The organism is Paraburkholderia sp. LEh10 (genome assembly GCF_017814945.1).
In the GTDB taxonomy this organism is placed as follows: domain Bacteria; phylum Pseudomonadota; class Gammaproteobacteria; order Burkholderiales; family Burkholderiaceae; genus Paraburkholderia.
Genome location: NZ_JAGIPX010000059.1, coordinates 1 through 51,504 on the forward strand (window position 1 = coordinate 1; position 51,504 = coordinate 51,504).

Consider the following 51,504-nt stretch of genomic DNA (forward strand, 5'->3'; position numbering starts at 1 on the left):
CTTTGCTTACTTTCTTTGCCGCGGCAAAGAAAGTAAGTGCCGCCCCGCACAGGGGCAACGCCTGCGCCGCGAGGCGCTATTGCGGATGCCCGCGCAAAGGGAAAGCGAACCACCTCGCAGATGCTCGCGCAAAGCGAACTCGAACCGAACCGAACCGCATCATGATGCCCGCGCAGCGAGCCACGTCACGAATTCCCACGCGCCAGCTTTGAATGCCTGCGCGAGTAGCCGAAATACACCAGCATTCCAACGGCAAGCCAAACAACAAACGCGATCCACGTAATGGCGCTCAGATTGACCATCAAAAACAGGCACGACGCGACAGCGAGAACAGGCACCACAGGCACGCCCGGGCACCGAAACGCGCGTGGCAGGTCGGGATGCGTGCGCCGCAACACGAGTACCGCAATCGAAACCATCGAAAACGCCGCAAGCGTGCCGATGTTGATCAGCTCGGCGAGCACGTTGAGCGGCACGAGCGCGCCGATCAGGCCAAACACGACGCCGACGATCCAGGTCGTGGCGAACGGCGTCGCAAAGCGCGGATGGACTTTCGACAAAGCCGCGGGCAGCAGCCCGTCACGCGACATTGCGAAGATCACGCGCGTCTGGCCATACGCCATCACGAGGATCACGGTGAGCATGCCGAGCACCGCGCCCAGATCGATGAAGCCGGCGACCCAGTTCTGACCCGCCACCTGCAGTGCGTACGACACCGGATGCGAAATGTTCGCGAACTGCGCGGACGGCACGATGCCCGTCACGACGGCTGCCACCGCGAAATACAGCACCGCGCATACGCCGAGCGACGCGATGATGCCGATGGGCAGATCGCGTTTCGGATTCTTCACCTCTTCCGCCGCCGACGAAACCGAGTCGAAGCCGATGAACGCGAAGAACATCACGGCCGCCGCGCCGAACACGCCCGAAAGGCCGTTCGGCATGAACGGGTGCCAGTTGTCGGGCTTTACATGGAACACGCCGACGACGATCACCAGCAGCACCACCGTGACCTTGATCGCGACCATCAGGTTGTTCACGCGCGTCGATTCGCGCACGCCGACGCCAAGCAGCGTCGTGATCGCCATCATCACGAGGAACGCGGGCAGATTGAAGAGCGTCTCGTGTCCCGGCAGCGCGCCGGGCGCCGCCGTGAGCGCGACGGGCAGCGACACGCCGAAGCCAGACAGCAGCGATTGCAGATAGCCCGACCAGCCCACCGACACCGCCGACGTCGCGAGCCCATACTCCAGCATCAGATCCCAGCCGATGATCCACGCGGCCAGCTCGCCGAGCGTCGCGTACGAATATGTGTAGATCGAGCCGGCGACGGGGATCGTCGACGCGAATTCGGCGTAGGCAAGCGCCGCGAAGCCGCATGCGATTGCCGCGATGATGAACGACAGCATCAGCGCCGGGCCCGCCTGCACGGCGCCCGTGCCCGTCAGCACAAAGATGCCGGTGCCGATGATGGCGCCGACGCCGAGAAAGGTGAGATCGAGCGCGCCGAGCGCCTTTTTCAGGCCGGCAGCCTGCGCGCCGGCGATCATGTGCTCGACGTTCTTTTTGCGAAAGAGGGACATTTGGCGGGGTCTCCTGTGAAGCACGCGTGTGGGCGCGCCCAATGTCGGGGAAAACCCGCAATTTTAGCGGAAGTGCGTCGGCCAGCCCTTCGTGATGCACAACGGACGAGCGCCGCGGCCCGTCCGGCGGTGCGCCGGATCAAGCCGTCATCGCCGGATTCAGATCGACGAGACGGTTGCTCATCACGTAGAAGGTGAGCTCGGCGTTGTTGCGCAGCTTCATCTTTTCGAGCAGCCGCGTTCGATAGACGCTCACCGTCTTCACCGACAGTGACAGCGCCACCGCGATATCCGTCAGACGTTTGCCCGACGCGAGCATGCACAGCGTCTGGTATTCGCGGTCGGAGAGCTTCTCGTGCGGCATCTGCTCGCCGTCGTACGACACGTAATCGGCGAGCGCTTCCGCCATCGCCGGGCTCACGTACTTGCGGCCCGCCGCGACCTGCTGGATGGCGGCCATCATCTGCGCGGCGTCGATCGTCTTCGACAGGTAGCCCGCCGCGCCGGCCTTCAGCGCACGCACGGCGTACTGGTCCTCGCGGTACATCGAGAACATCAGCACGGGAATGCGCGGCACCTTGCGCTTCAGGCGCTTGAGCACCTCGACGCCGTTCATGTCCGGCAGCGAGATGTCGAGCAGGATCACGTCGTACACATGCTTCGACGCCAGCGCGAGGACTTCGGCGCCTGTCTGCGCCTCGGCGACGTCGTCGGCGACGCCCCGGTCGATCAGCAGTTGCCGCACACCCTGACGAACGATGGCGTGATCTTCGGCAATCAGAATGCGCAGGCTCATAACGGGAAGTCAGTATTCACAAACGGATTGCAGTGCGCCGCGCGCGCGGGCGCGCCGCGTTGCCCAGCAGCGCTTTCCATGCGAAGCGGGCGCGTACGGTGGTGCCGCGTGCGTCGGTCGCGGGCGCCACGATGCGCAGTTCGCCATCGAACGCATTGCAGCGCGCGCGCATTCCCGCCAGCCCGAACTGGCGCTCGTCCTGACCGGCATGCGGCGGAATGCCGACGCCGTCGTCGCTGACGACGATCGTGAGATGCGCGCCCGTGGTCTCAATGCGCATGTCCGCGCCCGACGCGCGCGCGTGCTTGGCGATATTGTTCAGCGCCTCTTGCGCGACGCGGAACACGGCCAGCGACGCATCGGCGGGCAGGCGCGTGAGGCGCGCATCCGCGGCGCACACGAAGCTCATCCGCAGTCCCGTGCGGACGGCGAAGCTGTTGGTCCAGTGCGACAGTGCGCAGACGATGCCTTTGTCGAGCGTCGGCGCGTGCAGATCGGCGACGGCCTGCTGGGTGGCTTGCGTGACGGCATCGAGCGAGCGCTGCGCGGTTTCGAGGGCGGCCGTGCATTGCTGCGGGGCGTCGGCGGGCAACCACGTTTCAACGCCCGCGAGCGCGAACCGTGCGGCCGTCAGCTCCGCGCCGACGCTGTCGTGCAATTCCTGCGCGACATGGCGGCGCGTCGTTTCCTGCACGCGCATCAATTCCGAGGCCAGTTCCCGCACGCGCGCCTGCAGCCGCGCGACATGGTCGCCGGATGCCGACCGTGCGCGTGTATCAGCAGCATTGGAAGTGGACGAAGCCGTGGCGTGGCTCGCGAAGCCGTCCAGGGCGAGGGCGGTCGCCGGGTGCGTGTGCATGGCGAGCACGATCGACGGTTCCATGGCCGTGCTCACGAAACGGACTGGCTGACGACGCAGCGATGCATCGACAGCGCATAGACGAAAGAACGCATGCGAACCCTGACCCCCCAGATGTGCCTTTCGCAGGAAATCCTGCGACGGAAAACGCTACGCCGGGCGTAACGAAATTTACATTCTGTAACAACAGAAGGCTGCTTTATTAAAAGTATGTCAAATGAGCGCCGCGTTGCGATCATATCTCAAAAAAAGAAAAAATGCCCGCCCATAGCGGGTTGCGGCGCAACACTTCGCGCAATAGTTGAGGTGATCGCCGCCTTTTTGTCGGACAAATTCCTACATCGGAAATCGCACGATCTCCGGCAAATTTGTAACCAGGTATCCGACTGGGTGTTGCCCGTCCGGACGCGCGGCGCGTCGGCGGCTGTGCAGCGCGAGAGTGGCGCGCCAAAAGAAAAACCGGAGCGCGCAGGCTCCGGTTTCAGTATTGCGGTTGACTGGCGCGGCCATCATGGCCGCCGCGCAGGGGTTAGCCGACAAACGCCTTTTCGACGACGTAATGGCCAGGATTGTTGTTGCTGCCTTCCTGGAAGCCCATGCTGTCGAGCAGTTCACGCGTGTCGCGCAGCATGTGTGGGCTGCCGCAGAGCATCACACGGTCGTTTTCGAGCGAGAAGTGCGGCAGGTCGAGGTCTTCGAACAGCTTCTTCGTTTCGATCAGATCCGTGATGCGGCCGCGATTGGCGAACGGTTCGCGCGTGACGGTCGGGTAGTACACCAGCTTGTCGCGGATCAGCTCGCCGATATGCTCGTGGGCCGGCAGATGATTCGTGATGTATTCCTTGTACGCCAGCTCGTCGACGAAACGGCACGTATGCGTCAGCACCACGCGCTCGTAGCGGTCGTAGACGTCCGGGTCCTTGATGATCGACATGAAAGGAGCGAGGCCCGTGCCCGTCGACAGGAGCCACAGCGTCTTGCCGGGCAGCAGGTTGTCGGCCATCAGCGTGCCCGTCGGCTTCTTGCCGATCAGGACCTGGTCGCCGACCTTCAGATGCTGGAGGCGCGACGTCAGCGGGCCGTCCTGCACCTTGATGCTAAGGAATTCGAGGTTCTCTTCGTAGTTCGCGCTCGCCATGCTGTACGCACGGATCAACGGTTTGCCGTCGACTTCGAGGCCGACCATCGTGAACTGGCCATTTTCGAAGCGGAACGACGCATCGCGCGTGCAGGTGAAGCTGAAAAGCGTATCGGTCCAGTGATGGACGCTCAGGACGGTTTGTGAATTCAGGTTGCTCATGGCTTCTTCGATGGTGCGAAAACAAGGTCGGCCACACACACAGCGGGACCGGCACGGCAAAGGCGATGCATCGTTCCGTGTCGACTGCGACCCCGGAAGCTGATGCGCAATCCGGTATTTTACCGCGTTACCGCATCGGGCATTGCCGGCGCGGGTTGGGGCGGTGAGTGTGGTCTGTCAAGCCGGTCGTCAAGCGACCGGCGCGGCTGTCGTTCGATTACGCGGGAACGGACAACTGCGGCGCGGCAAGAGGGCACTGCTGGGGTGGTGCGGCACTGGGTCTGTGCCCGGTGCTGACCGTCGCGGGTGTCGCCCGCCGGGTCTCGCCCGTCCGCGCTGGACGCCGGGCTTTCGCCGCCTGTCGGGCGCTTGCCGGCTGGCCATCCGGTGACGGCCACCGTTCAACGAATTACACGGCGCCGGTAGGCGCTATCGGGATATTACCGGAAACGTATTACGCGCTGCAGCATTGACCCTTCTCGCGAAGCTGGAAACCTGGAAAGCGCGAAAGGGCAGCATGAGAAACCACGCGCTCAGCTCTCGGCGGCGAGTTTTGCGCCGAGCCCGACGAGCACCGCGCCGCACAGTCCGTCGATCGGCCGGCGCAGACGCCGGTAGCCGCGCTGCGTGCGCTCGGTCGCGAACATCAGCGCGACGCTGCCGTACCAGCCCACGGACATCGACGCGATCATCGCGAGCGCGATGCCGTAGAACCACAGCGGCGGATGGGCCGGAAACAGCGTGGCGAAGATACTGGTCCAGAACGCGCACGACTTCGGATTCGTCAGGCACGTGAGCATGCCCGAGCGCCACGCACGGAAATATGCACCGTGTTCATAGGCGGGCGACGGCTCGACGCTGATGGCGGCAACGGCTTCGCCGCGCTTCGCGCTCGCGTGCACGAGCTTTATGCCGAACCATACCAGGTAAATCGCGCCCGCGATGCGGATGCCGTTGTACAGCCAGTCGATACGTTGCAGCACGGTGGCGAAGCCGAGCATTGCGAGCGATGCCCAGATCGTCGAGCCGGTGCCGACGCCCAGCGCCGACGCCGCGCCCAGCCCGCGCCGGCCTGCCAGCGACAACTGCGTGATCATGAAGAAGTTGGGACCGGGACTGACCAGCGCAATCAGATAGACGATGGCGATTTGCAGCAGGATCGGCAGGTAATGATGCATGTCGACGATTTGCCGCGCGGGGCGGCCTGTTGGGCGGAACGAGGGCGGAACCGCGATCTTACTCCGGCTGGGTGTAGTTGAGTTCGAGCCGGGCATCCGCGGCGCCAGGGTCCTTATGCCAAGGCCTTCGGGCTCACGCCGCCGTTCGCGGCGCTGCCGCGCCGCGAATCGCCGCTTTTCGACGCGATGATCGACATGCCGGGCTGCTTTTCGATCACTTCGTCGAAGCCCTTCTTGCGTTCGTTCGCAGATGACGCGCCCGTCGTGCCTTCGAGTTCGATGATCTTCGCCTTGCCGCCCGTCGCCTTGAAAGCCAGTCGGCGGCGCGATGCCCCTGATCGATGAAGTCCGAGCCGATGAACGTGATGTAGTCGCGGCCCGCCTTCGCCACCGAATGATCGACGTTACGGTCGACGAGAATCACAGGACGCGCTGCGCGATCATGCTCTGGATATCGGAGACCTGCTTCGAGTTGGAGCCGTTGGCATCCGTCATCATGAGCTGCCAGCCGCATTTCGCGGCAATTTCCTTGAAGCTCCTGGTTTCGGCGAGACGCCACGGGTTGTTGCTCTCCGTCTGCGCGAAGCCGACCTTCAGCGGCGTTTTGCTGGCGAGCTTCGGCAGATCGTCGGCCTGCGCCGACGCAACAACACGGCTCAGTGCGACTGCCAACAGCGATGCGGCGAGCGGCTGAAGCCGCTGCCGGCGCGAAGCCCGATAGTGCGACGCCATGTCTTCCTCTAGTACCAGTTGGTGTGTTTTGCTTTTGTGCCTTCAACTGTCGCGGCACTCTGGTGGTGACCCGTCCTGCTGATTATTTCATCGCGAATTATTGTTGATCAATCGCTAATAATATTAATTACGGGCGCTTTTGCCTCGGTAATTTCCCGGACTGAGCCGCGTTCGATCAGCGGGCCGTCGAGCTTCACCATCCGGTGGCGGACGGGCGCGCCCGCCGCGTGGTTGTGGACCTCCTGGAGCAGCGTTTCGACGGCCCAGCGGCCGAGTTCGTAGTTGGGCAGCACGACCGTCGAAAGCGGCGGATGCGTATGGCGCGCGATTTCCTGATCGTCGTAGCCGAGCACGGAAATGTCGTCGGGCACGCGATAGCCGAGCTGCTTCAATGCCTCTATCGCGCCGAGCGCCATCAGGTCGTTCGCGCAGAAGATGGCCGTCGGCGGATGCGGGTCGCGCATCAGCGACAGCGTGTGCTCGAAGCCCGTGCCCGAGCTCCAGTCGCCGTCGCGGACCATCTCCGGCGCGAACGGCAGATCGGCGGTGGCAAGTGCGGTGCGGTAGCCCTTCAGGCGGTCTCTTGCTGCGTCCTGCCAGGGTTCGCCGTTGATGAAGCCGATTCGCCTGTGTCCCGCGTGCAGCAGGTATTCCGTTGCGACGTGGCCGCCCGCCACCTCGGCGGGCACGATCGACGACTGGGCGCCGTCGGCCGTGTAGCAGTTCAGCAGCACGGTCGGCACGCGCGACAGCGCGCCGGGCAGCGTCACCTTGCGGGTATAGACGGTGGCGTAGACCACGCCGAACACGGACGGACTCGACAGCGCGGCATCGAGCACCTGCTGCTCGATGTCAGCGTTGCCGTGCGTCGAGTAGACGGCGAGCAGCTTGCCGTTCGAATAGGCCGCGTCGCGCGCGCCGTCGATGTTCACGACCGGGTGCGGGCTCGTCGAGATTTCGTCGGCGAGATAGATGATCAGATTGCGTTCGTCGGAGGAAGGCCGCAGCGGTTCGCGCGCGCTTAGCCGGTAGCCGAGATCCTGTGCCGCCTTCAGCACCTTGTCGCGCGTGGCTTCGGAGAACTTCGCGCTGGTGGCGTTGTTGAGGACAAGAGAGACGGTCGATTGCGATACGCCGGTGAGCTTGGCGATATCGGTCATCGTCGGGCGGCGCTGAGTCGATTTTTTCATTGGTCTGGCCGGGCAACGGCGGCGTGTAGACGTGGGATGCCGCAGGGCATCGTGGTGCTGACGGTAACACTAATAATATGCGCTGGACAACACGCGCAAACCCCTCCTTTTCCCTGCTGACGCGGTGTCTTCGGGAGGTGCGCTTTTACACGAATTTATTACTAATAATATTGGTATGAGGACGTCGGCGTGCGATTCTCGGTCGCGCGAGCCGCTTCGGGCGACGGCGTCGGGAAACGAGCCTGTCCGCCGCGTCGCAACCGTCCACACTAACTCGAACGAACATGCGCGAAGCATTCCACAGCCCTCTACGGCCGGCCGAGCCGCCGATGTGCGCATCGACGACGAGCGATGGATCGGTGAGCGGATCGATCACGGCTCACGTCGAGCAGATGTGGCTCGTCGATCAAAACGTGCTGCCGACGCGTGTCGGTCCGCATCCCGCCGTCGACGCGCTGCGGCGCGGCATGAACGCCGATGAGTTCGATCTCGACAACAACTTCAGCGGCTGGTCGCGCAGCGCGACGGTGGCGTGGCGGGACGAGCGTCGACAGGTGACGCTGACGGCCGAAGCGCCGTTCGATCATCTGGTGATATTCGCGCCTGCGAACGACGTGCAGCTATGCGTCGAGCCCGTCACCAACACGACGGACTGCTTCAATGCGAAAGACGAGCGTGAACGCGCGGGCCACCGCGTGCTTCAACCGGGCGAAGCGATCAGCGCCGTGCTGAAGTGGACGCCGCGGCGCGATTGAAAGCGGCCGGGCGCCCCGCACTCACTCGACGCGCAGCCGAGCCATATACGGCAGGTGATCCGACAGCCAGGCCGTCTCCTGGGCGGGCTGAATCCATTCGACGGGCTTCATGCCGCGCACGAACATCTTGTCGAGCGCGAGCGCGGGCGAAAACGCGGGGAACGTGCGGCCCGGCTCGCCGAGCAACGTTGCGACTTCCTGCAAGCCGTGCTCGCCGAAGAGCGGCACCGAGTCGTTGCGCCAGTCGTTGAAGTCACCCGCGAGCACGAGCGGGCCGTCGGGCGCTTCCTTCGAGATCCAGTGCGCGATCCAGTGCATCTGACGCAGCCGCGCCTGGCGTGTGAGCGCGAGATGCGCGCACAGCAGCGTCACGGGATGCCCGCCGAACGTCGCGCGCGCAACGAGCAGCCCGCGCCGCTCGAAGCGGTGCGCGGAGATGTCCCAGCGTCCGCCCAGATCGAGCGGATGCGGCGACAGGATCGCATTGCCGTGCCGCCACGACGGTTTGAACACGTTCGGTCCAAGGGCGATCTGCAACTGCAGCGCGTCGGCGATCTCGGTGGCCTGGCAATGCCAGACATCATTGTCGACATCGCTCATGCGCGCGCCGAACGAGCTCGCCAGCACGGGGCCGGGCATCCGGCGCGCCATTGCTTCCTGCAGGAAATACGCATCGGCATGAACCGATTGCACCCAGCGCTGCATCGCCTGCCAAGCCTGAAAGCCAAGCGGCGAGCGGCCCTTGTGCAGGTTCCAGCTCACGGCGATGAAATCTTTCCGGTCGGCGTTGTCGCGTATCAGTTCTTCGGGGTTTCGCATGCCGCGTCGTCCACGTCGTTCATTGGGTTCACGGATTGTTTGCGACGCTTGCGCGCAAGCGATACACGAGATTCGGGTCCTTGTCGACGATCGTCCATGTGGTCCAGCCGTCGGGCGCGACCTTCAGCCCCGGATGATTCGCGCTCACCTGGCGCGGCTGCGGCGGCAGCTTGCAGCCGGTGCTGCTGGTGCGCGTGCCCGGTTCCTCGAGCGTTTCCTGCGCGTCGATCGAAAATGTGACGCCGCTCGCATCCGCCTGCGTCGGCGAAACGGTCAGCGTGCGCGCCAGATCGATGTTGCCCGCGGGTACGTCCTTGCAGCCGACGCTGTTCTGAACCACGTGATGATGCGTATCCGTGCGCGCCTGGCCGACGGTCGTGTTGCCGTCGAACGAATCGATCTGCTGGCCGTCGCGGATGACCTGCAGCTCCCATTTGACGACGGACGGCGCGGGACGCTGCTGCGCCTGGGCCATATTGGCCACGCCCATCGACACGGTGCCGAGCAGGACGGCGACGAGGCTGGTTTTCCACATGAACAATGAGTCTCCGGAATCGCTGCGTTTCGCTAAAGCGTGCGGTATCGCGCGTTCTTTCTTGCGACCGCCGACCATCTTACGCTTTATCGGGACAACGGTTTCTGAACGGCTTCTGACATCAGATCCGGAACCGAGGTTCAGCCGTCAGCCGTAACACTGCATTGCAAATTGGGACACGGATGGGACGATTCAAGCAAGCGCCTCGCCAGGCCCGCGCATTAGCAGCAGACCCACCTGACTGCTGGCTTGCATGCGATTTGCGCGTCGTTACACTGAAATTGAAGCGGCGTCGGGGACGTCGCTGCAATGCCAGCATGACGGGGTGAAGCGATGACAACAGCCATGGTGAAACAGGAAATCGCGGTTGCGTCGTTCAGCAAGGTCTACGATCTGGATCAGGTCGAGACTGCGCTGAGCGAGTTGAGCGAAGGCGCCAACGACGCGCTGCGTTCCACCTACGAAAAGATGCTGAAGGTCGGCAATCTGCGTTTTTGCGTAAAGCCGAACCGGATGCCGTCCATCGACGATTTGATCGGCGCGCTGCCGAACTTCACCGAGCCGCTCGACGACATCCGCAAGCAGGTGGCGCTGTGCCTCGAAACGGACGACAGGCTCGAACTGATGCCGATCCTGCTGCTCGGCGATCCCGGCATCGGCAAGACGCACTTCGCAAAGCAGCTCGCGCGGCTGCTGGGCACCTCGTATCACTATGTCGCGATGAGTTCGCTGACGGCGGGCTGGATTCTGTCTGGCGCGTCGTCGCAATGGAAGAACGCGAAGCCGGGCAAAGTGTTCGACGCGCTCGTGCACGGCAGTTATGCGAACCCGGTGATTGCCGTCGATGAAATCGACAAGGCGACGGGCGATTCACAATACGATCCGCTCGGCGCGCTTTACGCATTGCTCGAACACGACACCGCGCAGACGTTCATCGACGAATTCGCGGAGATTCCGATCAATGCCGGTCACGTGATCTGGATCGCGACGGCAAACGATGAGTGTGCGATTCCCGAGCCGATCCTCAACCGGATGAACGTCTACGAAATTCCGCCGCCCGATCGCGAAGGCTCGCGGCGCATCGCCCAGTCGATCTACGACGAAATCCGCTCGGCGCACGGCTGGGGGCAACGTTTCGCGGCGGAACTGGGCGGCGCGGCGCTCGACGCGCTGTCGCAGGCGTCACCGCGCGAAATGCGGCGCGCGATCCTGAACGGCTTCGGCTCGGCGCGTATCGCGGGCCGCGATCATATCGGCGCCGACGACATTCGCCTTGACTACAACACACGCCGCAAACCGATCGGCTTTTGAGCGTGTCGATGCGATCTATGCGAACAGGCCGCGACTGAGCGGCCTTTTTATTGTTCCAATGGTGCAACCACTACAGAAGCCGAATAGGTGATTTTCTTCGAATTGGAACGAACTGGAGCAACAGTCAATTCCATGAACCAGGGTCGGCAACACGATAGGCGAAGGCTAGAGTGCGTTCACTGAAATGCGAACCGCATTTCGCACTGGACTCCACCTCAGGAACCGACCATGAAAAAGTCTTCGCTCGCAGCCCTGTTGATCTCCGCAGTCGTCGCCGTGCCGGCTTTTGCAAGCGGCTACAGCCCGGCGCCGACGCAATCGCCCGCTTTGACGAACGCGCCGAAAACACGTGCGCAAGTGAGGGCCGAACTCACGCAGGCGCGCGCGAACGGCGAACTGAGCCTGAATCCGAATGCGCCCGCTTACCCGCAGCAGTTCGCGATGGGCGGCTACCGGGTGCCCGTTGCGCAGATCGACGTGCACCATCTGTTCAAGCGCACAACTGTCGACGACTGATCAACCCCGGGCGCCTCGTTGTGGCGCATGCGGAACGCCAGGCCGTGCAAGTTCGGCCAAATTCACCAGGAACGCGCGTCGTCGGCGTACACTGATCCAAACGCGCTACGCGTTTCCACATACCGATGCCCGCAGCCGCACAAGGCTGCGGGCATTTGTGTCTGTGGCGCGCCGCGCGATTTCGCATTGTGCATGCGAAGCGTTCGACAGCACGCGGTCACGCATATGAAGGTACCGCACGCTATCGAAATCCTGGTGGATGACGAAATAGAACGCGGCGCATCGAGCCGCGTCCAACGGACATGGATCAGATCGAATGTGTGGTGATCGGCGCTGGCGTCGTCGGTCTTGCCGTCGCGCGCGCTCTGGCGGCGCGCGGACGTGAAGTGATCGTGCTCGAAGCGGCTGAAGCAATCGGCGTCGGCACAAGTTCCCGCAACAGCGAAGTCATTCATGCGGGCATCTACTATCCGCGCGGTTCGCTGAAGGCGACGCTCTGCGTGCGCGGGCGCGAGATGTTGTACGACTACTGCGCGGAGCGCGGCGTGCCGCATCAGCGGTGCGGCAAGCTGCTCGTCGCGACGGCGCGCAACCAGGTACCCCAACTCGAAAGCATCATGGCGCGCGGCAAGGAAAACGGCGTGCTCGACCTGATGCGCATCAGCGGCGAGGAAGCACAGGCGCTGGAGCCGGCGCTGCAATGTGTCGAAGCCGTGTTCTCACCGCAGACGGGCATTGTCGACAGCCATCAACTGATGCTCGCGCTGCTCGGTGACGCGGAACGCAATGGCGCTGTCTGCGCGTTTCATGCGCCCGTGCAAGCCATCGAGGCGATCAACGGGCGCTTTATCGTGAAGGTCGGCGGCGACTCACCGACGACGATCGGCGCCGCATGCGTGATCAACAGCGCCGGTCTGCATGCGAACGCGCTCGCGCGCAAGATTCGCGGGCTCGATGCGCGGCATGTGCCGCCGCTCTATCTCGCGCGGGGCAATTACTTCAGCATTTCGGGGCGCGCGCCGTTCAACCGCCTGATCTACCCGATGCCGAACGAAGCGGGACTCGGCGTGCATCTGACAATCGATCTCGGCGGCCAGGCGCGTTTCGGCCCCGATGTCGAATGGGTCGATTCGATCGGCTACGACGTCGATCCGCAGCGCGCGGAGTCGTTCTACTCGGCGATCCGCGCGTACTGGCCCGCGCTGCCCGACCACGCGCTGCAACCGGCGTATGCGGGCATTCGTCCGAAGCTGTCGGGGCCCGGCGAGCCGGCCGCGGACTTCCTCATTCAAGGTCCCGCCGCGCATGGCGTGCGAGGGCTCGTGAATCTGTTCGGTATCGAGTCGCCGGGTCTGACGGCGTCGCTCGCGATCGCGCAGCGTGTGTGTGAAGTGAGCGGGCGCGCTTAGCGGCGTGCGGGGCGTCGAAGGACGCGCGATCGATCGAGCGGACCGGACGTCGTCGTGGCGCGTGCATGTCGATCATGTGTCGAGCGCTTCGTCATGTGCGACGCTACGGATTTGCTTATGACCGCCATTTGAGGCGTCACGCGCGCCAGCTTCGTTGCTATGCTTGGGGACCGCTGTCGTCAGAACGGCGTAGCCCCCAATACCAATGGAGTGAGTCACATGAACAATTCCCGTCGTACGTTTTTGATCACCAGTATCGGCGTAGCATCGACGCTCGCGCTGTCGCGCCAGGCATTCGCCGATGCGCCGAAGGTCGCCGAATCGGATCCAACGGCTCTGGCACTCGGCTACAAGGAAGATGCAAGCAAAGTCGACAAGGCCAAATACGCGAAATACGTGGCAGGCCAGGATTGCGGCAACTGCAGCTTCTATCAGGGCAAGGCCACCGACGCCTATGCGCCGTGCCCGATGTTCGCGGGCAAGCAGGTCGCGTCAAAGGGCTGGTGCAGCGCGTATAACAAGAAGGCCTGAGCCGACAACGCGAGGCATAGTCAGGCGCGCGACAGGCGATGCGTCGCAGCATCGCAACGCGCGTCTGCCCAGTATCTGAAAGAGCGCTCGCCGTGCAAACGCGGCGCAGCGCTCTTTTGTCATATGAACGCCCTTGAAGCTGGATGTGGTGCCTTTTTACGGTCGCAAGAAAGGCCTTTGCGCAGGCGGCGAGTTCGGCAGCTCGACGGCGCTTCTGATCGAAGCCGCGCCGTTCCCGACGCGAGGCTTCTACGGCAGCTGGCAGACGACGAGCCACATGCCGCGCTGCTGTCAGGCGCCGTCGTCGGCGCGCTGGGGACGCGCGGGCTGTCGCCGGCCGCGCTGAAATCGCGGGGCTCGCGTGTGCCGTTCATCATCGGCCTTGCGATCGGGCCGACCGGTTTCCTCATCCGCCGCAATCTCGCGGATTCCGAAGCGTTTCAGCACGCGCACAAAACGGCACGGCGCGCGACGCTCCACGAGCTTCTGGCGCACCGTAGCCGCGAGGGCCGGCTCAGCTTCGTGCGGGGATCAGCGGCGGCCGCCTGTCGAACCAGGGACGCGCCGTTTCCAGTTGCGCGGCAAGACGCAACAGCGTCGCTTCGCCGCCTTCGCGCGTTGCGAACTGAACGCCGATGGGCAGACCGCGCGCGTTCCAGTAGAGCGGCACCGACATCGCCGGCTGGCCCGTCAGGTTGAACAGCTCCGTGCAGCCGGCCCACGCGAACGCCTTGTTCGACACTTCCGTCAACAGCTTGCGCATCAGCGGTTCGACGGGAACGGTCGTGACGGCGCGCATCTGCATTTTCTCGGCGGCGGTCGGCTGCATTTCGCCGATCTTGATCGGCGCGGACGCAAGCGTCGCGCACAGAATCACGTCATAGCGGGTCATCAGATCGGCGAGCTTTGCGCTCACTAGGCGCTGCGCTTCCAGCGCATCGGGCAGTTCGCGCTCGCCGAACTTGCGGCCGATGTGGCCCATTGTCCACGTCGCGATTTCGAATTCCTCACGATTCGGCTTGCGCCCCGTGATCTGGTCTGCCCTCAGCACGAGATTCTCGGCGCTCACCGACCAGATCATCAGAAACGCTTCGCGCAGCCGCACGAAGTCGATGCCGAGCGACACGGGCTCGATATGATGCCCGAGCGACGCCGCGAGCTGCGCGGCATCGTCGAGCGCGGCACGGGCATCCGCGGACAGCGTGGGTGCGAGCATCGGGTCGGTCACGAACGCGATGTGCAACGGCTTGCACGGTTCGTTGACGGCGGCGAGGAAAGTGCCGGGCGCGCCCATCGGCCGCTCTGCGTTGCCCGACGTGAGATCGAGCAGCAGCGCGCTGTCGCGCACGCTGCGTGAAATGGCGTGATCGATGCCCAGGTCGCCGGGCGCGGGCACGGCATTCGACGGTTGCCGTCCGCGCGATGGCTTGAGCCCGAACAGTCCGCAGCACGAAGCGGGAATACGGATCGACCCGCCGCCGTCCGACGCATGTGCAAGCGGCACGATGCCCGCCGCGACGGCGGCAGCCGAGCCGCCGCTCGAACCGCCCGGCGTGTGATCGAGACTCCACGGGTTGCGGCACGGTCCGAACAGTTCGGGCTCCGTATAAGGCATCTGGCCCATTTCCGACGTGCTCGTCTTGCCGAAAATATTGAGGCCGGCGGCGCGTGTCCTCGTGACGAGGGGAGCGTCCTCGTCGGGAATGTAGTGCCGGTAGTGACGGCTGCCCATCGACATTCGCAGCCCTTTCACAGGCAAGCCGAGATCCTTGATCAGATACGGCACGCCCGCCAGCGGCCCGGCGCCCAGCGCATCGGCGCCCGACCCATCGGTGCCCGACGCGTTGGCGTTGCCGTTCGCATGAGCGCGCGACGCCCGTTGGCGGGCGGCATCATAGTCCTTCAGAACGATCGCGTTGATCGCGGGATTGGCAGCCTCGGCGCGCGCAATCGCCGTTTCCAGCAATTCGCGCGCGCTCACCTTGCGCTTGCGGACGAGATCGGCGAGACCGATCGCGTCATGATCGAGATAGTCGGCTTGCACGACGATGGCCCCCGGCCGGATCGGAATCGTGATGACGGCGCGCGCGGACCGCGCACGCCGTTAAAGCGCAGGGCGCGACGCAGCCGCGCCTCGCCTCTAGCGTAACTTACGCGTGGGTGCCGAGGAAGGTCAGCGTGCGGCCGTGCGCGAGCGCCGCCGAATGCTGGTGATAGCTCGCGCGCTCGGTGCAGTTGAAGCCATGATCGGCGTTCGGGTAGATGTATAGCTCGACGTCGCCGCGGCCCGCGAAGCGCTCCTTCACTTCGCCCACGGCCGACAGCGGAATGCCCTGATCCAGTTCGCCGTAGTGGAACTGCATCGGCACCTTGATCTGCGGCGCCTTGTCGAGCTGGTTCTGGATGCCGCCGCCGTAGTACGACACGGCGATATCGAGCAACCCTTCGGCGGCGGCCAGATACGCGAGACGTCCGCCGAAGCAGTAGCCGATGCCCGCGACCTTGCCCGTCACTTCCGGCATCGCGCGCAATGCGGCAGCCGTCGCGCCGATATCGGCCACGGCCAGATCGACGTTGGTCTTCTGCAGGATCTCGATGCCCTTGTCGCGGTCCGCGCCGACATAGGCCAGTTCGACGCGAGGCTGCGTGCGCCAGAAGATGTCCGGTGCGATCGCGATATAGCCGTTCTGCGCATATTGATCGACGACGTCGCGGATATGTCCGTTCACGCCGAAGATCTCCTGGATGATGATGACGGCGGGTCCTTTGCCGCTTTTCGGCGTCGACATGTACGCGCCGAACGAATCATTGCCAGTCGGAATGTCGATCCATCGGGAAGTCACGCTCACGTTGTTTCTCCTTGCATAAACGGTGATGACGCAATCGGGCAGGCAATCGTTTGCGGACGCCTCGCCCGCAGCGGGCGCTCAGTGTGCCATCAAAAGAAAGCGGCTGCAGCGCGTGCACGCGCACTGAGCAATGGCCGACGCGCGTGGCGCCGTTCCCGGAAAGTGGATTGAAACAGTATCGGCGATGTCTTCGCGGACTCGTCTGACGGAATGCGGCGAGACCCGGCGTGCGTCGCGGCCTCGCCGTTTGGCCGGGACTCGTCAAGACGTCAATAGCGACGCCCCACTCCACATCGCGCGTCGCGGATCAGATCGAATAAGCGTCTTCTCCGAATTGCTTTATCACGTTTGTGTTTACCCGTTATGACCTGATCGACCCCTATCCGGTCCACTAACGGACGATGCCGGCTAAGCTTGAGCCGCTACTATAGAAGAGAACACCTCGATCGCCCGAAAGCCGCGCAGGCTGGCGCTTTCAGGGCGCCATTCCGACCGTCATTTACGACTAAGTGGGATAAACGCTATTGGTAGTGATCCCACTTACTCAAAAAAACCCCACAAATTAATTTGATAGCCTACACTTGCGCGCAAGCGCGGGGCGCCACCTGCCACAAACAGGCTGGAACGCGTGCTTGCCAAGTGCATAACGATGCATCCGGCGGAGTCGTCCACGGGATTCGAGCGACACGGTAGGAAGCGGGGGCACAAGGGCGATTACGTTGTTTTTGGGACCGAAATCGGAGACTTACATGAACATCAAAATTCAAAAGCTGTTGCCGATCAGCGCTGCGGCGATGTTGTTTGCAACGTTGGCGACGACGGCTTCGGCCGACACTGTCGTCAAGATCGGCCATGTAGCACCTTTGACCGGGGGCATCGCTCACCTGGGCAAGGACAATGAGAATGGCGCGCGTCTCGCAGTCGAAGAAATCAACGCGAAGGGTCTGGTGATCGGCGGTCAGAAAGTCACGCTGCAACTCGACGCACAGGACGACGCAGCCGACCCGCGTACGGCTACGCAGGTCGCACAGAAGCTGGTTGACGACAAGGTTGTCGCCGTGGTCGGTCACCTGAACTCGGGCACGTCGATCCCGGCTTCGAAGATCTACAGCGATGCAGGCATCGTTCAGATCTCGCCGTCGGCAACGAACCCGGCCTACACGCAGCAAGGCTTCAAGACGACGTACCGCGTCGTGGCGACGGATGCGCAACAAGGTCCGGCACTGGCTAACTACGCAGCCAAGGGTCTGAAGGTGAAGAGCGTCGCGATCGTCGACGACTCGACGGCATACGGCCAGGGTCTCGCAAACGAATTCGAGAAGACCGCCAAGTCGCTGGGCCTGAACGTGATGTCGCATGACGCGACGAACGACAAGGCGGTCGACTTCCGCGCAATTCTGACGAAGATCAAGGGCGAAAACCCCGACGCGATCATGTACGGCGGCATGGACGCCACGGGTGGCCCGTTCGCGAAGCAAGCCAAGCAGCTCGGCCTGCGCGCGAAGGTGCTGGCTGGCGACGGCGTGTGTACCGACAAGCTGTCTGACCTCGCCGGCGATGCAACCGACAACATCGTCTGCTCGGAAGCAGGCATGGCGCTCGAGAAGATGGAAGGCGGCGCAGCGTTCCAGGCGAAGTATCAAAAGCGCTTCGGCCAGCCGATCCAGATCTACGCTCCGTTCACATATGACGCTGTGTACATCATCGTCGACGCAATGAAGCGTTCGAACTCGACCGATCCGGCGAAGATCCTTGCAGCGATGCCGAACACCGACTACAAGGGTGTGATCGGTGAAACCACGTTCGACTCGAAGGGCGACCTGAAGCATGGCGTGATTTCGCTGTACAACTACAAGGCAGGCAAGAAGACGCTGCTCGACGTCGTGAAGATGTAAGAGCCGTTGCCGCTGTCGGCGGGAAAGCGGGTTCGCCGCTCACCGCCCGGCGCGGGCCAGCCTGAAAAGGCCCAGGAGGCACGCGGGTTTCGACCCGCGTGCCTTTTGTTTTGCCGTCTGCTGTTCGGATACTTCGTGTGCACAGTCGTTGTTGCGCATGGCTTCGTGCGTGCTCGCGCGCGATGCCGACGATATTGTCGGTCTGGACCACCTTGTCTTGAGGGGCTGTCGTGACACGCATGATCAATGACGAATGGCGGCGCTGGATCGCCGAAAACCTGTTGCTCGACGCGTCGCCCGAAGCCGTGCATGCCGTGCTCGTCCAGCATGGGTTCGAGCAAGGATGCGCGCGATGCGAAATCGATAGCACGCTAAAAAGCCCTTATTTTCAGGCTGGTTCGCGCTTGCGCAATCGTTTGCGCAAGCGCGAATGGATGCTTTCCGTGTATGGCGAACTGAACGGGATGCGCGCGGGAGCGGATTGCGTCGAACGTTGCGCGCGCCTGCCCCGCGATGCGTTCTACGAGCAGTACTACTTCCAGAACCGGCCTGTGATCATCACGGGTACATTCGATTCGTGGCCGGCGCGCTCGAAATGGAGCTTTGATTACTTTCGCGAGCGCTGCGGAGATGCCGAAGTGGAAGTGCAGTTCGGGCGCGATGCAGATGCGGACTACGAGATCAATCAGCCGGTGCTGAGGCGCACGATGCGTTTTCGCGACTTCGTCGATCTCGTCGAAACGGGCGGTGTGACGAACGGCTTCTACATGACGGCGAACAACGCGTCGCGCAATCGCGTGGCGCTCGCGGCGCTATGGAACGATGCGCCGCCGATCGGCGAGTACCTCGACACCGCCGCCGTCGACGCCGGCTTTTTCTGGTCGGGCCCGGCCGGCACGAAAACGCCGTTTCATCACGATCTGACCAACAATTTCATTGCGCAGGTGATGGGCCGCAAACGCGTACTGCTCGTGCCGCTCACCGATACGGTGCACATGTACAACCATTTGCATTGCTACTCGCAGGTCGACGGTGGTGCGATCGACAGCAAGCGTTTTCCGTCCATCGAACGTGCGCGGATGATCGAGTGCACGCTCGAACCGGGCGACCTGCTGTTTCTGCCGATCGGCTGGTGGCACTACGTCGAAGCGCTCGACGCCGCCGTCACGATGACCTTTACCAATTTTCTCGAGCGCAACGATTTCGCACGCACTTACAGCACGTATCGGGAGCTTTGAGCGACGCGGCTAACCTTGGCGCGGGCGTCTCGGCGGGACGATAAAAACGGCGGGCCGGTGTGCTGGCCCGCCGCCTCCCTGGCGCTTCGATTGCCGTCGCTAGTTTTTCCGTCAGCTGGGTGCGTGCGACACCTCGGGCCTGGCGCGCCTCGCCGTTAGCGGATGAATGCGGCGTTCAGCGCAACGCTATGTCACCGTGCGTGCGGAACCGGCCGCCGCGTGGAGCGCCGGCATAGCGAAAGGATTCGGCGCACGGTGCCGGCGGCGCAGCGATTCGGCGCACGCCGATCGGTCGCGGTACATAGAGTGTGTTCGCCGTCGCGTAACCTAACGCGGCCGATGGCGCGGCGCTGTGAGCGGCGTCACAAGTTCGGAGCGAGCTTCAGATGCCGAGCCGGCGCAGCACCTTCGGCCCGATGAACGCAACGAGCGCCGCGCACAGCGCGACAACCGACAGGCCGATGGGCAGATTCGTCATCTGCGCGACGCCGCCGATGATCACGGGGCCCAGCAGCAGGCCGAAGTATGCGAGTCCGGCGACATGCGCGAGGCCCTCGGCGGCGTGAATGCCTTTCACGCGCGCCGCTGCCGCGAACAGCACTGGCATCATGTTGGCGAGGCCGAGGCCCATCATCGTGAAGCCGGTCAGTGCGGCGAACGGGTTCGGCAGGAGCAGTGCGCCGATCATGCCCGCGCAGGCCAGCGACGCGCTCGCGGAAATCAGCTGCGGCGCGCCGAAACGCGCGCGCACGGCGTCTCCGGCGAAGCGCGCGGCGGCCATGCCGCCCGAGAACGCCGCATAAGCGGCGCTCGCGACGGCCGGCGTCGACGCGACGACATCGCGCATATAGACGGTCGCCCAGTCGTACATCGCGCCTTCCGCGATCAGTGCGATCAGCGCGATCGCACCGAGCGCCCACAGCGCCGGCGAACGCCAGCGGTTAGCGCGCGGTGTGTGGGCGTCCGGGTGCTCGGCATGCGGGACGTGCGGCAGCACCGACGGGCAGGCGGCCAGCAGCACGCCCGCGCTGACGAGCGCCGCCAGCAGCAGATGCAGCGCGGGCGCCATTCCATGCGCGAGCGCTGCGCCGCCGATGGCCGCGCCCGCCATCCCGCCGACGCTGAACATCCCGTGCAGCGACGACATGATGGGGCGGCCGAGCGTCTGCTCGACGGCGCTTGCCTCGGCGTTCATCGCGACATCGAGCGTCGCCAGGCCCGCGCCGAAGAACGCAAGCAGCACGAGCAGCATCCAGTATGACGGCACGACGAGAATCAGCGCCGCGCAGACCGACATCACGAGGCCGCCCGCCAGGCATGCGCGGCGCGTGCCGACGCGCGCGATCCATGGCGCATTCGTCACCATTGCGCCGATCGAGCCGCCCGCGACGGCGAACAGCGCGAGCGACAGCATCGCCGGATTCAGCTGGAAACGGTCGCGCACCGTCGGCACGTGTACGCCCCACGACGCGTACATCATGCCCGCAATGAAAAAGAGCGCCATCGTTGCGTAACGCGCGCGGTTGCGCGCGGTGACGGACAGATTGCGGTGCGCGGCAGGCAGCGAAGCGGAGTCGGATGGGCGATCGGACACGAGGAACTCGATGAAGGGCGAAGCGCACTCCGGGGGAAAGCGCGCTGAAAGCGATTTTGGATTCTAACGAAGCATGATGTGTCGTGCCGGCAAGTCCCTGAACTAATATTGACTTTCCACGCGCGGCGCTTCCCCCGTTGACGTCGTTCATCCGTCGGGCAGCGCACGGCGCGGTCTCCATTCACGAAGGACGCGCACTTGAACATCCCCGCTCACGCTCCGCTGCACCTGCTGCATCAAGCCGCCATCGGCACGCTCGCCACGCACGCGCGGCAACCGCAAGGCTTTCCGTATCCGACGGTGCTGCCGTTCGCGCCTGATCCGCGTCATCGCCCGACGATACTCGTGAGCCGGCTCGCCGAACACACGCGCAATCTGCATTCCGACCCGCGCGCCGGCTTTCTGATCGTCCACGCGCCCGACGGCGACGTGCTCAACGGCCAGCGGATCACGCTGGTCGGCACGTTCGAGCACATCGACCCGACGCCGCCCGTGATCCAGCGATACCTCCGTTATCAACCGGACGCCGAGCGCTATCTGGTGCTCGGCGATTTTTCATTCTGGGTGATGTCGATCGAGCGTATGCGCTATATCGGCGGCTTCGGCGCGATGGGCTGGCTGACGGCGGACGAACTGGATCCGCTCGGTCCCGTTCCGCTTGATGAAGAGAATGGACTGGTCGAATTCTTCGAGCACCATCCGCGGCGGCCGGCGCACGTGCAACTGATGGGCGTCGATCGATACGGCGCGGATCTCAAAATAGCCGGGGCGCGTACGCGTTTCCTGTTCGAAGCGCCCGCTTCCGACTCAGGCTGGCTACGCGCTTCGCTGGAAGATTGTATCGACCGGCAAACCAGACCTTAAAAGATGGACACGGCGGCGGCTTTCCTCGCGGCAAATAAAAAACTCGCATCGCGTGAAATGTTCGGGAATAAATTAAACATTGCTTCTCATGTTTTGCCAGCTATTATGAGTTTATTCCCATGGGTGAGCGTTATTCAGTGAAAGAATAATAGGCGCTTGTCCTTGACAATTGCGTGATTCGCGAAGGCTTATGAAATTGAGATTAATTAATTTCGGTTGACGACTTTTCTGCCGTTTCTATTTTGTGTTAATCTCGCCACCAATTCCGAGGCATGACCACTTTTAGGGCTAGTCGGCAAAGACCGTCCGTCCATTTATCGAACCACAAGGGAAACTATGTCCTCTTACAGGGAACTGCTCGCACAGCGCGAAAAGCTCGAGAAGCAAATCGAAGAGGCGAAAGCGCGCGAGTATGCGGAAGTACTAAACGAGATCAAGCAGAAAATGGCTGACTACGGCATTACATTGGCCGAACTCGGCGGCAGTCGCGCAAAAGCCCCAAAGGCCGCAGGCCGTCCGCGTGCTGGCGTTGCGCCGAAATACCGTGATCCTGCGAGCGGCAGCACATGGTCCGGCCGTGGAAAACCGCCGCGCTGGATCGCCGGTCAGGAGCGCGAAAAATTTCTCATTGAGAAATAATATGACTTAAGGGTTGCATCGCGAGCAATGCAATATAAACCCGCGTCGCATTGAGGGCGCGGTTTTTTATTGGCGATGGGTTTTTTCTCAATTCTTCAGCGACTGGGCGCGGTGAGCTGCGACCGCTGATGAGAATGCGTCCCATTATGATAACCAGCTGATTTAAAAGAGATTTTTTAGTCGTCTTAACTTCGGTTACATGAAGCGCCGGGTAAAATGGACAACAACGATCCCGCTTTCATTCCGATGTCTTCGAATCTGACAGCACAATCCGCAGAAAAACAGCGCGTCGGGCGCAAGAGTACTTTTGTCAGCATTGGACTCAATACGGTGTTGATGTCGGTGCAGATTGCCGTCGGCGTGATCGCGCATTCCCAGGCTCTTGTCGCGGACGGCGTGCATTCGCTCGCCGATCTCATTTCCGACTTTGTCGTGCTGGTCGCGAATCGCCATAGCGGCGCGAAGCCCGACGCCGACCACAACTACGGACACAGCCGTTACGAAACGGTCGCTTCGCTGTTTCTGGGCGGCCTGCTGATCGCGGTCGGGGTGGGCATGCTGTGGCGCGCCGGCACGCGGCTCACCGATCTGCAGACCATTCCACCCGTGCATATGAGCGCGCTCGCGGTGGCGACCATCGTGCTGTTGTCGAAGGAAGGTCTGTTCCGATACATGCTGCGTGAGGCGCAACGCGTGCGGTCGGCGATGCTGATCGCGAACGCGTGGCATGCGCGCTCGGATGCGGCGTCGTCGCTGGTGGTCGCGCTGGGTATCGTCGGGAGTCTTGCGGGCGTGCGCCTGCTCGACCCCATTGCCGCGGCGATCGTCGGCTTCATGGTCGCGCGCATGGGCTGGACCTTCGGTTGGGAAGCGCTACAGGATCTGTCCGATCGCGCGCTCGACGAATCCGCCACAACCGACCTGCGTGCGCGGCTGATGTCGACGCCCGGCGTGCGCGATGTCCACGGACTGCGCACGCGCAAGATGGGTGACTTGGCGCTCGTCGACGCGCACATTCTCGTCGACCCGATGATCTCGGTTTCCGAAGGGCATTACATTGCGGAGTCGGCGCGCTCGCGTGTGCTGCAGAACGATCACGTGCTCGACGCGCTGATTCACGTGGACCCGGAAAACGACGCGATTGCGCGGCCGCCCGTCAATTTGCCACCGCGCGCGAGGATCGCCGCCGAACTCGAATCCGCGCTGGCCGCCCAAGGGCTCAAGGCGGCCACTGTGAATCTGCATTATCTGAGCACGGGACTCGACATCGAGGTGACACTGCAGCCGTCCGCGCTCAATGCGCTGGAAAACGAAGCGCAGCAACTGGCGCGAGTCGACCTCGACGCGCTCAAGCGCAGACTGGGCGCGCGCAAGCTGAACGTGACGCATCCCGTGGACGTGTCGACGGCGGGCGCGGAGCTCGTGCGTGAGCCGCGCGAAGACGGGTAACGTGACGCACTCGCCGAACGGTAGCAAAGCGGGTGGTCAAAGCGGCAGTTGCGTGTCGAACTTGATCTCTCGCAGTACGACGCTCGTGCGGACCTGGGCGACGGCGGGAATCTTGAAAATGCGGTCGTGCAGGAAGGTGTCGTACGCCTTGATGTCAGGCGCGACGATCTTGAGAATGTAGTCGGACTCGCCCGTCGTGCTGTAGCACTCGGTCACTTCGGGGCAGGTGGCGATTTCCCGCTCGAACTGCTCGACGCCGCCTTCCGTGTGACGCGTGAGGTGAATATGGGCGAGCGCGCAGACGTGCAGGCCGAGCTTTTCGCGGTCGAGCAACGCCGTATAGCGCTGGATGATGCCCGATTGCTCCATATCCTTGATGCGTCGCCAGCAGGGCGTGCTGGAGAGCCCGACCTGATCGGAGATTTCCTGTACCGAACGGCGCGCGTCGAGCTGCAACAGACGCAGGATCTTTTGAGAGAACGTATCGAGTGTCAACTGCGCCTCCGTTTCGCGTCGCCTTTCCCGCTAATGTTAGAGGCCGGAGAAACGAAACGCAATGGAAGACGCCGATGGTGAGGGAGATTACCTAATTTGGCGACTACCCGGCGGGTTTTTGCCCTGTGTCGTCCCCATCAGCATCGGACGGCGGCGCCGCACTCTGGCTTGGACCCGCCCGCAGTTCCGCGAGCATGTTGCAAAAGAGCGCGCCTTGCTCGATGGCGTCGTCGAGTGCGACATGCGTATGCGGATGGTCGTCGAACCAATGCTTCGGCAAACGCGGCTTGATGCATTTGCGGTACGGCAAGCCCGTCATCGCGAAGGCGAGCGTCTTGATGTCGAGCGCCGACCATGAGAACGGACAGCGGCCGGAAAACCGCATCATGTACCAGAACATGAACGTGAAGTCGAAGCCGGCCGGCATCGCGACGAACACGGGCTTGCCCGGCAACGCCTCGACCCACTCGACGTACGCGACGAGCGCCGCCGCCGGTTGCTGCAAGTCCTTGCGGCATGCGGCCCACGCCTGCGGCTGCGTCTTCCACCACGCGTCCTGCACGGGATGAGGCGCCGCCCCTTCGAGCAGTTCGAGGTTCGCGGAGAAAGTGCCGATCAACTGCTTGTCCGCCGTGTAGGCCGCCGACGCGAAACTCAACATCGAATGCGGACCGGGAATCGGACCGTCCGCTTCGACGTCGGTGCTCACGTAGATCTCCACGCTCATGCGCCAACCCCGTCCGCGACATACGGATTCGTGCGCCGCTCGTCGCCGAACGTCGACGTCGGGCCGTGGCCAGGGACGAATGTGACGTCGTCGCCGAGCGGCCAGAGCTTTTCGCGGATCGAGCGGATCAGATCGGCGTGATTGCCGCGCGGAAAGTCCGTGCGTCCGATCGAACCGGCGAACAGCACATCGCCGACCAGCGCCAGACGATGTGCGCGACTAAAGAAGACGATGTGACCCGGCGTGTGGCCCGGGCAGTGATAGACCTCTAGCCTTTCGTCACCGAACGTCACCGTGTCGTTGTCGTCGAGCCAACGGGTCGGCTCGAATGCATCGGCGGCGGGAAAGCCGAAACGCACGCTTTGTTCGGGCAGCTTGTCGAGCCAGAAGCGCTCGTCGACATGCGGGCCCTCGATCGGCACGCCGTAGTGCGCCGCCAGCGTCTTCGCGCCCGCGCAATGATCGATATGGCCATGCGTGAGCAGCACCTTTTCGACGGACAGCTTCTGGCGCTCCACTTCGCTCTGGATGATATCGAGATCGCCGCCCGGATCGACGATGGCCGCGCGACCGGTCTTCTCGCAAGCGAGCAGCGAGCTGTTCTGCTGGAACGGCGTGACGGGGATCAGGGTGACTTTCATGGCGACGGCGCGATGCGTGAAAAGCTCGATTGTACCGGCCGCCGCGAAGCGCGCCATTGGCCGGAAAGCCGACTGGTGCATGCGCATTTTTGCAGTAATAGTGAGAATTCATCGGCGGGATGAACCGGCTGGCAGCACGGAATTATGTTTTTGCTATAATGCACGAACTAGGCGCGGAAAATCGCGCAGTCTTTCCGGGTGAGCAGTCGTCGTTTCGTCAGCCAAAACGGTGCGAGCGGTGCTGAATCACCATCAAGCAAGTGCTGTCGGGTGCGTCCGACGGCAAATCCAGCATCGATCGCTTTTATCGATGCGCACGTCTTGTCCAGCCAGGTGCCACGCGCCTGCCACGGTCTCGCTGCCGTGACGCTGGATGGGGCCTACGCCGCCTTCCTGAGCGCTGTGAGTTTCCGGCGCATGAGCGTGTGAACGTTCGATGGCGGCTTGTGGGGTCTGGCCAAACTGCGGGGACAGTTGCGTCAGACGTGAAAACTAACCGTGCGGTTGCGGCTGAATGTGCCGCGTCCGGGCTTCCGTCGTCCTGCGCCAGCGTTGCGCGGTGCGCGTTCGCCCATGCCGCCGGAGTCGCAAGCAAACACGCAGCCATTCGCGTGATGCGGCTCGCATTTGCATCAAATTGTCTTATGAAAACTCGGCTACCCCGACGTGTTGGGAGTGTTTTTGCCTTTTTGGCACTCGCCGGCTGTGCGGTGCCTCAAGGCGCGAACACCCAGGTCAGCGGTGTGTCCGCGACGACGATGGACGCGCAGACGACGCTCGCTCCGCAGTCATATGGTTCAGGTCTGAACAATCTGCCGGATACGGCGGAACAGAAGGGCAAGCTCGCCGACGCAGAGCCGTTGACGGACGGCCCGAACATCGGCGATTTCCAGCAGTTGGGGCGCGCGTCGTGGTACGGCCGCGGCTTCCACGGCCGGAAGACGGCCAACGGCGAACGCTTCGACATGCACGCGCTGACTGCGGCCCACCGTACGCTGCCGCTCGGCTCGTATGTGCGTGTGACCAACCCCGCGACCAACGATACCGTGGTCGTGCGGATCAACGACCGCGGCCCGTACGCGCGCGGCCGGGTGATCGATCTGTCGTACGCGGCGGCGAAGATCCTGCATCTTGCGTATATCGGTACGGCGCGCGTGAAGATCGAAGGATTGACGCAGCGCGAGGCGAAGGTCGAGATGAGCCAGATCCTCGCGTCGAATCAGAACGATTAAGTGTGAAGTAAGATCGTTCTGTCGCATGTGCGGACATCGATTGTCCGAAGGAAGGGCTGCGCTGTGCAGCCCTTTTGATTTTCAGTCGTCCTTTTTCAGCGCGAGCGCGCGCGTGTACAGCGCGTTGCGCGAAGCGCCCGTCAGCGCCGCCGCAACCTTGGCCGCGCTGCTCACCGACAGCTCCTCCATCAGCATGCCGAGCAACGCATCGTGATCATGCTCGCCTGCTGCATCGACGGGCGCACCTTCCACCACCAGCACGAATTCGCCGCGTTGCCGGTTGGTATCTTCTTCAAGCCACTTAGGCCCTTCGGCCAGGGTGCAGCGATGCAGTCCCTCGTGTAATTTTGTCAACTCGCGGCCAATCAGCAGACGCCGTTCGCCGCCGAATGCGTCGGCGAGCGCCTGCACCGTTTCCACGATTCGATGCGGCGCTTCGTAGAACACCATTGCGTGCGGATGCTTCGCGAGCGGCGTGAGCGCGGCGGCGCGCTGTTTCGGTTTCGGCGGCAGGAAGCCGATAAAGGAAAACGTCGAAACCCAGTCGCCCGACACGCTGAGCGCCGTGGCCAGTGCGCTCGCGCCCGGCAGCGGCACGACGGCGAAACCGGCTTCGCGCACGGCATCGACGAGTTTTGCGCCGGGGTCGGAAATACCGGGCGTGCCCGCATCGGACACATACGCGATGCGCTCGCCTGCCCGCAGGTATTCGACGATGCGCTGCGCGGACTCGCGTTCGTTGTGCTGATGCACGGCGACGAGGGGCTTGGAGATGCTATAGCGCGACAGCAGTTGTCCCGTGTTGCGCGTGTCTTCAGCTGCGATACGGTCGACGAGCCCTAGCACATGCAGCGCGCGCAGCGTGATGTCCGCGATGTTGCCGATCGGCGTGGCCACGACGTAGAGCGCGGAAGCGGGGTAGTGCTGTCCTTGCGCGAGTTCGGAAAGAGGAGTCATGACACGTAAGACGCAGACAGACAAAACAAGGCCGACATTGTGCCATGCGGCCGCGCGCGCACGAGACGGCACACGCGATGCGACGCGACGCCCACACAACTTTTCGGCTGGGGCCCGGTCCAAAACGGTCGGAGCCGCATTCGAGGCGCGCGCGCTGACGTTCCTTCAGCGACAGCGTTTGCGCTTCGTTGCGCGCAACGTCGTCTGCCGGGGAGGGGAGATCGATCTCGTGATGCGCGAGCCCGACGGCGCGCTCGTGTTCGTCGAAGTGCGAGCGCGCACGCGAAGCGGATATGGCGGTGCCGCTGCGAGCGTTGCATGGCATAAGCAGCAACGCATCGTGCGTGCCGCGCAGTACTTTTTGTCGGCGCATGATGGCGCGATGCCTGTGTGCCGCTTCGATGTGATTGCGTTCGAACGCGGTCGGCTGCTGTGGCTGCGCGACGCTTTCCGCGCAGACGCGTGTTAAGGCGGGATAAAGCAGCGTCGAGGCGCCGGTTTGGCCGCGTGAGTACGCTAAACTTGCGGACGCGCAACGGGCGGCGCGCCGCTTTGTTCAAAGCGAGCCGATGATGGGGCGTTTGCGTCACCCGCCGATCCGAGCTGGCCGCGGACATCGCCGCCGCCGATCGCGCAGGGCAACACATCTACATGAACCAGCGCCGCCAGGCGGCGCATGCAGTACACGATAGAGAGTCGATGTCAGTCGAACGCATTCAACAACACTTCCGCGATAGCGCGGCAGTCACACTCGCAGCACTCGAAAGCCTGTCGATGCCGATCGCGGCGGCGATCGACACGATGTTTGCCGCGCTTGCGAACGGCAACAAGATCCTGGCGTGCGGCAATGGCGGTTCCGCTGCCGGTGCACAATATTTTGCCGCCGAGCTGATCGGCGGTTTCGAGCGGGAGCGTCCGGCACTGCCGGCCATTGCGCTGACGACGGATTCGTCGATCATCACCGGCGTCGCCGGCGACACGTCGCTCGACCAGATATTCGCGACGCAGATTCGGGCACTCGGCCAGCCGGGCGACGTGCTGCTCGCCATTTCGACGTCCGGCAATCCTGCCAATATCCTCACCGCCATCGAAGACGCGCATGACCGCGAGATGATCGTGGTCGCGTTGTCGGGCAAGGGTGGCGGCAAGATCAACGAAGTGCTGCACGATACCGATATCCATATATGCGCGCCGTCCGATCGCACGGCGCGAGTGCAGGAAGTGCATCTGTTGACGATCCATAGTCTGTGCGACGGCATCGATGCCATGTTGCTCGGCGAAGAATGATCCTGAAGGAGAGCGAGTTGATGAGCGCATATCGCGTGAAGAGTACGTTTGTGAGGACCACGCTGGTGGTCGGGCTCGTCGCTGGACTGGCTGCGGCGCTGCAGGGCTGCGTGCTGGCCGTCGGCGCGGCGGCGGGCGGCAGCGCGCTGGTCGCGACCGACCGGCGCACGCTGGGCGCGCAGACGGAAGATCGCGAGATCCAGGTGAAGGCGATGTCGCTGATCAGCCAGAATTTGCCGGATTCGGCGCACGTCAACGTGACGGTGTTCAACCGGCGTGTGCTGCTGACGGGCGAAGTGGCTGGCGAGGTGTCGAAGCAGCGGGCCGAGAGCGTCGTTCGCAGCCTCAACAATGTGAATTCGATCGTCAACGAGTTGACGATCGCGCCGGCTAGCTCTTTCTCGTCGCGTAGCAACGATACGTATCTCGAAGGGCGCGTGAAGACGGCGCTGATCGCGGAGAAGGACATCTCGTCGAATAACTACAAGGTGGTGTGCGAGCGCGGGGCGATCTATCTGATGGGGCTCGTGACCGTCGACGAGGGGAATCGCGGGGCGGATGTCGCGAGCCGTGTGCCGGGGGTGACGCAGGTTGTAAAGGTCTTCCAGTACATCCAGCCTCAGGAGGCGGCTGCGGCGACGGCGGCGGCCGCGTCGGCCGCTTCCAGTGCGCCGGCGGCCGCGCAGCCAGAAGCGGCGGAGGTGACGTCGGGGGCGGTGCCGGATTCATCCGTGACGTCGCGGCCGTTGGAGCAGCAGTCGCCGGCGCCTGTGAACAATTCGACGCAGGTGCATCCGGGGAATCCTAAGGTGGGGCAATGAGGTTTCGTGCTGTTTGGCTTGGTGGTTGGATCGCGGCTGTGGTGGCTTTGAGCTCTGGCGCTTGGGCGGCGGATACGGCCCCGCGCGGACTTGCGATCGCTCGCAATAACGCGTGCATGGGATGTCATGCGGTTGATCGGAAGCTTGTTGGGCCTTCGTTTCAGCAAGTGGCTGAGAGGTACAAGGGGAATGCTGGGGCTTCTGCGCTGCTTGCCCGGAAGGTTAAGGACGGTGGCTCTGGGGTGTGGGGCGCGATTCCAATGCCGGCGCATCCTGCGATGAGCGATGCTGATATTCGCACGGTCGTCGATTGGGTGCTGGCCGGGGCGCCTTCGAAGTGATGGGGTTCGAGGGTTGGTACAATAAAAATGCGTTGTGCTAGAATCGTTCGGTCGTGGGGCGGTAGCTCAGCTGGGAGAGCGTCGCGTTCGCAATGCGAAGGTCGGGAGTTCGATCCTCCTCCGCTCCACCAGGAATACATCCGACGAAATCCGGGCAAGTCCGCAAACCCCGCAGCCAGCAAGGCTAGCGGGGTTTTTTATCGCCTATAATGACCGGTATACTCCATTCGAATCCGGTCACTGATGGGGGTACTCTTCGGGGTATCCGCCATGGAGCCGGAGGGCGATACCCCCAATGGCTCTTACCGACACGACGATCCGCACCACGAAACCCGGCGACAAGCCCCTCAAGCTGTTTGACGGTGGCGGGCTGTTTCTGCTCATCGCTCCGACCGGCGGCAAGCTCTGGCGACTCAAATACCGGTTCGGCGGCAAGGAAAAACTGCTGGCGCTGGGTGCCTACCCGGCCGTGAGTCTGAAGCAGGCCCGGGAGCGGCGGGATGAAGCCCGCAAGCAACTGGCGGATGGCGTGGATCCCGGTGCAAACCGGAAGGCAAAAAAAGCCGCGAGACTCGCGAGTGCGGCCGACTCGTTCGAGGTGATCGCCCGTGAGTGGTTCGCCAGATTCGCGCCCACCTGGGCCGAGACCCATTCGAGCAAGATCATCCAGCGGCTGGAAAAGGATGTCTTCCCGTGGCTCGGGGCCCGGCCCATTGCGGAGATCACGGCCCCCGAACTGCTGACGGTCCTGCGCCGGATAGAGGACCGTGGTGCGCTCGACACGGCCCTGCGGGCCAAGCAGAACTGCGGCCAGATCTTTCGTTACGCCGTGGCGTCAGGGCGTGCTGAACGCGATCCGTCGGGCGACCTGCGGGGCGCGCTCGCACCCGTCAAGCATGAGAATTTTCCCGCCCTCACGGATCCGGTGCAGGTTGCCGAACTGCTGCGCGCCATCGAGGCGTTCAGGGGCACGCTCATTGTCAAGTGCGCCCTGCAGCTGGCCCCCATGCTCTTCGTGCGCCCGGGTGAGTTGCGCAACGCGGAATGGGCCGGCTTTGATCTCGACAGGGCCGAATGGCGCTACCTGGTCACCAAGACCAAAACGGAACACCTCGTCCCGCTGCCGAGCCAGGCGGTGGCGATCCTGCGCGAGCTGCATGCCCTGACCGGACAGCGGCGCTACGTGTTCCCGGGGCGCGACCCGCGCAAGCCGATGAGCGGGGCAGCGGTCAATGCCGCCTTGCGGCGTCTGGGGTATGACACCCGGACCGAGATCACCGGGCACGGGTTCCGCGCGATGGCGCGCACGATCCTGCACGAGGAGCTTCACGTGAAGCCGGAAGTGATCGAGCACCAGCTTGCGCACAGGGTGCCCGATGCGCTGGGGACGGCCTACAACCGCACCCGATTCCTGGCTGAGCGCCGGACCATGATGCAGCAGTGGGCCGACTACCTTGACCAGCTGAAGGCGGGCGCGCAGATCATTCCCATCGGCATCAACGCGAAGTAGGTCCAGGCGATAACGGCACAGCCGCAGTTGCGCCGCATCTGGCTCTCGTAATATAGTTAGGAATCCGATCCATATACGTCCGGTATGGACCTGCCACCAGGACCATGACCTGACCGGATTGGACCCCGCCTGGAGTCGGCGGCATTGCCATGCGCCAGCTTTCGAGACGGAGCCTTTAACCACTGCTGTTCACCCAGCACACGCATCAGAGGAGAGCAGATGTCGTCGCAACGTAAAGAGTACAAAGAGGCGTGGAGTGCGGTGTTACGCCTCGACTTCCTGCGCGCCGAACTGGGCAAGGAAGATGTCAAGGGCAGGTATGTACAAGCCAGACGCAAGCGGTTCAAGGAGGAACTGACTGTCAAGGAAAACTACCTGACGCCGCCTGCCAGGCGGGGCGCCCACATTTGGCAGAGACGCGCTATCAAAGAGGTGCGGGCCATCCAGGAGTCGCGGGCTGCGAAGGGCGAACCGCTGCTCTCGTTCAAGGAACTGGTTGAACACGTTCAGGCAATGCCCGCCATGCCTAAGGAGGATTCCGTGACACGGTTCCTCACTGAGATGGGCTACCGCGGACGGCGTGGGAGGCCCGAAAAAAACATAGTGTTTCCAATGCGGTAGCGCGCTCCCGTGGGCCCTGTTTTTTTCGGGCTCCGCCGCGTAACAATCACGCCACGCTCCGCAATAATCCTAAACGGTGCGAACAGGACCGATCTGCGGAGCAGGTTCTGTTCGTCGAGGTGAAAATGATGTCCAATCCGTTACGCAAGATCCCTCCCGGCGCCAACTGCCTGACGCCGAAGGAGGCGTACACCAAGTTTTCGCGTCAGAAGAGCTGGCTCTGGGACCGCCTGAAGAGCGATGCGACGTTCCCCCGTCCGATCTATCTGGGGCCCCGTGCGCCGGTATTTCTGGAGCATGAACTTGACGCGTGGCTTTGCAGTTTTTTTGATCAAAATAATTAGGAATGCGTATTTAAATTGACGACCATGTGTTCATCAACTGACAGGATTTCTTACATATGAAGACAATTATCGGCGACATGAGCGTCCTGAAGCCGTGGTTTGATGATCCGGCGACCGAGGAGGACGCCACCATGTGCATGCACTACGCGTCCGTGGCAGTTTACCTTCGGATGTCGAAGAACCCTCAACTTGTGGCGAAGGCCGCTATGTTGCTGCGCGAGGTCAGCAAGACTTCGAAGATTCCCCATTCGGTAATCGAGCGCTATTCCAGAGGCGTCCAGGCGCTGCACGCTCTCGCTCTTGATGCGCGCGGAGGCGCAGCCACGCATGATAAATAACTCATGTCAGGATGTGGCGCTCGGCGCCCTTTCTGTGGGACTGTGCGCGATTCCTGCAGCGGGCCACACGAATCCGTCGAATCCAAAGAAGCCTTTTGGCGCGTGGCTTAAGTATCAGCGGCAGCAGCCGTCACCGACTGATCTCAGGAATTTGTATACCCGGTACCACTTCACGACGGTCGGGCTTGTATGCGGCAAGATCAGTGACGGGCTCGAATGTCTGGACTTTGACACGATCCAGGGTTACCAAGCGTTTCAGCGGGCGGCGAAAAATTCCGAACTCGCCCCGCTGATTGCGCGAATCGAGGCCGGGTATGCGGAACTATCGCCCAAGGGAGCACATCTGCTCTACTTCTGCGAAGGTGTTGGCGGCAGCAAGCAGCTCAATCACGCCTTGAAGATTGAAACCCGTGGTGAAGGCGGATTCGTGGTGATCGCGCCAACCACCTTTGCCGGCGAAGACGGACGCAAGCAGTATCAGCTCACGTCGGGTGCGCTTTCGTCGATTGCGCGCATTCTGCCTGCCGAGCGGGAACAGCTGCATTCGTTCATCCGTGCACTGGGCGCTCCAGATTCATCGGTGGTCAACGCTGCAGCATCCCGCACGGCGTTACGTACGATCGAGGAAGGTGGCCGTAACAACTCGCTCGCGTCGCTCGCGGGCGCGCTGCGCAGCCGCGGCGTGTCGGATGTGGCAATGACGGCGGCGCTCCACGCCGAAAACAAGGCGCACTGCACGCCACCCCTGCCTGATTCCGAGGTCGATGCCATCGTGCGCAGCGTATGCAGGTACCCTCCGGGGCGCGCGCCCGGAGTCTCCGCGCCTATTGTCTGGAATGCCCCCCTCGATCTGCCGAAGGGGATGCCGGTTGCACCTGCCCTCAACGCGGGACTTCTGTTGCCGGGGGGCTTGAGCGACTGGGTCAGCGACACGGCCTATCGCTTGCAGTGCCCTCCCGACTACCCGGCGATCGGTTTGCTGGTATCCCTCTCGGCCGTAATTGGCGGGCGCCTGGCCATTCGCCCCAAGCAGCTCGACAACTGGACGGTCACGCCTAATCTCTGGGGCATGATCATCGGGCGCCCCAGTACCCTGAAATCGCCAGCGATGTCGGCGGCGCTGGCACCGATGAACGCCCTTGAGCGCGACGCGTTCGCAAAATTCCAGGCGGACCTCTTGAACTATGAGGCACAGAAGGCTGCACACGCCGTTACGGTAGGCAACACGAAGAATCAGGGCAGAGGAAAGAGCGGACAGGGGCAGCCAGCCAGCGTGCTCGCTACCAACTTGGCGGCGGTCATGCAGCAGCGGCCGGTCGCGCCTGTGCAAAAGCGCTACATCGTCAACGACGTCACTGTCGAAAAGCTAGGCGAAATTCTTGCGGAGAACCCGAACGGTGCGCTGCTCTTCCGGGACGAGCTGAAGGGTTTTCTCGCCGAACTTGAAGGCGAGGAGAACGCCAACAAGCGCGGATTTGTTCTGCAGGCGTGGACCGGTGACGGGGGGTATAACTTTGACCGTATCGGCCGCGGCCATGTCCGCATTCCGCGCGCGATCCTGTCGGTCCTGGGCACGACCCAGCCCGGCGTTATCGAGACCTACCTGAACTCAGCCATGCGTGGCGGGATTGGGGACGACGGCCTGATTCAGCGCTTCCAGCTCGCTGTCTATCCGGAGGAGCCTGTCGCATCGACGCTGGTAGACAAGCTACCGGACGTTGCGGCTGCCGACTTTGTGTCCTCCCTGTTCAAGCGGTTGGCCGCACTCGATCCGTTCTCGATCGGGGCCGAGCGTGACAATGTTGGGGGGGGCGATGACCAATGGTATCTGCGTTTTAGCGCCAAGGCCCAGCGGCTATACGATGACTGGTATAAGAAGTTAATGCGACACATTCAGCGCGCCGGAGATGGTGCCGTCGCCTCACACTACGGCAAGTACCGCAGCCTTGTCCCGTCGCTCGCCCTGATCTTTCATCTGACCGAAGGGCGCTCAGGTCCAGTTGATGAAGCAGTGCTGTATCGTGCGATTGGGTGGGCGCTGTTTTTGAAGCAGCATGCGGAGAAGATCTACCATTATTCGATCCGCAGTGACGCGCGGGCCGCTTGCGCTTTGGGTGATGCGATTAAGGAGGGCAAGCTGAACGACCGCTTTACGCTGCGCGAAGTGCGCCGCAAGTGCTGGGCCGGGCTTACCACACAACCTCTTTGTCAACAGGCAATTGATATCCTCGCAGAACATCACTGGCTGTTCGTGGAGCGCGGCGAAATTAATGGCAGGGGGGTGGAGCGCTACCGCATCAACCCTGCCTTGATCAAGCAGTAGTACTAGTGTCAGTGTTGTCAGTGTGTCTATAGATGCATTTTAATTTGTTATCCTATATATAAATTGGCGATTGAAAAGACGTATCTCCAGATGTGCACTGACAACACTGACAAACCCGACAGAAACGTGAGGCTCTTCCGTCCACGTATCCCGCTAACACTCGTGTAACAACTAGGAACCAACCTAACCACCACCGAGAAAGAGCATGAGTGCATACATCAAGCAACTGAATCGCATGCTGGAAACCGCATCGGTCACTCAACCACAACTCCAGCAGCGGTTTCAGGCGTGGTACAACTCGCTGCCGGAGATTACGCGAACACGCCCTTTCTCGATGATCGAGTTCGAACGGGCGCTCGGCACCCAGGGGAAGTACATCAGTCAAATGTTGTTGGAACTTGGCTGGCAGCGCAGACGGCGCTGGAGTTCGCAGCGCCAATATCACCGCTTCTGGGTACCGCCTCAGCCTGATCTGTGAATCGCTAGCGCAGATGACCCGGAATCCTTCTACGCAGCTCGTGCCTCAGTGGCCCGAAGCCGCGATGTTCGGATGCTGCTGGTCAGTGATCTCCATGCGCAGCGACCATCAACGCGATCATGCCCCACACCACAAAGAGGCCGGCTCAGTCGTAACAGGGTCGTCCCTTCTGGTCGCGCACATTCAAGAAGGCGAGCTAACAGAACTGGACGATGCCAACGAAGTAGAACATGGCGGTCTCCTAACGCGTAGCCTGTGCGCGCCGCGCACAGGTATTGATAGACTGCCTCACGATGCGGCGCGCCGTAGGTCATGTGCTCGACAAACCGCAACGCGGTTGGGACGATCTGCTGGAAATACACAGCACCAAGGGAGCGCTGGTGAAATGTCTATGCGATTTGCGCCCAGACGTACCGCTCTGCACCTACGGGCAAGCTTGAGAGGTCATTCCGACGGCATATATTGGCCGGTCTGCGGGTTGATATACCCCGCTCCGGCCTGCGGATAGACCTGACCGGTTTGAGTGTCGAGGACCCCGCCGCCTGTCGGCGGGTAGTACTGCCCATTCTGCGTATTGATCGCCCCGCCCCCAGGGTAAAACTCCCCGGTTTGCGTATTGATCATCCCGCCGGCTACGTTGTTGTAGACCGTCCCGGTCTGCGGGTCGATGACCTGCCCGATGGCGGGCGTCATCCCGACGAGCCCCGAAATAAGTATCGCGGCGAAGCCGAGCTTAAGCTTGAATGGTTTCATTGTCGCCCCCCGTTGCGTGTTTTATCGAGTAGACAGACAATAAGACGAAACCAGAACGGCTTTCTGTGCGCGATCACGCATTGTCGGCGGTTCGCGCCGTCGGGCCAGATACGTCTACGACTGCACTAATTTCAATCTACCGGAGCAATGCCCTACGGCGCGGCGTCGCCTTTTCCCCTGTTGCAGTCGATGCAAAGTGTTTGGAGGTTAGAGAATTCGCTCGTGCCTCCGGTACTGACGGGGACTTTATGGTCGATTTCCAGTCGTACACCGTCTCGGTTGACACTGCGTCCACAGGACACACATGTGAACTGGTCTCGCACAAATACCATGTAACGCAATTTCGCAGAGATACTCCCGCGATTCGCGCCTTTCCTGAAATATTTATCGAGCAACTGATTTTCCGAAATTTCCCCTTTATTATATTTAACAATTTGGATCGCCAAGCGACGCACCCCACCAAAATACCGGGTATACATCGAAATGGAGAATTTGGAGTTGATTTTTTTGAGATGGTTGGAGAGATTTTTAACGGTCGGAACGTCATTGTAATCTTCCCAGCAATCCAAAAATATTTCGACCATTTCTACAGCGTTACCCGTGGAGGTAGCTCGGACTTCAAGGCCGGCCTCTTTCAATGCGACATCCCATCCGCTGAACCTAACTGCAATTTGATGCGAACTGAGCACACGATGGGGCCACGCGTCATACTGCTTTATGGTAATCCGTCGGCTGCCAATCATCTTGGCGCAGTCGCGCAAAGAATTAAGTATTTCCTTTCTGCTGACATCGAAGCCCTTCTTCGGAGAGAGCATTCCCGAAAAGTCATATGTTCTGGCTTTCAGCAAGCTCTGTGATCGCGTTGCAATCGCTTCGGTTCCATTCGGCATAGGCGTCGGCTCGCGCGACTGCAGATGGCCGGATTCCGGTTTCGCTGACCGCGTTCTCATATGCGCTCCGATAAGCGTTAAAGGCAAGCGTTAAAAGGTGGAAAATCGCTAACCCCGGATGCCAGCTTTGATTGGGACTTCGCATTGAATGCGACGTCTGTCTGCGAAAACCGAATCGGCAAACTTCACATGTTATTAACAAGCCAGGCGCGGCAATCGGAGTCGCCTCGCGCCAGCCAGACTGACGTTGCCAGACACCTACGTGGACCATGCCGTGCGGCCCGTTACCCGCTTCGGTCGGCTCTCAACGGGCGACGAACCGCGGATATTCTTGGCCCCCACAGAGCACCACGTGGCAATCCTATTTTGGGATTATCCTAAAACAGGTTTACTTAATCAAGGCTCCCGGTTCTCTGGTCGGCCTTGGTGAAATCCACAAATACTCCTCAGTACCGTGCCGTACTTGATCGCCTCATCGCGGCAAGGAAAGCGAGCGGTCTCAGTCAGGCGGAACTGGCGTCGCGCCTCGGACGCCCGCAGTCGTACATCGCAAAAATCGAGATTGGTGAGCGCCGGATCGACGTCGTTGAATTTCTAGAACTTGCCCGAATCCTGGGCGTTAGTCCGGCGAGTGTTCTCGAAAATCTCAGTTAATGCTGAAACGGGCAAGTGGCCACGCGCTCAGGAGGCCTTGATGTTCTCAGAATTGATGGTGGCCATGGCCGGCCGGCTGCTGCGTCGCGCGCATCGTGCAAATCAGCGGCGATGTTGCTTGGTGATGAAGGTGGGAAAGCGTGCGCCAATGCAGCTATTAGTGATGGCCCGGGTGAGCCTGTTTTCCATTCAACGCTGACTCGACGGCTTGATGTATGCATCCCCGGCATCAAGGGAAAATGAGGACAGCGCAATCGACGTCCGCGGCCGGCCGCTTGAACAAGCACTGCTTGGATTGCTGCGCGAGAGGAAGGAAACCTACCGGCCGTATATACAGCCTTCTGTCTGGGCGTATATACCTGCGCTACAGTACAGATCGACACTGACCCGTGACGCACAGGCGATATATGGCTTGACTGCCGGACGAACCCCTGCGCAAACGCGCTCTGCGGGGAGGCGGCCAACTTAGGCCACCCTAGGTGAGGGCCGCACAGCGGCCCAATTGCGTTTGAGGTTATTCGTGTCCGGTAGGACAATGTGGTTGAAATTTAACCACGGAACATAAGCTCGTCCGCCACCTTTGTTCGTAGCGCGCCAGGAGGAGGAAACGATGCCGAAGGTAGAACGAATCGACACTGCACGTCTGGATCGCTTCGAGCGCGTCGAACTGGAGCGCCACAAGTTGGCGCTTGAAAGGCTGGACCGGATAGCGGACCGTATCGGCTATCTCGAAACTGTCGCGGCGCTAGTGCTGGAGCATGTCAGCACGGTGCGGGCTAGGCTGGGCGAACCGCTTGAATAGCGATAATTTGCGTGTTGCAGCGATTGATGTATCGGCAAGGAAAGCGAGCGTGCTCAGTCAGGCGGAACTGGCGTTGCGCCTCGGACGCCCGCAGTCGTACATTGCGAAAATCGAGATTGGCGAGCGCCGGATCGACGTGGTCGAATTTCTGAAACTTGCCCTAATCCTGGGCGTTAGTCCGGCGAGCGTTCTCGAAAACCTCTATTAGTGCTCTGGATAAGTAACCGCGGAGCGTGGACCGACGAAATATCCACCGACGTCGCGTTGGCGGTCACGTCGGTGGGTGACGGGCTGTTCGGGCGAAATCGGACCCGCTGACTTCGCCACTAGATATAGTTCCTGCACAGCCTGCGAGAACCATTGCCGAATTCGACCCGCTCCGGAAGTTTGCAAAAACGGCGAACTCTCCCATTTCCTTCAGAGGCCGATATTTACCGGCTCTAACCGCTCCGGAGACGCTCCTACCGCTGCAACCAATAACAGTCCCCGAGGATATGGCTAACGGAGGTGAATAATCGATCGAAAGACGTGCTCACGGTCTTAATGGTATTCGCAGAACAAGACTTCAATAGGGGAACACCATCAAATATCTCGCTATATTTTTTTTTCTTCTTCCTGTACGCCTCGTCAAGCTTTCTCTTGCCGTGACAACCTTCAGTGCCTTTGCTGAGATCAACATCCAAATTTGCCCTTTTGAGTGCTTCAACATCTGCGAGTATCCAATTTTCGATCATCAGGTCAGGAACGTGAACCGAAAATGGAACGGAAAAATTAAGCTTCTTCAATTCCGCGTCTATCTCTTTCTCGAACGCGATCGAAGATTGAGGTCGTTTCTCTCGATCTAACAACACAACAACATAGGAAGGGTCCCGAATTATGGAGATTTGTGCCTTCACCTGTTTTGCAATCGCGGTCGCCGCAACTGTCTTTCCGTTTTGAAGTTTAAGGACTTTACTTTCCCCATTGCACACTTCGGTCAGGAATTTCTGCTCAAGATGTCCTTCTACAATAAAAACCACTTTTCCCTTAGGCATCCTGCAAAGCTCCCGACATATAGAAAAAGCTCAACCCGAAACCGGACTCATTAATGAGGTCCGCTATGGCCTCAGGATCCTTGATCCGAGAGGCTCGCGTTTTGGATCCATCGAGTTGGACAAAGACAATTTCTCCGGGGCGCGCCGCGTCCATGATTGATTGACTGTGAGACGACACTAGAACAAATGAATCCTCACGCGTGCTTTCACGAATTAGTTGGAGCGCATGCCCTTGAACGTTTGGATGAATGAAATTCTCCGGCTCCTCAATGCCAATCACATGCCTCGTTGTTATTAGTGCCGTTGCGAGAGACATCCACTTTAACGTTCCATCTGACAGTGACGCCAACGGCAATTGCGGACCTTCAGCCGTATCGATAGTTACACGAGCACGTATTTGATTATCAAATGGATCGTTCGTTACGTCGATCGAAAAAAGGGCCGGGAATGCGAGTCGAAAATAGTCCTCAAGACGCTCAAGTGGCGTGGCTCTGATAAATGGAATGTCGTCTCTATTTATGGGTCTTTGTGCTCGAATAGCACGAGTCTTCTTCCGTTTGATCGCAAGCAGGGAGGCGTATAACCCAGAGCCATCCGGCCGAATACCCGGACTCTTTGCGGAATCCTCCGGTTGACGGATTGACTCCGGCTGAGGATTATAAAGTACGCGTCGTCCGAAATTTTGGGCAAACGAATAGTGAACGTCGGTCCCAAGAAATCTCGCCGCATGAAGCAACGAATCTTCCGGATCCAAGAATTGATCCAGTGTGCTTGCGAGATTTTTCCCTCGTGGCGCGTAACCGGTGAAGTCAAATATGCTGTTGACATCCGGATGCTCGCTTTCTGCGGTCGAAATCACAGTGCCGTCGGCAGTTCTCGTTCTAGAAAACTTGTAATCCCATTTTTTTATGTTTCCGACACTCGAAGTTCTTCTTTTGGAGCGCCGAACAACGAGTTCCTGAGAGTTGTAGTAGACGTCTTCCCGGTCAGCACTTAGTTCGATACTGAACGTATATTTGTAATCGATGAATTTTCCTCGGCTCAGCAGGTTCCGCGCGCGTGTTGGCAAATAATCAATATCCTTAATATTGACTGTTCCTCTGATTTCGGCAGAAATGGTTCTTTGATAATCGTCTGCACCTTTCTTTCTGAAAATATGTCCAGCACCGCCCACCGTGCTTATTGCTTCGGATAAATTCTTCGAGTAAATGTCGTTGATGAACGAAAAAAACATTATTATTGTCGTTTTTCCTCCGCCATTGGGGCCAAGTAAAATATTAAGTCCGGGCAATAGATCTAATGTGAAGTCTGAAAGCGTGCGGAATCCATCTACCTTGATTTGTCTAATCACTTTTCCACCATTGGTATAACAAACATTCGAATCCGTTAGGGCTGACGCCCGGCGCTTTCGCCGCGGCAACCTTGCTAAAGGAGATCGATATGATAACGGCGCCGTCACAGAAATCTTCAATCTTCAGACAAGAGTCGCGGGCTCTGCCGAGCGAGGTTCGCGACCCGACCGCCGACCATCATTGAAACTGGACTAAGCGAAATTGGCCCGGAAGCAAGCGCATGCCAACCGCTTGGGCTTGCCCGGCAGCTCTTTCGCACTAGCGTATGCGCTCTGCTAGGGCGCCAGCGAACGCGACTGCCGCCCGCGATCACGCGCGATTGCCGTGTGACGAGATATAGGTCGTCTCTATTGGCGAGCATTCTCACCTCTTTTACTGATTCAAAGCAGATTGGCCTTACCACCGCCGAAACCGATCTACGGACATCGCAGTAAATCCGGCAACCTCGTACGAAGGTGCAAAGAGCCGTGTCGGCGACACGCAATGCGCCAGCAACGGGACATTGCGCGGCTCCAGCCGCCTCGGCGGGAATCTCGAGCTGCGCCGGCCTGCGCGCCAAATGTTAGGCTGTTTCTCACGCGCAGCAGGACATTAGAAGTGTGGAAATGAAGGCATATTGTAATATTTGATTCCTTCCATCTGTCGCGAACAGGCAGAAGAGGCGTTCTGATGGGTTTGTGAGACAAATCCCACACCCACGGGGCATGTATGCATGTACAGTAACGCTTGGATAAGTGTCATTCGATCTGGCCGTTTGCACGTCGCACTCGGCCATGGCAGAGGCGACAAAGAAAAAACCGACTGCAACCAATAATGAATAGTTTCCGGTTCATCGACCTTTTTGCGGGGCTAGGTGGCTTTCACATTGCGCTCGAGCGTATCGGCGGCAGATGCGTATTCGCTGCCGAGTGGAAAGATCACCTCAGAGACCTTTATGAGGTTAATTTCGGCCTGAGGCCCGCAGGCGACATCAAGAAGGTGGCGCCAGACGCGATACCCGACCATGACGTACTGACCGCCGGTTTCCCGTGCCAGCCTTTCTCTAAGGCTGGCGAACAGAAGGGATTCGAATGCACCGAGCAGGGAAATCTGTTTTTTAACGTCGAAGCGATCCTTCGCGTTAAGCAGCCTAAATACTTCATCCTTGAAAACGTGCCGAACCTCCTGAATCACGATGGAGGCCGAACGTGGCAGCACATTCAAGATCTGCTTGGACCTCAGGGACTTGGATATGACATCAGGGCAACCAGATACTCGCCACATGAGTTTGGCATACCGCAAATCAGAGAGCGGGTGTACATCGTCGGATCAAGAAAGGGGCTTCATCGATTTGAGTGGCCGGCTCCGCTCAAAGTTGAAACCAGCATTGAATCTGTGCTCGATTGCTGTCCATCTGATGCCAAACAGCTTTCGCCGCAGGTCCAGGACTGCCTCACGCAGTGGAACAAGTTCGTAAAGCAGAGCCCCAAGTCTGTTCAACTCCCGTCGTTTCCTCTTTGGTCAATGGAGTGGGGCGCAGACTATCCCTTTGAAGACACGACGCCTTACGCAATAAAGACGACGAAGGGAATGCGGGGGCTGTGCAAGTTTCGTGGTTCCCACGGCCAGGAATTGCGTGATTTCTCCGGAGATGACCGGTGGATGGCCCTTCCAAGCCATGCCCGCACTGAGCAAATAGAATTTCCCAAATGGAAAAAGGACTTTATCCGACAGAACAGGTTGTTCTATGCGGAGAACAAGTCATGGATTGATACTTGGCTTCCGAACATCCTGCGCTTTCCATCGAGTCTTCAGAAATTCGAATGGAACGTCCATGGTGAAAAGAAGGATATTTGGAATTACGTCCTGCAATTCCGTGCGTCGGGTGTGCGGGTCAAGCGGCGGAATACCGCCCCGAGCCTTATCGCGATGACCGATACGCAAGTGCCAATCATTGGCTGGGAGCGACGCTACATGACGCCGCGAGAATGTGCCCGCCTTCAGAGCCTGCACGAATTGAAGGCATTGCCAGACAGCAACACTCGTGCATTTCAAGCGCTAGGAAATGCCGTGAACGCCGATGTTGTGGAAACAGTTGCGAGGGCGTTACTGAAGAAATCAAACCCAGTGCAAAAGACACTTATGCAGAACGCACAGCCCATGCGAGCGGGTAGAGCAATTGAGATGACCACGATGGATTTGTTCGCCTGTCAATAACCAACAAGCGAATAAACAAAACAATAGACCTAAACATTAACCTTTCTGGGGGCCGAAAAAATGGAAGACATTGACCAACTCGATGACGATATCGAGCTCGGCGGGATTGCACAGTATCTATCTGAACTTTCACAGGACGGCGCGCTTCCTCAAGATGTTGATCAGCGGCGACCTGCCCCATTCTTGCCAGACGCGGTCTCATTTGATGGTAACGATTGGCTCTCTCGTGTCGCTGCCGTTCAGGGCTGGTTATGTCTAGACCGCTCTATTGGAAGTGACCTGCCGCCTGCGGAGGCTGCAGCGGAACTGCTCGACCAGATTTCCCCCGACCCAGTGTCTTCCTGCATAAGAGTCGACGGCGACAATGTGTCGTTGAGCGAGTTGGGAGCGCAACATCTTGACACTTGGCTATCCCGTGCTGCAGCTCACCGTGAGGCGTTCAACGAAGCGTTGGATGATGGACGCGGGATTCGCGAAGCTACGGAGGAATGGCGCCAACTGTGGGAAGAATCTAGTTCCTTGGCTCGCCAACCGGCCGCTATCAAGGCCGAAGTTAAAACGCTCACGATTCGTAACTTCGCCGACTACGCAAAGGACGAAGATCTCGAACTGAATCCCTCTTATCAGCGGGACAGTGTTTGGTCGATTAGCGATTCTCAGTTGCTTATTGACTCTATCCTTCGAGGAATTCCAATCCCGTCGATTATTCTGACGCAATTGGAAGGAGACGATAAGCTCCAGATTGTTGACGGCAAGCAGCGTCTGACGGCGATTTTGCGCTTCATCGGTCAACACCCGACTGCACGCCAGTATGTTCGTAGCCTCGACGCAGAAACGGAATTTGATCGCGACAACAAGAAATTTCTTCGGAAGCGTCATTTCAAGAGCCGGGATATCGCAGAGCACTACCTCCCGTTCCGTCTAATGCGCTACTCCGCAAATGATCCTCTCCATGCGATCTCTGGGAAATACTATTCTGAAATCAAAGACGTAGAAATCCCCGTTGGTCAGGGAAAGGCCAAAGTGCGGGAAATCTTCGAAAAAGCACACTCACGCTATCTGATACCTGTGATTGTCTACGAAAACACGCGATTGCAAGACATTCATCATGTGTTTTCGATCTATAACAAGCAGGGAAAGAAGCTGAATGCCGAAGAATTGCGAAACGCCACGTTCCATCATCTGGGCCTGACGAAGCTTCTGCTCGTGCTTAGCGGCGACCGCCCTTTCTCTGACGAACTAGCCGCTTATTTGCCGACGGATTTGAGGGCAAATATCAGGGAGGTTGGCGAAACCCTGAAAGATCGAGGGTTTGGGACGATGAGGTTCAAGCGCACGAAGGTACTGTCCTGGGTTTGCGCGATGATGCTTCACTCACCCAACAATCGGGATGGAAACTACGCTACTCCGTCGACGGCAACACAAATTGATGCATTGCTTCAGGCGATAAGCGATAAGCAAGGTGCACATCCGCTGTTCCAAAATAATGTCTTGGTTTCGCTGGCGCGCGACATTGAAGTTGCTGTGCAGATCCACGCGGAGGCCGAAGATGCATGGTCGCCCCGATTCCGTAGTAAGAAGGGACATGCATCAGGATGGGAGGAATTACCTCTCGTTGCAAGCCTACTTGCGACACTGATTCTCGCCGCGATAGGCGAGACGCAACGTCTAATGGACGCCATCCCGTCGATTCGCAGGTTTACTGAGGCAAACCTAGGGCCCGCGAAAACTCAAAACAAGACTCAGTGGGAATATATTGCCACGATCGCAATGGGTACCCTCAGGACCCTGGAAATTGACGAGGTTAGTGCGACCGCACTTCTCACTAAGCGCTATGGATATAGTTGCTTGCCGGTTCTCAGGACACTCGTGGCGGCGGCAGAGGCGTAAAGGGCATGCTCGACCAAGGATCTGTTAGTACGCTTCGGCCCGTCATCGTCAGAGAGACGGGAGTGGGAGGGGGCGACGCCTTGCCTGCAGCGGAAGCCGCATGGTGGCAACGCTACAGCCAAGCAATAAGCAAATTGCCAGAAGACACTCGATCAATAATCGAGGACGACGCGAAGTATATTGTCGAGCGTGCCCTTCCTCCACTTTCACCAGAGGACACGCTTGGCGGAAACGCTTCTGAGCGGCAAAGTGTTATCACGGGAATGGTGGTGGGATCCGTGCAATCCGGAAAGACAGCGAGCATGCTGGCTGTCGCAGCGCTGCTGCTCGATCGGGACGTCGATATTCTGATTGTTCTCGCCGGAACTCGCGTGGCCCTATGGCTGCAGACGTACGAGCGGCTTCTTCACCAACTTGACGGAAGTGACGTTTACACAGCGTGGTCCAAGAATTCGGATCGAGTTCTGGTTCCTCAGCCCGAGGACATTCTCTCCGGCGAAACGAGGGTGGACCCCTATCGATACCTGCGAGGTGCCCGTCGCCGTGTAGTTGAAGCCGTACAGAATCGCAAGCCGGTCATCTTCGTCATACCGAAAGAAGACGACCATCTTCTGGCGCTTGCCAAGTTTCTGACCGAACACACAGACAAGGATATCCTGGCGCGTCGAGGGCATCCGCTTCGAATGGTTGTGCTTGACGACGAAGCGGACGACGCGAGCATATTGGATGCACAGGAGGGGGCTCGTATCACTCCACAGTTTATCCAGTATCTTTGGTCCTCGGATGAAAGTGCGCCAGCGACACGGAATGACTCGCTGTTCGCAACGTACATTGCCTATACAGCGACTCCCCAGGCAAACTACCTGCAGCGTTCGCATAACCCGCTGGCCCCACGGCATTTTCATGCTGCGCTGCGTGTGCCATCAGACAAGGGCAACCGCACGCCGAGGCTTGACACTTATTTCGAGCGTAAGGGGGTGAGTGCCTTCTACTGTGGTGGGGAGCACTACTATGAACGTCTGCGGGACATGCCGGGCGACCCATGTGTCAGCTTCCCCTTTACGGGCGTAACTGGCGAGGCCTCTGCGACCGAACTGGCACAGCATGCCCAGGTTCGCTGGGACATGATAGGGAACGCTATGCGTTCCTTTCTCGTAGCAGGCGCTTTGCGCTTGCTGCTTGATAAGCGGCGCTTTTCGGCGATTCCTTCGACGCCTACGGACCTCGCTACTTTACAGAGGACTCTGCCGCGAACTCACTCGATGCTTTATCACCCTTCCGCCTTGAGGGAGGCGCATTTTCTCGGAGCAGAGGATCTTGCGCGCTGGTGCAAAGCCTCTCCCGGCGAGGAAAAAGACGTGGTACTGCCTCTAGACGAGGCGGGTAATTCTGTTTTAGAGATCGATGCCGCGGGGCTCACTGCGCGCATCGGCAAGGAAGAACACGAATGGCTCAAGTGGCTTGCCGAGTTCGCGGCGACTGCCGGGGGACTGTCGTCATTACCGGGTTACACGGAGCTTGGGATCGGATCCGTTTCTTGGAATGAAGTTCGCGATCTACTTGTTGATGAGGTTTTTCCGAACGTCAGGCTCCGCGTTCTCAATAGCGATCCACGGGCCGACGACCGTCCTGTTTTTCAACCTACGCCACTCGACGAAACGTCGCAACTGTGGCGTGCGCCGCGCGACATCTACACCATTTTCGTCGCAGGCAATGTGTTGTCGCGGGGACTGACAGTTGAAGGGTTGGCCACAAGCCTGTTTGCTCGCAGTGCCCGTGAGCCGGCCGCCGATACCCAAATGCAGATGCAGCGTTGGTTCGGATATCGTGGGTCACATCTTCCTTTTTGTCGTGTGTTCCTGTATGCGGATCAGTTGGCACTTTTCCGAAAGTATCACTACAACGACCTGGCGCTGAAGCGGGAAATTCTAAGCCACATGGACGGGCATCCTGCATCCGTATCCAACGGCGTTCTCGTGCTGCAGGGTGACTCGTTCTGGGCAACAACAAAAGTCGACAGCCGTCGTGTCCCCCTTCATCCGGGGGCCACGCCAGCAATCCGCCTGGTGGAACCGCCGAACGGACAGCAGTACGGACATAACATTTCACTCGTCCAAACTCTCATTAATGATGGCTCCTGGCAGGTCCTTCACTATCCAGGCGGTGTCGAGCGCGGATTGATTCGATCCAAGCCAATCTCGATGCTCGAACTGGCTGCTATGTTGGAAGATCTTTGCTATTCGACCCATGATCCTGACCCGCACCTTCCTATCTCGCAGCGGTGGGCCAGTCTTCAAAGAACGTTGAATTTGCAAGAGCCATTGTTTAGGCCACCGGGCCGCAATGCGGGGCCGGCGATCGTTGAGCCGAGTGGATGTCCATACTCGATCGCTGCCTATTTGCGATTGTGGCATGAGGCCCTGCAAAGGCACGACATGCCGGGTATGCAACCTACAGACAGCCCAACGCGGCCGTGGAATTCGCTCGACCTTGGTGCGTACAGGGCAACGGCGCCACATTTCTATGTGGGCCTTAGATTTGGCTCAGAGGGGCCTACGACCAAGCTGACTTTCAACGGCAAAGCGTTCCCGATGATGCGACGGGGACTGGTGCCAGGAAAGCCCTTTCTTCTGGAAACGCTATGGGGGTCTCGCAATCCATCAGAGCGCTGGAAAGGCGATCAGGTGTTTGACTATCATTTCCACGATCCCTCTGGATCGCCGCGCCTTCTGGATCAAGGGGCTTGGCGCCAACGAGGCGAGCCGGGGTTGCTGTTGATCCATCCGGTAATGGATCCTCATACGGAGCAGGAAATGATTGCACTGGGTCTGGCACTGCCTAAAGGTGGCCCGGATCACGTGGCAGCTCTTCGTGTTTCCAGGTAGAGACAACATGATCGGAGATATTACGTTCGAGGAGTTGAGGCTGAGCTTGGAGGGATTGGCCCAGCCAGCGCGGGCTGACGAGCGCTCAATTTTCTGGATACTTCCAAAGGCGCTCGGGTTAGCCAAAACGTCATCGGGGCGTGTCGAGATATTCATTGGCGGTCCCAAGCTTCATCCGCGGACGCCGATCGTTCGCAGACATCTTGAGCACGGTCGATGGACAATCACTGAAAGCGCCGATGAGTTCGATGCAAGCAGGATCGTGTTGCCTTCGGAGCCACATTTTATTGCCGTTGCAGCGCTTCTTGGGGTCGAACTCGTTCAGGCAGGAATCGGTGCGCCGCGCCCTCTGCAAGACGTCTTGGATGAAGTCGAGCCCCTTCTGGAACTCGCACTTATCCGGAGCGCGCTCGGCGAGGAGTTTATCCTCGGTCTAATGGGCGAACTTCTCTGCCTTGAAACTTTACTTGACGCGGTAGCTGGCCGCCCCAACGCGGGGATGGCGATCCTCGACATGTGGCGCGGCCACCAAGTTGGTCAGAGGGACTTCGTAGTCGGGTCGACCTCGATCGAGATCAAGACCACACAACTGGAGTCCTCGACTCACAGCATAAGCGGCGTACATCAGGTCGAGGTCGATGAACGGCTTCCTTCTGAGAAACGCCTGTTACTCCTCAGCGTGGGACTGACGCAGGCACAGCAAGAGGGGCAGACATTGCCCGAGATCGTCCAGCGTATCCTCGCTCGGTTGGGACCGGACACGGGATCGGGGGAAACAACGGGATTCACTCCACTCCAGCAACGCTTTCTGGACGACGTATACCGTTACGGTGGAGCAGGATCTCGGGGGTATGATCATCGAACGGCTTCCGCATCGAAGGCATATAGCACCCGGTACAAAACGACCTTTACCCCTCGGCTATATGACTTGACTGATGAAGACGTGCTTATCCTGCGACGTCGTGACATTGAGGGCCTTTTCGTGCGGACAGACAGCGTCCAATACACCCTTGATCTACCCAGCGTCATCAATGGGAGAAATCCGGTGGCGAACTGGAAACAGACCGTATCCGATTTGGTACGGTCCCGCCAGAAGGTGGCCAGTTGATCCCCGCCAAGCAAGCGCCGAATCCGGGGAGAGAAGAGCGCGAAACCGTCGACAGAATGGACTCGCTTTCAGATTTTGATTTTTAGAATCCTGACGTAACTAGTCGAGCTAAGACGGGAAGCCGAGCCATGGCGGAGTTATCCGGGGAAAACGGGCCTACCATCGTTAGTCTGAGCAGACGCAGCGAGGTGGAGCTTGGCAACCAGGTCTATTTCCTCGACGCCAGCAACGCGCAGCACGATCATGCGCGCGATACGAGGCAAGGACACGAAGCCGGAACTTGCGGTTCGCTCCCTGCTACACGCTCAGGGGTACCGGTACCGGGTGCACGGTAGTGAGTTGCCCGGAACCCCGGATATTGTCTTCCCCGGCCGGAAGAAGGTGATATTCGTCCACGGTTGTTTTTGGCATCGGCATGATTGCCAGTCCGGCAAGAAGCAGGTCAAGGCCAACATTGAGTACTGGGGGCTGAAATTCGCTCGCAACGTGGAGCGTGACGCGATTAATCGCGAAACGCTCGCGAAGATGGGGTGGGACGTTCTTACACTGTGGGAGTGTGAACTTGTCGATGTGCGCGCGATCGCGGTCACGCTGGCCGATTTCCTCGGCCCCGTCAAGCTTGGCAAGCGCATGGCAAGGAGCGTATGACTGCGCGATCGTCTGAGGAAATCGTGGGGAATCCGCTGCTTTGCCCGGAGGGAGTCAACCGCCCGACCAAGTGTCACTACTCGAGAGAAGATAGCTGCATTTGTAACTAAGGCGTTCCTTAGTAAAAAGTCTGTGGGCTACCATGGAGGCCACCCGCCTCGGGGAGCCAGCGAGCCCCCCTTGGGGAGGGTGGCCGTGAAAAAGAATTCTTTCATTCGGATCAAATACGGGATCGTTTCCTGGTTCACGGCAGATACGCGTCACAGGGTTGGCTTTCCGGCGGTTCGCAAGCCACGCAATCCTAATCAATTCGCGAGCACAGCGCGACGAGCTTGGGGGTAGATTTGGGGGTATCCAGGAATGCGTGAAGAGGAGTTGCCTTATTGAATATGCCTTTCATGCATTAGTTCGATAGTCCTCCGCCCACCATGGGATTTCAAGGGAAACCCGCGCGGCGTAAGGCTTCGCGGGTTTTTTCTTTTGGCAACGCAGTTCCTCCCGTCTCCCCTCAGCTCCCTGAAATTCCCTAAGCAATGTCCCAAATATGTCCCACCAGCGGAGCACACAGGAGGTTGGGGCTTGCGTCAGGTGCTCGTCAACGGTATAACGGCACTCAATGCTGCGCTACCTCAGCGAGGTAGCGGATCCAGGAGGGATGGTCCGATTAACTCCTGGTGCTGGTCTCTCTACTAGCCGACTACGGGGCGGCTCCCTGGGGAGACTGGACGGATCAAACATCGCGGAGCCTCTCGATCATCGATGCCCGCCGCGATGCCAACGCGGCAGGCATCGGCGTGATGCTGCTGAGGTGTAGCCCTAAGGGCAACGTATCTGGCCTCCCACGGGACGCGAAAAAACGACACCGCAGAGCGCACGGTCGGCTCCGGACTGTGCATCCGCATGCACGCCGGGACAAATCCCCTATCTCAAGCACAGGTCCGTGGACCACCCAGGTTGCTTCCTGGGATGCTGGGGATAGGCGTGTCCACAAAATCTGTCAATGTCAAATCTTCGAGCGCTTTAGCGCACGTGCTCTCTGATCGCGTCCTTGACGCTCATGTGAACGGCGGTTGAAAACCGACAATAAACGGCGGCGTCATAGTGCGGCGGCGCCACGCGCGAGGATGAAGACAGA

The 51,504-nt window shown here is 60.3% G+C and carries 49 protein-coding genes, 1 tRNA gene and 2 pseudogenes; 32 read left to right on the forward strand and 20 right to left on the reverse strand.

All coding sequences use genetic code 11. The annotated features are described in order from the left end of the window. Positions 1-185 precede the first annotated feature (185 nt). From J8I87_RS33710 to J8I87_RS33740, 7 genes and pseudogenes are all read right to left on the reverse strand, one after another. Positions 186-1,583, reverse strand: coding sequence for an amino acid permease (locus J8I87_RS33710; protein ID WP_209936576.1), 1,398 nt, complete (start codon positions 1,581-1,583; stop codon positions 186-188). Between the two features lie 139 nt (positions 1,584-1,722). Beyond that, positions 1,723-2,379, reverse strand: coding sequence for a response regulator transcription factor RqpR (rqpR, locus tag J8I87_RS33715; protein ID WP_209936577.1), 657 nt, complete (start codon positions 2,377-2,379; stop codon positions 1,723-1,725). A gap of 16 nt (positions 2,380-2,395) precedes the next feature. Next, entirely contained in the window at positions 2,396-3,262 is an 867-nt protein-coding gene (locus J8I87_RS33720) for a sensor histidine kinase (protein WP_209936578.1), read from the reverse strand. A gap of 505 nt (positions 3,263-3,767) precedes the next feature. After that, positions 3,768-4,538: a ferredoxin--NADP reductase gene (locus tag J8I87_RS33725; protein WP_209936579.1), complete on the reverse strand. Its 771-nt coding sequence runs from the start codon at positions 4,536-4,538 to the stop codon at positions 3,768-3,770. A 533-nt stretch (positions 4,539-5,071) separates the two neighbouring features. After that, entirely contained in the window at positions 5,072-5,716 is a 645-nt protein-coding gene (locus J8I87_RS33730) for a LysE family translocator (RefSeq protein WP_209936580.1), read from the reverse strand. Positions 5,717-5,874: 158 nt separating this feature from the next. Next, positions 5,875-6,448: pseudogene (locus J8I87_RS33735) on the reverse strand (substrate-binding domain-containing protein); the annotation flags it as partial. Between the two features lie 107 nt (positions 6,449-6,555). Continuing rightward, positions 6,556-7,608 carry a LacI family DNA-binding transcriptional regulator gene (locus J8I87_RS33740; protein WP_209936631.1) on the reverse strand — a complete coding sequence of 351 codons (1,053 nt, stop codon included), beginning with the start codon at positions 7,606-7,608 and terminating at the stop codon, positions 6,556-6,558. Positions 7,609-7,922: 314 nt separating this feature from the next. Here J8I87_RS33740 and J8I87_RS33745 point away from each other — a divergent pair, with 314 nt between their 5' ends. After that, positions 7,923-8,393, forward strand: a complete 471-nt coding sequence (locus tag J8I87_RS33745) for a hypothetical protein (RefSeq protein ID WP_209936582.1) — start codon at positions 7,923-7,925, stop codon at positions 8,391-8,393. A gap of 21 nt (positions 8,394-8,414) precedes the next feature. On the opposite strand, the gene J8I87_RS33750 is transcribed toward J8I87_RS33745, so the two are convergent. Together J8I87_RS33750 and J8I87_RS33755 are read right to left on the reverse strand one after the other, a co-directional pair. Then, positions 8,415-9,212, reverse strand: coding sequence for an endonuclease/exonuclease/phosphatase family protein (locus J8I87_RS33750; RefSeq protein WP_209936584.1), 798 nt, complete (start codon positions 9,210-9,212; stop codon positions 8,415-8,417). Between the two features lie 28 nt (positions 9,213-9,240). Continuing rightward, positions 9,241-9,747, reverse strand: a complete 507-nt coding sequence (locus J8I87_RS33755) for a hypothetical protein (protein WP_209936586.1) — start codon at positions 9,745-9,747, stop codon at positions 9,241-9,243. 333 nt (positions 9,748-10,080) lie between these two features. On the opposite strand from J8I87_RS33755, the gene J8I87_RS33760 reads away from it, so the two are divergent. The 5 genes and pseudogenes from J8I87_RS33760 to J8I87_RS33780 form a co-directional block, all read left to right on the forward strand. After that, positions 10,081-11,058, forward strand: coding sequence for an AAA family ATPase (locus tag J8I87_RS33760; RefSeq protein ID WP_209936587.1), 978 nt, complete (start codon positions 10,081-10,083; stop codon positions 11,056-11,058). 228 nt (positions 11,059-11,286) lie between these two features. Next, positions 11,287-11,574, forward strand: a complete 288-nt coding sequence (locus J8I87_RS33765; RefSeq protein ID WP_209936588.1) for a DUF4148 domain-containing protein — start codon at positions 11,287-11,289, stop codon at positions 11,572-11,574. 302 nt (positions 11,575-11,876) lie between these two features. Further along, on the forward strand, positions 11,877-12,983 hold the full coding sequence (locus tag J8I87_RS33770) for an NAD(P)/FAD-dependent oxidoreductase (protein ID WP_209936590.1): 1,107 nt from the start codon (positions 11,877-11,879) through the stop codon (positions 12,981-12,983). 219 nt (positions 12,984-13,202) lie between these two features. Continuing rightward, the gene (locus J8I87_RS33775) at positions 13,203-13,514 is read left to right on the forward strand and encodes a high-potential iron-sulfur protein (RefSeq protein ID WP_209936591.1); all 312 of its coding nucleotides are present in this window, start codon (positions 13,203-13,205) and stop codon (positions 13,512-13,514) included. Positions 13,515-13,683: 169 nt separating this feature from the next. Further along, positions 13,684-14,021, forward strand: a pseudogene (locus tag J8I87_RS33780) (MFS transporter); the annotation flags it as partial. Positions 14,022-14,028: 7 nt separating this feature from the next. Here the strand turns inward: J8I87_RS33780 and J8I87_RS33785 are convergent. Next, entirely contained in the window at positions 14,029-15,558 is a 1,530-nt protein-coding gene (locus J8I87_RS33785; RefSeq protein ID WP_209936592.1) for an amidase, read from the reverse strand. 106 nt (positions 15,559-15,664) lie between these two features. Then, positions 15,665-16,363, reverse strand: a complete 699-nt coding sequence (locus tag J8I87_RS33790) for a dienelactone hydrolase family protein (protein WP_209936593.1) — start codon at positions 16,361-16,363, stop codon at positions 15,665-15,667. A gap of 749 nt (positions 16,364-17,112) precedes the next feature. Here J8I87_RS33790 and J8I87_RS33795 point away from each other — a divergent pair. Together J8I87_RS33795 and J8I87_RS33800 are read left to right on the forward strand one after the other, a co-directional pair. After that, positions 17,113-18,258, forward strand: coding sequence for a branched-chain amino acid ABC transporter substrate-binding protein (locus J8I87_RS33795; protein ID WP_209936594.1), 1,146 nt, complete (start codon positions 17,113-17,115; stop codon positions 18,256-18,258). A 239-nt stretch (positions 18,259-18,497) separates the two neighbouring features. Continuing rightward, entirely contained in the window at positions 18,498-19,496 is a 999-nt protein-coding gene (locus tag J8I87_RS33800) for a cupin-like domain-containing protein (protein ID WP_209936633.1), read from the forward strand. 382 nt (positions 19,497-19,878) lie between these two features. Here J8I87_RS33800 and J8I87_RS33805 read toward each other — a convergent pair whose 3' ends face one another. Further along, the gene (locus J8I87_RS33805) at positions 19,879-21,090 is read right to left on the reverse strand and encodes an MFS transporter (protein ID WP_209936596.1); all 1,212 of its coding nucleotides are present in this window, start codon (positions 21,088-21,090) and stop codon (positions 19,879-19,881) included. A gap of 198 nt (positions 21,091-21,288) precedes the next feature. Here J8I87_RS33805 and J8I87_RS33810 point away from each other — a divergent pair, with 198 nt between their 5' ends. The 3 genes from J8I87_RS33810 to J8I87_RS33820 all read left to right on the forward strand — a co-directional run bounded on the left by J8I87_RS33810 (position 21,289) and on the right by J8I87_RS33820 (position 24,042). Next, a complete protein-coding gene (locus J8I87_RS33810) occupies positions 21,289-21,954 on the forward strand; it encodes a HugZ family protein (protein WP_209936597.1) in 666 nt (221 codons plus the stop codon). 336 nt (positions 21,955-22,290) lie between these two features. Further along, entirely contained in the window at positions 22,291-22,593 is a 303-nt protein-coding gene (locus J8I87_RS33815) for an H-NS family nucleoid-associated regulatory protein (RefSeq protein WP_209936598.1), read from the forward strand. Between the two features lie 246 nt (positions 22,594-22,839). Next, complete coding sequence (locus tag J8I87_RS33820; protein ID WP_209936634.1) at positions 22,840-24,042, forward strand: cation diffusion facilitator family transporter; 1,203 nt, start codon at positions 22,840-22,842, stop codon at positions 24,040-24,042. 36 nt (positions 24,043-24,078) lie between these two features. Here J8I87_RS33820 and J8I87_RS33825 read toward each other — a convergent pair whose 3' ends face one another. From J8I87_RS33825 to J8I87_RS33835, 3 genes are all read right to left on the reverse strand, one after another. Next, positions 24,079-24,537 carry an Lrp/AsnC family transcriptional regulator gene (locus J8I87_RS33825; RefSeq protein ID WP_012399541.1) on the reverse strand — a complete coding sequence of 153 codons (459 nt, stop codon included), beginning with the start codon at positions 24,535-24,537 and terminating at the stop codon, positions 24,079-24,081. Positions 24,538-24,640: 103 nt separating this feature from the next. Then, complete coding sequence (locus J8I87_RS33830) at positions 24,641-25,264, reverse strand: exonuclease (RefSeq protein WP_209936599.1); 624 nt, start codon at positions 25,262-25,264, stop codon at positions 24,641-24,643. Further along, the gene (locus tag J8I87_RS33835) at positions 25,261-25,905 is read right to left on the reverse strand and encodes an MBL fold metallo-hydrolase (protein WP_209936600.1); all 645 of its coding nucleotides are present in this window, start codon (positions 25,903-25,905) and stop codon (positions 25,261-25,263) included. Before J8I87_RS33835 ends, J8I87_RS33830 begins: the two co-directional genes overlap by 4 nt. 644 nt (positions 25,906-26,549) lie before the next feature. Here J8I87_RS33835 and J8I87_RS33840 point away from each other — a divergent pair. Next, positions 26,550-27,137, forward strand: a complete 588-nt coding sequence (locus J8I87_RS33840) for a septal ring lytic transglycosylase RlpA family protein (RefSeq protein WP_209936601.1) — start codon at positions 26,550-26,552, stop codon at positions 27,135-27,137. An 81-nt stretch (positions 27,138-27,218) separates the two neighbouring features. On the opposite strand, the gene rsmI is transcribed toward J8I87_RS33840, so the two are convergent. Next, positions 27,219-28,094: a 16S rRNA (cytidine(1402)-2'-O)-methyltransferase gene (gene rsmI, locus J8I87_RS33845; RefSeq protein WP_209936603.1), complete on the reverse strand. Its 876-nt coding sequence runs from the start codon at positions 28,092-28,094 to the stop codon at positions 27,219-27,221. Here rsmI and J8I87_RS33850 point away from each other — a divergent pair. From J8I87_RS33850 to J8I87_RS33900, 11 genes are all read left to right on the forward strand, one after another. Further along, a complete protein-coding gene (locus J8I87_RS33850) occupies positions 28,093-28,563 on the forward strand; it encodes a YraN family protein (RefSeq protein ID WP_209936604.1) in 471 nt (156 codons plus the stop codon). The genes rsmI and J8I87_RS33850 overlap by 2 nt on opposite strands. 230 nt (positions 28,564-28,793) lie before the next feature. Further along, positions 28,794-29,381: a phosphoheptose isomerase gene (locus J8I87_RS33855; protein WP_209936605.1), complete on the forward strand. Its 588-nt coding sequence runs from the start codon at positions 28,794-28,796 to the stop codon at positions 29,379-29,381. Between the two features lie 20 nt (positions 29,382-29,401). After that, complete coding sequence (locus J8I87_RS33860; protein WP_209936607.1) at positions 29,402-30,202, forward strand: BON domain-containing protein; 801 nt, start codon at positions 29,402-29,404, stop codon at positions 30,200-30,202. After that, positions 30,199-30,543: a c-type cytochrome gene (locus tag J8I87_RS33865; RefSeq protein ID WP_209936608.1), complete on the forward strand. Its 345-nt coding sequence runs from the start codon at positions 30,199-30,201 to the stop codon at positions 30,541-30,543. Before J8I87_RS33860 ends, J8I87_RS33865 begins: the two co-directional genes overlap by 4 nt. Before the next feature lie 55 nt (positions 30,544-30,598). Beyond that, positions 30,599-30,674: transfer RNA gene (locus J8I87_RS33870), tRNA-Ala, on the forward strand. Positions 30,675-30,838: 164 nt separating this feature from the next. Continuing rightward, positions 30,839-32,053, forward strand: coding sequence for a phage integrase central domain-containing protein (locus J8I87_RS33875; RefSeq protein WP_209936609.1), 1,215 nt, complete (start codon positions 30,839-30,841; stop codon positions 32,051-32,053). A 219-nt stretch (positions 32,054-32,272) separates the two neighbouring features. Beyond that, a complete protein-coding gene (locus J8I87_RS33880; RefSeq protein ID WP_209936610.1) occupies positions 32,273-32,674 on the forward strand; it encodes a hypothetical protein in 402 nt (133 codons plus the stop codon). 125 nt (positions 32,675-32,799) lie between these two features. Beyond that, positions 32,800-33,018 carry a helix-turn-helix transcriptional regulator gene (locus J8I87_RS33885; protein ID WP_209936611.1) on the forward strand — a complete coding sequence of 73 codons (219 nt, stop codon included), beginning with the start codon at positions 32,800-32,802 and terminating at the stop codon, positions 33,016-33,018. Between the two features lie 56 nt (positions 33,019-33,074). Beyond that, positions 33,075-33,356 (forward strand): hypothetical protein, encoded by a 282-nt coding sequence (locus J8I87_RS33890; RefSeq protein WP_209936613.1) that lies wholly within the window; start codon positions 33,075-33,077, stop codon positions 33,354-33,356. Further along, a complete protein-coding gene (locus J8I87_RS33895) occupies positions 33,346-35,679 on the forward strand; it encodes a DUF3987 domain-containing protein (protein WP_209936614.1) in 2,334 nt (777 codons plus the stop codon). Before J8I87_RS33890 ends, J8I87_RS33895 begins: the two co-directional genes overlap by 11 nt. Before the next feature lie 205 nt (positions 35,680-35,884). Beyond that, positions 35,885-36,157 (forward strand): hypothetical protein, encoded by a 273-nt coding sequence (locus J8I87_RS33900; RefSeq protein WP_209936615.1) that lies wholly within the window; start codon positions 35,885-35,887, stop codon positions 36,155-36,157. 444 nt (positions 36,158-36,601) lie between these two features. Here the strand turns inward: J8I87_RS33900 and J8I87_RS33905 are convergent, their stop codons facing one another. Together J8I87_RS33905 and J8I87_RS33910 are read right to left on the reverse strand one after the other, a co-directional pair. Then, on the reverse strand, positions 36,602-36,910 hold the full coding sequence (locus J8I87_RS33905) for a hypothetical protein (RefSeq protein ID WP_209936616.1): 309 nt from the start codon (positions 36,908-36,910) through the stop codon (positions 36,602-36,604). A gap of 152 nt (positions 36,911-37,062) precedes the next feature. Beyond that, entirely contained in the window at positions 37,063-37,860 is a 798-nt protein-coding gene (locus J8I87_RS33910; RefSeq protein WP_209936617.1) for an HNH endonuclease, read from the reverse strand. A 366-nt stretch (positions 37,861-38,226) separates the two neighbouring features. Here J8I87_RS33910 and J8I87_RS46425 point away from each other — a divergent pair, with 366 nt between their 5' ends. The 4 genes from J8I87_RS46425 to J8I87_RS33930 all read left to right on the forward strand — a co-directional run bounded on the left by J8I87_RS46425 (position 38,227) and on the right by J8I87_RS33930 (position 39,464). Then, on the forward strand, positions 38,227-38,454 hold the full coding sequence (locus J8I87_RS46425) for a helix-turn-helix domain-containing protein (protein ID WP_209936619.1): 228 nt from the start codon (positions 38,227-38,229) through the stop codon (positions 38,452-38,454). A 40-nt stretch (positions 38,455-38,494) separates the two neighbouring features. Further along, positions 38,495-38,653: a hypothetical protein gene (locus J8I87_RS33920; protein ID WP_209936620.1), complete on the forward strand. Its 159-nt coding sequence runs from the start codon at positions 38,495-38,497 to the stop codon at positions 38,651-38,653. Between the two features lie 411 nt (positions 38,654-39,064). After that, positions 39,065-39,256 (forward strand): hypothetical protein, encoded by a 192-nt coding sequence (locus J8I87_RS33925; protein WP_209936621.1) that lies wholly within the window; start codon positions 39,065-39,067, stop codon positions 39,254-39,256. Continuing rightward, on the forward strand, positions 39,249-39,464 hold the full coding sequence (locus J8I87_RS33930) for a helix-turn-helix domain-containing protein (RefSeq protein WP_245254358.1): 216 nt from the start codon (positions 39,249-39,251) through the stop codon (positions 39,462-39,464). Before J8I87_RS33925 ends, J8I87_RS33930 begins: the two co-directional genes overlap by 8 nt. 253 nt (positions 39,465-39,717) lie before the next feature. Here the strand turns inward: J8I87_RS33930 and J8I87_RS33935 are convergent, their stop codons facing one another. Then, positions 39,718-40,290 (reverse strand): DUF4276 family protein, encoded by a 573-nt coding sequence (locus J8I87_RS33935; protein WP_209936623.1) that lies wholly within the window; start codon positions 40,288-40,290, stop codon positions 39,718-39,720. Beyond that, a complete protein-coding gene (locus J8I87_RS33940; RefSeq protein WP_209936624.1) occupies positions 40,283-41,641 on the reverse strand; it encodes an AAA family ATPase in 1,359 nt (452 codons plus the stop codon). The genes J8I87_RS33935 and J8I87_RS33940 overlap by 8 nt, the downstream gene beginning before the upstream one ends. An 814-nt stretch (positions 41,642-42,455) precedes the next feature. Here J8I87_RS33940 and dcm point away from each other — a divergent pair. The 5 genes from dcm (at position 42,456) to J8I87_RS33965 (ending at position 50,369) form a co-directional block, all read left to right on the forward strand. Continuing rightward, entirely contained in the window at positions 42,456-43,838 is a 1,383-nt protein-coding gene (gene dcm / locus J8I87_RS33945; protein ID WP_209936626.1) for a DNA (cytosine-5-)-methyltransferase, read from the forward strand. A 60-nt stretch (positions 43,839-43,898) separates the two neighbouring features. Continuing rightward, positions 43,899-45,728, forward strand: coding sequence for a DUF262 domain-containing protein (locus tag J8I87_RS33950; protein WP_209936627.1), 1,830 nt, complete (start codon positions 43,899-43,901; stop codon positions 45,726-45,728). Positions 45,729-45,733: 5 nt separating this feature from the next. Beyond that, positions 45,734-48,613 (forward strand): Z1 domain-containing protein, encoded by a 2,880-nt coding sequence (locus J8I87_RS33955; RefSeq protein ID WP_209936628.1) that lies wholly within the window; start codon positions 45,734-45,736, stop codon positions 48,611-48,613. A 7-nt stretch (positions 48,614-48,620) separates the two neighbouring features. After that, positions 48,621-49,721, forward strand: a complete 1,101-nt coding sequence (locus tag J8I87_RS33960; protein WP_209936629.1) for a PD-(D/E)XK motif protein — start codon at positions 48,621-48,623, stop codon at positions 49,719-49,721. Positions 49,722-49,916: 195 nt separating this feature from the next. Further along, positions 49,917-50,369 (forward strand): very short patch repair endonuclease, encoded by a 453-nt coding sequence (locus J8I87_RS33965; protein WP_209936630.1) that lies wholly within the window; start codon positions 49,917-49,919, stop codon positions 50,367-50,369. The last annotated feature ends 1,135 nt before the right edge of the window (positions 50,370-51,504 follow it).

Excerpts from the sequence above, each read along its gene's own strand:
- J8I87_RS33850 (WP_209936604.1), top strand. The coding sequence starts at position 28,093 with ATGACACGTAAGACGCAGACAGACAAAACAAGGCCGACATTGTGCCAT.
- J8I87_RS33820 (WP_209936634.1), top strand. The coding sequence starts at position 22,840 with ATGTCTTCGAATCTGACAGCACAATCCGCAGAAAAACAGCGCGTCGGG.
- J8I87_RS33855 (WP_209936605.1), top strand. The coding sequence starts at position 28,794 with ATGTCAGTCGAACGCATTCAACAACACTTCCGCGATAGCGCGGCAGTC.
- J8I87_RS33730 (WP_209936580.1), bottom strand. The coding sequence starts at position 5,716 with ATGCATCATTACCTGCCGATCCTGCTGCAAATCGCCATCGTCTATCTG.
- J8I87_RS33840 (WP_209936601.1), top strand. The coding sequence starts at position 26,550 with ATGAAAACTCGGCTACCCCGACGTGTTGGGAGTGTTTTTGCCTTTTTG.
- J8I87_RS33890 (WP_209936613.1), top strand. The coding sequence starts at position 33,075 with ATGAAGACAATTATCGGCGACATGAGCGTCCTGAAGCCGTGGTTTGAT.
- J8I87_RS33935 (WP_209936623.1), bottom strand. The coding sequence starts at position 40,290 with ATGCCTAAGGGAAAAGTGGTTTTTATTGTAGAAGGACATCTTGAGCAG.
- J8I87_RS33880 (WP_209936610.1), top strand. The coding sequence starts at position 32,273 with ATGTCGTCGCAACGTAAAGAGTACAAAGAGGCGTGGAGTGCGGTGTTA.
- J8I87_RS33900 (WP_209936615.1), top strand. The coding sequence starts at position 35,885 with ATGAGTGCATACATCAAGCAACTGAATCGCATGCTGGAAACCGCATCG.
- J8I87_RS33710 (WP_209936576.1), bottom strand. The coding sequence starts at position 1,583 with ATGTCCCTCTTTCGCAAAAAGAACGTCGAGCACATGATCGCCGGCGCG.
- dcm (WP_209936626.1), top strand. The coding sequence starts at position 42,456 with ATGAATAGTTTCCGGTTCATCGACCTTTTTGCGGGGCTAGGTGGCTTT.
- J8I87_RS33830 (WP_209936599.1), bottom strand. The coding sequence starts at position 25,264 with ATGAGCGTGGAGATCTACGTGAGCACCGACGTCGAAGCGGACGGTCCG.
- J8I87_RS33745 (WP_209936582.1), top strand. The coding sequence starts at position 7,923 with ATGCGCGAAGCATTCCACAGCCCTCTACGGCCGGCCGAGCCGCCGATG.
- J8I87_RS33860 (WP_209936607.1), top strand. The coding sequence starts at position 29,402 with ATGAGCGCATATCGCGTGAAGAGTACGTTTGTGAGGACCACGCTGGTG.
- J8I87_RS33875 (WP_209936609.1), top strand. The coding sequence starts at position 30,839 with ATGGCTCTTACCGACACGACGATCCGCACCACGAAACCCGGCGACAAG.
- J8I87_RS33720 (WP_209936578.1), bottom strand. The coding sequence starts at position 3,262 with ATGGAACCGTCGATCGTGCTCGCCATGCACACGCACCCGGCGACCGCC.
- J8I87_RS33760 (WP_209936587.1), top strand. The coding sequence starts at position 10,081 with ATGACAACAGCCATGGTGAAACAGGAAATCGCGGTTGCGTCGTTCAGC.
- rsmI (WP_209936603.1), bottom strand. The coding sequence starts at position 28,094 with ATGACTCCTCTTTCCGAACTCGCGCAAGGACAGCACTACCCCGCTTCC.
- J8I87_RS33920 (WP_209936620.1), top strand. The coding sequence starts at position 38,495 with ATGTTCTCAGAATTGATGGTGGCCATGGCCGGCCGGCTGCTGCGTCGC.
- J8I87_RS33905 (WP_209936616.1), bottom strand. The coding sequence starts at position 36,910 with ATGAAACCATTCAAGCTTAAGCTCGGCTTCGCCGCGATACTTATTTCG.
- J8I87_RS33775 (WP_209936591.1), top strand. The coding sequence starts at position 13,203 with ATGAACAATTCCCGTCGTACGTTTTTGATCACCAGTATCGGCGTAGCA.
- J8I87_RS33885 (WP_209936611.1), top strand. The coding sequence starts at position 32,800 with ATGATGTCCAATCCGTTACGCAAGATCCCTCCCGGCGCCAACTGCCTG.
- J8I87_RS33740 (WP_209936631.1), bottom strand. The coding sequence starts at position 7,608 with ATGACCGATATCGCCAAGCTCACCGGCGTATCGCAATCGACCGTCTCT.
- J8I87_RS33910 (WP_209936617.1), bottom strand. The coding sequence starts at position 37,860 with ATGAGAACGCGGTCAGCGAAACCGGAATCCGGCCATCTGCAGTCGCGC.
- J8I87_RS33960 (WP_209936629.1), top strand. The coding sequence starts at position 48,621 with ATGATCGGAGATATTACGTTCGAGGAGTTGAGGCTGAGCTTGGAGGGA.
- J8I87_RS33955 (WP_209936628.1), top strand. The coding sequence starts at position 45,734 with ATGCTCGACCAAGGATCTGTTAGTACGCTTCGGCCCGTCATCGTCAGA.
- J8I87_RS33925 (WP_209936621.1), top strand. The coding sequence starts at position 39,065 with ATGCCGAAGGTAGAACGAATCGACACTGCACGTCTGGATCGCTTCGAG.
- J8I87_RS33800 (WP_209936633.1), top strand. The coding sequence starts at position 18,498 with ATGATCAATGACGAATGGCGGCGCTGGATCGCCGAAAACCTGTTGCTC.
- J8I87_RS33725 (WP_209936579.1), bottom strand. The coding sequence starts at position 4,538 with ATGAGCAACCTGAATTCACAAACCGTCCTGAGCGTCCATCACTGGACC.
- J8I87_RS33795 (WP_209936594.1), top strand. The coding sequence starts at position 17,113 with ATGAACATCAAAATTCAAAAGCTGTTGCCGATCAGCGCTGCGGCGATG.
- J8I87_RS33770 (WP_209936590.1), top strand. The coding sequence starts at position 11,877 with ATGGATCAGATCGAATGTGTGGTGATCGGCGCTGGCGTCGTCGGTCTT.
- J8I87_RS33835 (WP_209936600.1), bottom strand. The coding sequence starts at position 25,905 with ATGAAAGTCACCCTGATCCCCGTCACGCCGTTCCAGCAGAACAGCTCG.
- J8I87_RS33865 (WP_209936608.1), top strand. The coding sequence starts at position 30,199 with ATGAGGTTTCGTGCTGTTTGGCTTGGTGGTTGGATCGCGGCTGTGGTG.
- J8I87_RS33815 (WP_209936598.1), top strand. The coding sequence starts at position 22,291 with ATGTCCTCTTACAGGGAACTGCTCGCACAGCGCGAAAAGCTCGAGAAG.
- J8I87_RS33895 (WP_209936614.1), top strand. The coding sequence starts at position 33,346 with ATGATAAATAACTCATGTCAGGATGTGGCGCTCGGCGCCCTTTCTGTG.
- J8I87_RS33950 (WP_209936627.1), top strand. The coding sequence starts at position 43,899 with ATGGAAGACATTGACCAACTCGATGACGATATCGAGCTCGGCGGGATT.
- rqpR (WP_209936577.1), bottom strand. The coding sequence starts at position 2,379 with ATGAGCCTGCGCATTCTGATTGCCGAAGATCACGCCATCGTTCGTCAG.
- J8I87_RS33765 (WP_209936588.1), top strand. The coding sequence starts at position 11,287 with ATGAAAAAGTCTTCGCTCGCAGCCCTGTTGATCTCCGCAGTCGTCGCC.
- J8I87_RS33750 (WP_209936584.1), bottom strand. The coding sequence starts at position 9,212 with ATGCGAAACCCCGAAGAACTGATACGCGACAACGCCGACCGGAAAGAT.
- J8I87_RS33755 (WP_209936586.1), bottom strand. The coding sequence starts at position 9,747 with ATGTGGAAAACCAGCCTCGTCGCCGTCCTGCTCGGCACCGTGTCGATG.